This window comes from Pseudomonas sp. Irchel s3h9, assembly GCF_900187475.1.
GTDB classification, from domain to species: domain Bacteria; phylum Pseudomonadota; class Gammaproteobacteria; order Pseudomonadales; family Pseudomonadaceae; genus Aquipseudomonas; species Aquipseudomonas neuropathica.
On sequence record NZ_FYDH01000004.1, the window covers coordinates 112,144 to 169,814 of the forward strand.

The following is a 57,671-nucleotide window of genomic DNA, read 5'->3' on the forward strand; positions in this document are numbered from 1 at the left end:
CTGCATGCTCATCGGTAACTCGCAACGCGCTTGGCCGCTGTCGAGCAGCGCCAGCAGACGGCCGTCCTTGCGCTGCAGGCGCAGCGGAATGAAGTTCATCGGCGGCGAACCGATGAAACTCGCGACGAACAGGTTGGCCGGATCGTTGTAGATCTCTTTCGGCGTGCCGAACTGCTGAATGATGCCGTCCTTCATCACCGCAACCTTGTCGCCCAGGGTCATTGCTTCGATCTGGTCGTGGGTCACGTAGACCGTGGTGGTTTTCAGGCGCTGGTGCATCAGTTTCATTTCGGTGCGCATCTCGACGCGCAGCTTGGCGTCGAGGTTGGACAACGGTTCGTCGAACAGATAAATCTTCGGTCGCCGCGCCAGGGCACGGCCCATCGCCACACGCTGTTGCTGACCACCGGAGAGTTGACCCGGCTTACGGTTCAGCAGGTGTTCGATCTGCAACAGCTTGGCGACGCGCGCGACTTCTTCGTCGATCGCCGACTGCGGCATCTTGCGGATCTTCAGACCGAATTCGATGTTCTCGCGCACGCTCATGGTCGGGTACAGCGCGTAGGACTGGAACACCATGGCGATGTCGCGATCCTTCGGGCTCATGCCGCTGACGTCCTGGTCGCCGATCATGATCGCGCCGCCGGTGATGGTTTCCAGGCCGGCGATGCAGTTCATCAGGGTCGACTTGCCGCAGCCCGACGGGCCGACGAGGATCAGGAACTCACCGTCCTTGATCGACAGTTCGATATTCTTCAGGGTGTCCGGCAGGCCGGCACCGTAGGTCTTGTTGACGTTGCGAAGTTCGAGCGTTGCCATGATTACCCCTTGACTGCGCCGGCTGTCAGCCCGCGCACGAAATACTTGCCTGCTACCACATAGACCAGCAGGGTCGGCAGGCCGGCGATCATCGCCGCTGCCATATCAACGTTGTATTCCTTGGCGCCGGTGCTGGTGTTGACCAGGTTGTTCAACGCCACCGTGATCGGTTGCGAATCACCGCTGGAGAACACCACACCGAACAGGAAGTCGTTCCAGATCTGGGTGAACTGCCAGATCAGGCAAACCATGATGATCGGCGTCGACATCGGCAGAATGATGCGGCGGAAAATCGTGAAGAACCCCGCGCCATCCAGGCGTGCAGCTTTCACCAGTGCATCCGGAATGCTCACGTAGTAGTTACGGAAGAACAGCGTGGTGAACGCCAGACCGTAAACCACGTGAATAAACACCAGACCGGTGGTGGTGCTCGCCAGGCCCATCTTGCCGAGGGTGAACGAGGCCGGCAGCAGCACGGTCTGGAACGGCAGGAAGCAGCCGAACAACAACAGACCGAAGAACAACTGCGAACCGCGGAAGCGCCAGAACGACAGCACATAACCGTTCAACGCACCGATGGCGGTGGAGATGATTACCGCCGGAACGGTGATCTTGATCGAGTTCCAGAAGTAACCGTCAACCGTGGCCCAGGCCTTGACCCAGCCGATGCCGCTGACCACGGTCGGCCAGCTCAGCAGGTTGCCGGTGCTAATGTCTTCCGGGGTCTTGAAGCTGGTCAGCAACATAACCACCAGCGGCACCAGATAAAGCAGTACGGCGATGATCAGCACCGCGTAGATCGCGATGCGACTCAGGCTGATAGCAGGTTTGGCAGCGAGACTAGTCATTGCGCTTGGTCCTCAGCTCGGAATACAGGTAAGGCACGATGATCGCGAGGATCGCACCGAGCATCAGAATCGCACTGGCCGAGCCCATGCCCATCTGGCCGCGACTGAAGGTGAAGGAATACATGAACATCGCCGGCAGGTCGGAGGAATAACCCGGGCCACCAGCGGTCATCGCCGCGACGAGGTCGAAGCTCTTGATCGCGATGTGCGCCAGAATCATCACCGCACTGAAGAACACCGGACGCAGGCTTGGCAGCACCACTTTCCAGTAGATCGTCGGCATGCTCGCGCCATCGATCTGTGCAGCGCGGATAATCGATTGATCAACGCCACGCAGGCCGGCGAGGAACATCGCCATGATGAAGCCCGAGGCTTGCCAGACAGCGGCGATCACCAGGCAGTAAACCACGCGATCAGGGTCGATCAGCCAGTCGAGACGGAAGCCTTCCCAGCCCCAGTCACGCAACAATTTGTCCAGGCCCATGCCCGGGTTGAGCAGCCATTTCCACGCGGTACCGGTAACGATCATCGAGAGCGCCATCGGGTACAGGTAAATGGTGCGGATAAAGCCTTCGCGACGGATGCGCTGGTCGAGGAACACCGCCAGCAACACGCCGATCACCAGAGTGATACCGATGAACATGCCGCCGAACACCGCGAGGTTTTTGCTCGCGACCCACCAGCGGTCGTTGTCGAACAACCGCGCGTATTGCGCCAGACCGGCCCACTTGTAGTTGGGCAGGAAGGTCGAGGTGGTGAACGACAGAATGAACGTCCACAGGATGTAGCCATAGAAGCCCACCAGCACGATGAACATGCTCGGCGCCAGCACCAGTTTGGGTAGCCAGCGTTGCAATGCATCGAACGGCGAGGCCTTGCTGAACACAGCAACAGAACTCATGGGGAAATCCAGTACAGGGAATAAAAACTACAGTGAGATCCCTTGTGGGAGCGAGCCTGCTCGCGAATGCGGTGTCAGTCGACGGATGGAGCAACTGACACAACGCCTTCGCGAGCAGGCTCGCTCCCACAGGAGAAGCCTGTGCTACCGACGCTTATTTGGACGACTTGATCGCTGCGCCCAGTTTCTTGGCGGTGTCGGCCGGGTCCGCTTTCGGATCGTTGATGTAGTTGGTCACGACATCAAAGAACGCGCCTTGCACCGCCAGCGTGGTCGCCATGTTGTGCGCCATGCTTGGTTGCAGGCCGCCGGACTTGGCGTCCGCCAGGAAGTCTTTGGCTGCAGTCTGTGCGCAGGAGTCGAAACCGAGCTTGTCCATGTTGTTCAACATGTCATTGCGAACCGGGATCGAGCCTTTGTTGATGCTGAAGACTTTCTGGAAGTTTTCACCCAGCACGACTTTGGCGATGTCCTGCTGACCGGCCGCAGTGCCTGCGTCCTTCTGCTTGAACACGGCCAGCGAGTCGATGTTGTAGGTGAACGCCTTGTCGGTGCCCGGGAAGGCTACGCACTCGTAATCCTTGCCGGCGACTTTCTTGGCAGCGGTCCATTCGGATTTGGCCCAGTCACCCATGATCTGCATACCGGCCTTGCCGTTGATGACCTTGGCCGCTTCCAGGTTCCAGTCCTGACCTTTGCCATCGGCGTCCATGTAGGTCGCGACTTTCTTCAGTTCGGTCAGCGCCTTGACCATTTCCGGGCCGGTCAGCGCGGCATTGTCCAGGTCAACCAGGGCTTTCTTGTAGCCATCGACACCCATGACCGAGAGCACCACGGCTTCGAACACGGTGCTGTCCTGCCAAGGCTGACCGCCGTGGGCCAGCGGAATGAAGCCCGCAGCCTTCAGCTTGTCGCCAGCGGCATAGAATTCTTCGAGGGTGGTCGGGTTCTTGGTGATACCGGCTTTCTTGAATACTTCCGGATTGATCCACAGCCAGTTCACGCGGTGAATGTTCACCGGCACGGCCACGTAATCACCGTCGTACTTCACGGTATCGGAGACTTTCTTGTCGAGCAGGCTGTCCCACTTTTCCGACTTGGCGACGTCTTTCAACACGTCAGTGTCGAGCAGGCCGGTCGACGCCCATTCCTGGATGTCCGGGCCTTTGATCTGGGCAACGCCTGGCGGGTTGCCGGCAACGGCACGGCTTTTCAGCACGGTCATGGCAGTCGCACCGCCACCACCGGCGACAGCGCCGTCTTTCCAGGTGAAACCGTCTTTTTCGACTTGCGCCTTGAGCACATCAACGGCAGCTTTTTCGCCACCGGACGTCCACCAGTGCACGACTTCGACCGAACCTTTGGATTCGGCAGCGGAAACACTGAGAGGCAGAATTGCGAGCGGGAACAGGGAGGCGACAGAAATGACAGTAGCGAGGCGAGAAATCGCATTCATCTGAGATGTACCTTTCTTGTTGTTATGCATGCAAGTCTGGTGCTTGCGCTGCACAGGAGTTTAAACAGGACGTTTCCCTTCGCAGGTAACGAAGGGACGCGCAAATGTCACTACATGGTTACATGATTGGTCACATGGCAACGCTCTGGGACAACTGCGCCAGAGCCGTTGCCATACTCGGTGACAAGGGTAGACGAGGGATCAGCACGGCTTGCCAGGCGTGATACAGATCGGGTTTGCCCGGCCAGATATCGGCACTTGGCAGGTTTTGCGGATTGAGCTCGTGGCGCCAACTGCCGTCGCAACGGTCGATGAAATACGTTTCGCAGAATTCCCAGATCAGCCGGTACCAGGTTTCGTATTGCGCATCGCCGGTGCGTTTGAGCAAGGCGCTGGCAGCGGCACTGGCCTCGGCGTGCGTCCAATGCAGGCGATGGCGAACGACGGCTTTGTTGTCCCAGTCGAGGGTGTAGACGATGCCCGGCAGACCATCGACGTCCCAACCGTTGCGGCAATTGTTCTCGAACAGTTTTTGCGCATCGGTGGCGAGCCAACCGGGCGTGAGCATTCCGGCCTGCACCCGCGCCGCTTCGAGGTGCAGCAGCAGCCGCGCCCATTCGAAACCGTGGCCCGGCGTGGTGCCGTAAGGGCGGAAGCCGTCGGCGGGATTGTCGTGGTTGTATTCGCGTAGCGGCTGCCAGTCGCGGTCGAAGTGCTCGATGACCATGTAACCGTTGGCGGCGGCGTGCCCGTGAATGACGCGTTCGACGATGCGTTGCGCGCGAATCAACCAGCGCGGATCTTCGGTGACATCGGCCAGCGCAAGGAACGCTTCGGTCGCGTGCATGTTGCTGTTGGCGCCGCGATAGGCTTCTTCTTCGCTCCAGTCGCGATTGAAGAATTCGCGCATCGCGCCCTCTTCTTCGCTCCAGAAATACGTGTCGATGATGTCAATCGCATCATCCAGCAACGCCTGTGCGCCAGGGCGCTGTGCGACCACCGCAGAGCTGGCCGCAAGCGCAACGAAGGCATGCAGATAGGCGTTCTTGCCGGTGTTGTCATCGCGGTGTTCGGCGACCGCAAACCAGCCACCGTGCAGGGCATCACGCAACGGCCCGCGCAGGGCGGCGATGCCATGATCGACCAATTCGGCAAAACCCGGCAAACCCTGAATGTGGGCCATGGCGAAGCTGTGGGTCATGCGCGCGGTGTTCATGGTTTCGGCTTGTGCGTTCGCTGGCAGACGGCCGCGCTCGTCGAGGTTGCCAAAGCCTTCGGGCAGTTTCGATGCCTTGGCGAAATCCAGCAGGCGCAGGCCTTCGGCGGCGAGCCATTGCTGGTGGGCAGGGGCGTTCAGCCAACTGCTGAAGCCGGGGTGGAAGAGATCCATGGGTGGCCTTTTTTGTTGTTATGACTGCGGGGAGTCTAAACAACGGGTCGGGGTGGGCTTGTAACGAAGGGGGCGGGGTTTGTCACTGAGCGGTGACAAAGAGCCACCCTCACCCCAGCCCTCCCGAAACGTCGGACCGCCCGTAGGGAGAGGGGGCCGATCGCAGAATGCTGAAGAGTTGCGCCGACCTGAAAGAGCTGTACCGAATCCATAATCGACTCAATGCATCAGGTCGGCGCAATTCGAATGAACAACGCGATCAGTCCCCTCTCCCTCTGGGCGGTCCGACGTTTCGGGAGGGCTAGGGTGAGGGAAAGCTTTTGACTCAATCCGCCGAACGCGGCAGCTGCAAGGTCACCCGCAACCCACCCTCACGCAGATTCTGCAGCGTCACTTCCCCACCATGGCTGTGGGCAATATTGCGCGCGATGCCCAACCCCAAGCCATAACCCTGCTGCTGCCCCGCCAGACGGAAGTGCGGTTCGAACACTTGCTCCAGCCGCTGCTCTGGAACACCCGGCCCTTCATCGTCGACGTGCAGAACAAACGCGCGCTCATCGTCGTCGATGTGCAAATGCGCGTTTTGCCCGTACTTCAACGCATTGTCGATCAGGTTACCGATGCAGCGCTTCAACGCCAGCGGCTTGCCCGGATAAGCCGCCAGCGCTTTGCCCTGCTGCGTCACTCGGCCATTGCCGTTCGGCGCCAGATACGGCTCCACCAGACAGTCGAGCACATGGTTCAAGTCCACCGGTTCGATGTTCTCGTGGATGTCGGTGTCCTTCACACATTGCAGCGCGCCTTTGACCAGCAGTTCCAACTCATCCAGATCACGGCCGAACTTGGCCTGCAGCTTTTCGTCTTCAAGCAATTCGACGCGCAAGCGCAAACGGGTGATTGGCGTGCGCAGGTCATGGGAGATCGCGCTGAACAACTGACTGCGCTCGGTGAGGTAGCGGCTGATGCGCTCGCGCATGGTGTTGAAGGCGCGGCCTACTTCGACCACTTCACTGCCGCCGCCCTCAGCCACTGGCTCGACGTCGGCACCTAGCGACAAATCCCGCGCCGCCCGCGCCAGACGCTTGAGCGGCCGGCTCTGCCAATGCACCAGCAGGCCGATAAACAGCAATAGGAATCCACTGGTGAGGACGATGAACCACACCTGTTGCGAGGGCAGGCCTTGCTCTTCAAGACTGGTGTACGGCTCCGGCAACAGCGAGGCGATGTACAGCCATTCGCCCGGGGCCATTTGAATCTGCGTGACCAACACGGGCGGATTCACCGGCTCCAGGGTCAACGCGTAATGCGCCCAGGAGCGTGGCAGCTCATCGAGTTTCAGCCCAGCATTGAAGATGCGCAGATCCTCAGGACTGACGAAGGTCACCGAAATATCGGTGTCATGGCCCAACGTCTGCCGCAGCACCTCGTCGACGGCTTTCATCACCGCCGCTTTGCGCGGCGTCACCGGCAGCACGTCCATGCCCAACGGCTTGTCGTTGAGCGTCACCACGAATCGCGTGCCGCCCATGCTGCGCAATTGATCGAGCACCAACGGCCGATAAGCCACCGGCAACGAGCGGAAGTAACTGACGCTGGCGGTCATCGAATGGGCGAGGCTGCGGGCGCTGGTGACCAGGCCTTCGAGCTGGGTGGCGCGCAGTTGCGAGACCCAGATCACGCTCGACAAGGTCTGCGCGAACAGCACCGCGAGCAACGTCAGCAGCAACATCCGCCCGAGCAGCGAACGCGGCATCGGCACTTTGGCGGCGAATTTGCGCAGCGACTCAGTGACCATTGCCGGCAACCACGTTGGCTGCCAGTTGGTAGCCGCTGCCGCGCACCGTGCGAATCAGTCGTGGCGGTTTCTCGGTGTCGCGCAGACGCTGGCGCAAACGGCTGACGGCCATGTCGACGATGCGATCGAGCGGCATCAGGTCGCGGCCACGGGTGGCGTTGCCGATGGTGTCGCGGTCGAGAATTTCCTGCGGGTGATCGAGAAACAGTTTCAGCAGGGCGAAGTCGGCACCGGAGAGAATCACTTCCTCGCCGTCGGTGTGAAACAGCCGGTGACTGACCATGTCCAGCCGCCACTCGTCGAAGGCCAGCACGTCACTGCCGCTGCGCTCCTGACCGAATTGCGCACGACGCAGCAATGCCTTGATGCGCGCTTGCAGTTCGCGGGGGCTGAAGGGTTTGCCGAGGTAGTCGTCGGCGCCGAGTTCCAGACCGATCACGCGGTCGGCTTCGTCGGAACTGGCGGTGAGCATGATGATCGGCACCTGCGCCTGACGCGGATGCTGACGCACCCAACGGCACAGGCTGAAGCCGTCTTCGTCGGGCAGCATGACATCGAGGATCACCAGATCGCTCGGCGCCTCGTTGAGGGCCTGACGGAAACTGGCACCGTCGGCGGTGGCCCGTACCTGAAACCCGGCGCGGGTCAGGTAGGTTTCCAGCAACTCGCGTATTTCCTGGTCGTCATCGACCAACAATATCGACTTGTTGACTGAGCTCACTTCGAAGGCATCCTTGTTGTTGGAATTGGGGCGGATTATGCCTTAAGCACTGATTTTACAAACACCACAAAACAACTGTAGGAGTGAGCCTGCTCGCGATAACGGTTTGTCAGTCAACGAATGTGTTGAATCCAAGACAGCTATCGCGAGCAGGCTCACTCCTACAGTTTGATTGCATTTCAGGTTGGGGTTGATTGATCCAGGGCCACACCCGCGCCAACCAGTCCGGAATACGGCGCTGTCACCAGCCACACCGGGATGCCTTTGAAGTAATCGCTCATGCAGCCTTTGTCAGCGAAGCTGCGGGCAAAACCGCTTTCGAGGAAGAAATCGGCGAAGCGTGGAATCACACCACCGACGATATACACCCCGCCACGTGCGCCCGTGGTCAGCACGTTGTTGCCGGCCACACGGCCGAGCCAGCAGCAGAACTGCTCCAGCACTTCCAGGGCAATCGGATCACCCGCAAGACCTGCCGCCGTGATCGCTTCCGGCGTATCAAGCGTTGGCTCATGCCCATCCACCGCACAGATCGCCCGGTAAACCCGTGGCAATCCACCGCCGCTCAACGCAGTTTCGGCGCTGACATGGCCGATTTCGTTGTGGATGTGCTGCCACAGCTGCGTTTCACGCGGACTGCTCAACGGCAAATCAACATGCCCGCCCTCACCCGGCAACGCCGCGAAACGGCCCTCGCCAAGATCGAGCAAGGTGCCGACGCCAAGGCCAGTGCCCGGGCCGATCACCACCGCCGGACGCAACGGCTCTGGCGTGCCCTCGCAGACCACGCGGAATTCGCCGGGCTGCAAACGGGTCATGCCCAGCGCCATCGCCGAGAAGTCGTTGACCAGCAACAACTGCTCGACCTGCAAGGTTTTGCAGAACGCTGTGCGACTCAAGCGCCAGTGATTGTTGGTGAATTTGAATTCATCACCACTGACCGGACCTGCCACGGACAAGCACACCGAACCGATCGAACCCGGCACCAGACCGAGCCCGCTCAGATAGAGGCTGATCGCCTCTTCCGGGCTGGCGTGGTCGGCCGTGGCCAGCACCTGAACCGATTCCAGTTGCTGGTTTTTCCACAACGCAAACCGCGCGTTGGTGCCTCCGATATCACCGACCAAAGCCAGTTTCAATTAAGCGTCTCCAGGGCAGAAGTGAAGGCGCTGGCGCCCTGCTCCGCCGAGCTGAAGGCCAAACGCATAAAGCCAAACAGTTCGCGACCGCTGCCGATGTTGTTGCCCAACAGGCCTTTGGCGGGTTCGCGCGCTGCAAATTCTGCGGCGTCGACCTTCAGTTCCAAGGTGCCTTTGACGCCATCGACGCGGATAATATCGCCCTCTTGCACGCGCGCCAAAGCGCCACCGACATAAGCTTCGGGGCTGACGTGAATCGCTGCGGGGATTTTCCCCGAGGCGCCGGACATCCGCCCGTCGGTCACCAGCGCGACTTTGAAGCCGCGATCCTGCAGCACGCCGAGGAACGGCGTCATCTTGTGCAGTTCCGGCATGCCATTGGAACGCGGGCCCTGGAAGCGCATCACGGCGACAAAATCCTTCTCCAGCAAACCGGCCTTGAATGCATCGGCCAAGTCCTGCTGATCCTGGAACACCATGGCTGGCGCTTCGACGATCTGGTTTTCCAACGCGACCGCAGAAACCTTCATCACACCGCGACCGAGGTTGCCCTCCATTACGCGCAGACCACCCTCCGCCGAGAACGCACGCGCCACTGGACGCAGGATGTTTTCGTCGAGGCTGTCCGTCGGGCCTTCGCGCCATACTAACTGGCCGTTATCGAGGAACGGCTCTTTGGTGTACTGGCTCAAGCCGTGGCCGAGCACGGTATTGACGTCTTCGTGCAGCAGGCCGGCGCCGAGCAGTTCGCGGATCAGGAACGACATGCCGCCCGCTGCCTGGAAGTGGTTGATGTCGGCTTTGCCGTTCGGGTAAACGTGACTCAGGGTCGGCACGACTTCGGAGAGGTCGGCCATGTCCTGCCAGGTCAGTTGAATGCCCGCCGCCATGGCGATGGCCGGCATGTGCAGGGTGTGGTTGGTCGAGCCGCCGGTGGCATGCAGCGCAACGATCGAGTTGACCAGCGACTTCTCGTCGACGATTTCACCGATCGGCATGAAGTTGCCATTTTGTTTGGTCAGACGCGTGACTTGATGCGCGGCTTCACGGGTCAGCGCATCACGCAGTGGCGTGTTCGGGTTGACGAACGAGGCCCCCGGCAAGTGCAGGCCCATGACTTCCATCAGCAACTGGTTGGTGTTGGCAGTGCCGTAGAAGGTGCAGGTACCCGGGCTGTGGTAGGACTTCATCTCCGATTCCAGCAGCTCTTCGCGGGTGGCTTTGCCTTCGGCGTACTTCTGACGGACGTCGGCTTTTTCCTTGTTGGAAATCCCCGAGACCATCGGCCCGCCCGGGACGAAAATCGTCGGCAGGTGACCGAAACGCAGCGAGCCCATCATCAGGCCCGGCACGATCTTGTCGCAGATGCCGAGCATCAGCGCGCCGTCGAACATGTTGTGCGACAGCGCCACAGCGGTCGACATGGCGATCACTTCGCGGCTCGGCAGGCTCAGTTCCATGCCCGGCTCGCCTTGGGTCACACCGTCGCACATCGCCGGCGTGCCGCCAGCAAACTGGCCGACCGAGCCGATTTCGCGCAGGGCGTTCTTGATCTGTTCCGGGAAGACTTCATACGGCTGGTGCGCCGAGAGCATGTCGTTATACGAAGAAACAATGGCGATGTTCGCCGAGTTCATCATCCGCAGGCTGTGCTTGTCTTCGCTGCCGCAACCGGCCACGCCGTGGGCGAAGTTGGCGCATTGCAGCTTGCCGCGCATCGGCCCGTCAGTGGCGGCGCCGCGAATCAGTGCAAGGTAAGCCTGACGCGTGGCGCGGCTGCGGGCGATAAGCCGTTCGGTGACCTCAAGGACGCGGGGATGCATGTGTAGAACTCCAGGCTAACGGATGTGGCGACCTGATTGTCTATGCTGATCAAACGCCGTTGTTGTTGGAATGACAGACGGCTTTTTTGACCATTCGGACCAGTTGATTCAGGTCACTCGTTGTAGATAAAACAAAATATTGCCACTAAAAAGGCTTGTTTTCTATTTTTATGCGAATAATCTTGTAATTCCAACAACAAAACGACGGCGGCGCTGTTCCATGACTCTTCGAATCGCAATCAATGGTTTTGGCCGCATCGGCCGTAATGTCCTGCGCGCACTGTATACCCAAGGCTATCGACAGGATCTGCAGATCGTCGCCATCAATGATCTGGGCGACAGCTCGATCAATGCTCATCTGCTCAAATACGACACCGTTCACGGCACGTTCGACGCTCAGGTCGAGCATGACAACGAAAGTCTGACCGTCAACGGCGACCGCATTGCGGTCAGCGCGATTCGCAACCCGGCCGAATTGCCATGGGCGGCGGAAAAGATTGATGTGGTGTTCGAATGCACCGGTCTCTTTACCGATCGCGCCAAAGCGGCCGCGCATATTACTGCCGGCGCGCGCAAAGTGATCATTTCGGCCCCGGCCAAAGGTGCCGACGCCACTGTGGTTTATGGTGTGAACCACGACATTCTGCGCCAGTCGCACCAGATCATCTCCAACGCTTCGTGCACCACCAACTGCCTGGCGCCAGTGGCGCAAGTGCTGCACCGCGAGCTGGGCATTGAAAGCGGTCTGATGACCACCATTCACGCCTACACCAACGACCAGAACCTCACCGACGTCTATCACACCGACCCGTACCGCGCGCGTTCGGCCACGCAGAACATGATCCCGAGCAAGACCGGCGCTGCTGAAGCCGTGGGCCTGGTGCTGCCGGAACTGGCGGGCAAACTGACCGGCATGGCCGTGCGCGTGCCGGTGATCAATGTGTCGCTGGTGGACCTGACCGTGCAGCTGAAAAAAGAAGCCAGCGCCGAGGAAGTCAACGCGCTGATGAAGTCCGCGAGCCAGCACTCGAAGATTCTCGGTTTCAACACCTTGCCGCTGGTGTCCAGCGACTTCAACCACAACCCGCTGTCGTCGATCTTCGACGCCAACCACACCAAAGCCAGCGGCAAACTGCTGAAAGTGCTGGCCTGGTATGACAATGAGTGGGGCTTCTCCAACCGCATGCTGGATAACTGCCTGGCGCTGTGTAACGCGGAGTAAATCCCGTATCCCTTGTAGGAGTGAGCCTGCTCGCGATTGCTATCTGTCAGTCACAGATGTTGTAGCTGATCTACCGCTATCGCGAGCAGGCTCACTCCTACAGGGTTTTGTGCTGTATTTAAAATCAGGGCTTGACCATTCAACTAGATGATAAGCATTATCATTCGCTTGAAATCGATCAGGTCCTCCCGTGAGTCAATCGCGCTTCAACCACGTCTTCCTCACCCAGCGCACATCCTTGCTGCGAACGCTGGAACGGATGGTCAACAATCACAGCACCGCTGAAGACCTGTTGCAGGAGACCTACCTGCGTGTGACGCGGGCGTTGAGCGAGCGGGCCATTGATCACCTCGAACCTTTTGTCTTCCAGACCGCACGCAATCTTGCGCTGGATCATTTGCGTGCGCGCAAGATCCATTCGCGGACCATGGTCGATGACGTGCCGCAGGATGTCGTGCACAGCATTGCCGCCCCCGCCAGCAGCGCCGAAGATGCCGCCCACGCCGAACAGATGCTGGAGCGCCTGAACGTGAGCCTCAGTCAACTCAGCCCCCGCCAGCAGCAGATTTTCATCCTCAGCCGTTTGCACGGGAACAGTTATCAGGAAATCGCCGACGAGCTGAATGTTTCCCTCAGCACCGTGCAGAAAGAACTGAAGCTGATCATGAGCATTTGTATCGGCGTCGCCGAACGACACGACAGCAGCGGCAAGCTGTAAGCTTCAAGCTCCAAGTAAAAACGAAAAGCAGTACACGCATCTGGCTTGCAGCTTGCAGCTTGACGCTAGAAACTGCTTCGCCAGAAGCCCGAGGAAACACCGTGACGGACACCCACCGCTCGCCTTCGCCGGATTCGGTGCAGGACGCTGCAAACGCAATGGACCAGGCTCTGGACTGGCTCATCGTGCTCGGCAGCCCGGACGAGGAGCAGACCCGGCAATTTCATGCCTGGCTGGCGGCCGATCCGTTGAATGCCGAAGCGTTCGCCAAGGCCCAGGCGATCTGGGATGGTCCGCAAGTCGCCCAATGCGCGCAAAGCCTGGCGGCCAAACCTGCGAAGGTCACTTTTCTCAAGCGTCTGCGTCCGCACTGGAAACCACTGGCCACTGCCGCCGTGCTGATCCTCGGTTTGTTCAGTTTCAGCAATTTGCCGATGCGCCTTCAGGCCGATCACCTCACGGTGGTTGGCGAGCGTCAGCGCCTGCAACTGGAGGACGGTTCGAAAGTCCTGCTCAATACCAATTCTGCATTCTCCAGCACCATCAACGATCAAAAACGTGTCGCGCGGCTGTACCAAGGCGAAGCGTTTTTCGAGATTGCCAGTGGCCGCAGCCAACCCTTGGAAATCGACGCCGGTCCGGTTCGCGCCAGCGTGCGCGATACCGCATTTGCCGTGCGTTATCTCGATGGCGTGGCGCAGGTCAACGTGCAGCGCGGCGATGTCGATCTGCAGGCGACGCATAACGACGCTCGCGTACGTCTGACGGCGGGTGAGAGTATTCGTATCGGCCCCAACGGTTTTGACCGCCCGGCCAAACTCGATGCCAACACGGACCTGGCCTGGGTCCAGGGCCGACTGGTGTTCGAGAACTGCCCGCTGAATCAGGTGCTGGCCGAATTGCGCCGCTACTACCCGGGCTGGATCATCAACAACAACGAGCAGTTGGCCGACGTCGCCGTAACCGGCAATTACCGTCTCGACCAGCCGCTCGACGTGGTCCGCTCCCTCGCTCAGATCACCTCGGCGCAACTGAAAGAATTCCCCGCCCTGGTCATCCTGAACTAAATGAGAATTATTTTTACTCGATAGCCAACGTTAGTACGTCTCGTTATAGCCAATGCAATTGATTCGCAACAAGCGAGTCAATCAGCACCTATAAAGATTCGTGCGACACGGAGCGCTATCGATGTCCTCACGCCTTACCCGCCAGACTTCTTCCCCTTCCCGCGTACTGTCGCTGCTGACAGCGGCCATCCTGATGGCGGGCACTGCGCCGCTGATGGCGGCCACCGAGCAACCGACGCGCAACATGGGCGATTACTCGTTCGCCATCGGCCAGCAGCCGCTGGTGTCGGCGCTCAATGCCTTCACCGCCGTGACCGGTTGGCAAGTCGGCTTGCCGGCAGAACTGGGTCAGGGCGTGTCGTCGCCGGGCGTGCGTGGCTCGCTGCCACCCGAAAAAGCCCTGGAGCGCCTGTTGGTGGGGACCAACCTGAGCTTCCGCAAAATCAGCAACAACAACGTCGTGCTGGAAAAGCGCAACGCCAGCGGCACGCTCAATCTGGATCAGGTGACCATCAGCGCCACCCGTCAGGAGCAGTCGGTCAACAGCGTGCCGGCCACCGTCACCGTGCAGACCCGTCAGGATCTGGACCGCAACAATGTCAACACCATCAAGGATCTGGTCCGCTACGAGCCGGGTGTGTCCGTCGGCGGCGCCGGTCAGCGTGGCGGCATCAGCGGCTATAACATTCGCGGCATCGACGGCGACCGCATCCTGACTCAGGTTGACGGCGTCGAAGTGCCGGACGGTTTCTTCAACGGCCCGTACGCCAAGACCCAGCGCAATTACGTTGACCCGGAAATCGTCAAACGCGTGGAAATTCTCCGTGGCCCGGCCTCGGTGCTGTACGGCAGCAACGCCATCGGCGGCGCCGTCAGCTACTACACCCTTGATGCCGACGACATCATCAAGCCGGGCAAAGACGTCGGTGCGCGCCTGAAAACCGGTTACAGCTCCGCCGATGACAGCTGGCTGAAGTCCGCCACCGTCGCCGGCCGTGCCGACCAGTTCGACGGCTTGCTGCACTACAGCCAGCGCGACGGTCACGAAACCGACTCCTACGGCAGCAACAATGGCACTGGCCTTGAACGCACCGCCGCCAACCCGGAAGACGTCAACGCCTACAACGTGCTGGCCAAGATCGGCTGGAACTACAACGACGATTCGCGTCTGGGCCTGACCTACGAAAAGTACAAGGATGATCGCGACACCGATCAGAAAAGCGCTTACGGCGGCCCGTACTTCAACGGCGCGCCGACCATCCCCAACAGCGTGCTGCCCGGCGGCATGTACCAGTGGCGCACCGGTAACGACACCATCACCCGTGAGCGTTTCGGCATCGAACACTCGTTCGCCCTCGACAGCCTGCTGGTCGACAACGTGAAGTGGAGCCTCAACCATCAGATCGCCAAGACCGACCAGAGCACCACCGAGTTCTACTACCCGATCACTCGTAAGGTGCTGCGTACTCGCGACACCATTTACGAAGAGAAACAATGGGTCTTCGATGCGCAACTGGACAAGGCGTTCGCCATTGGAAACACCGATCACGTACTGACTTACGGCACCACCATCAAGCAACAGAAAGTCACCGGTTCGCGCAGCGGCGACGGCACTTGCCTGGCCGTCGGTCGTGGCTGCACCGCCATTGGTGCGACCAGCACCGCTGACGTGTTGGCCAAGGCCACCGACTTCCCGGACCCGACTATCAACACCTACAGCGTGTTCGCTCAGGATCAGATCAGCTGGAACAACTGGACCTTCCTGCCGGGCCTGCGCTACGACTACACCCAGCTCAAGCCGCACATCACTCAGGAATTCCTCAACACCGTGGCGGCGGACGGCCAAGGCACGGTCAGCGACGAGAACAAGACCTGGCACAAAGTCTCGCCGAAATTCGGCCTGACCTACGCCCTGTCCGAGAATTACACCTGGTACGGTCAGTACGCCGAAGGCTTCCGCACCCCAACCGCGAAAGCCCTGTACGGTCGCTTCGAAAACACCACCACCGGCTACAGCGTGGCGCCGAACCCGGACCTCGAACCGGAAAAAAGCAAAAGCTATGAAACCGGTCTGCGCGGCAACTTCGAACACGGCTCGTTCGACGTGGCGGTGTTCTATAACAAGTATCGCGACTTCATCAACGAAGACGCTGTGACCCCGGGACGCAACGAGCTGACCTTCCAGTCGGCCAACATCAAGCACGCCACCATCAAGGGTGCGGAAGTCAAAGGTCGCCTGAACCTGGATGCGTTTGGCGCGCCGCAAGGCCTCTACACCCAAGGCTCGATTGCCTACGCCTACGGTCGCAACAACGACAACGGCGAGCCGATCAACAGCGTCAACCCGCTGACCGGCGTGTTCGGTCTGGGTTACGACCAGGACAACTACGGCGGCCTTCTGAGCTGGACCTTGGTGAAGAAAAAGGATCGCGTCGACGACACTAACTTCAAGTCGCCGGATGGCGTCAGCAGCCAATTCAAAACCCCAGGCTTCGGCATTCTTGATCTGGCCGGTTATTACAAAGTCACCGACGACGTCACCGTCAGCGGCGGCATCTACAACCTGACCGACAAGAAATACTGGCTCTGGGATGACGTGCGCGGTTACGACAGCGTCGGCGAAGCTTCGGTGACGCAACCGGCCAACCTCGATCGCCTGACCCAACCGGGCCGCAACTTCGCGATCAATCTGATCTGGGACATCTGATCCGGCCAACCTCACTGCGCGTGTTCAGGCACCGCGCCGTGAGGTTTTTTTACGCTTGCACGTCGCCTTGTTCGTCTCGTTATCAAGCGCCTCTTTTATCAAGGACATGTCATGACCACTTCGGAAAAAGCCCTGCGTTCACAACGCCTGAACCAGATCACCCACGAGCCGCACAACAAGCTCGACGCCCTGGTCAAAGCCCACGCGCCGTTCGAGACCCGCGCCAATTTCGCCCGTTTTGTCGTCGCGCAGTACCTGTTCCAGTCGGAACTGGTCGATCTGTATAACGACGCCGAACTGACCGCCATCGTCCCGGATCTGCCGGCCCGTTGCCGCGCCGAAGCGGCCAAGGCTGACCTCGCCGATCTCGACACTGAAGTACCGGCAGCGGTCGCAGGCGCAGTGAAAAATCCGAGCAAGGCTCGCGCACTGGGCTGGATCTTTGTCTCCGAAGGTTCGAAGCTCGGTGCGGCGTTCCTGATCAAACGCGCGGTGGCGCTGGAGCTGAGCGAAACCTTTGGCGCCCGTCACCTCGGCGAGCCTGAAGGTGGCCGTGCCGAAGGCTGGAAAAGCTTCGTGCGCACCCTCGATTCGCTGCAGTTCACTGCCGAGGAAGAAGCCGAAGTCGAGCAAGGCGCGATCGACGCGTTCAACCGCTTTACCGTGCTGCTGGAACAGGCTTACGCCACCGAAGCCGAACCTGCCTGATTCCCGACACACCACAAAACCCTGTGGGAGCTGGCTTGCCAGCGATGGCGGTATGTCAGTCAACTTTGTAGTCACTGATCGACCGCTATCGCTGGCAAGCCAGCTCCCACAGGGATCTTCACAAATCTGTAAGATCCCCATCTCGCCTCACAGCAATCCCGAGCCCATGCCGCAACCCGCCTCCTCGAAACTCGCCCGCGTGCTGTTCGGCCTCTTGGCCTACGTCAGCCTCGGCATCGGCCTGATCGCCATTGTCGTGCCCGGCCTGCCGACCACCGAGTTCATCCTTCTCGCCGCCTGGGCCGCGACTCGCAGCTCGCCGCGCCTGAGTGCCTGGCTGGAAAACCATCGTTTGTTCGGGCCGATCCTCAGCAACTGGCGCAACGGCAAGATCATCGCGCGCAAGGCCAAGGTCAGCGCGACGGTGAGCATGTTGCTCTGCGCAACCTTGATGCTGGTGATGCTCGACCACGGCTGGCCGGTCTATCTGGCGATTGCCGGGATGAGCCTGGGTAATCTGTGGATCTGGTCGCGACCGGAAGCCATCCCTGCTTGAACCCACAACGTCTTCACACTGAAACATCCCTGTAATTATTCGCTTTTTCAGCACTTTCTCCTGCGCAAACGTTTAGCGCTGACCGTCCGTCGGCACGCGCCTCATGACCTCTGCTTCCACGCCGATGAGCATTGAATGGCGCTGAATGGATTTGGCGAACCGGGTAGCTCCTGCCCGAATGCCACCCGTTTATTCATTCGCGAGATCGCCCCATGTTCGACGCTCTGTCCATTCGCCTGAAAATCGTCCTGCTCTCCGGTCTGTGCCTGCTCGGTGTGGTCGCGCTGATCGTCGGCATGAACATCTACCAGACCAACCAGAACGACGAACTGGTCAGTAACTCCAGCAATAAATTGCTCACCGCCAGTGTGCAAAATCTGTTGCAAGCCAAAGCCGCCGAACAAGCCGTGCGGGTGCAGAAAACCTTCGGCGAAAGCCTGACGGTGATCACGGCCGTGGCTGACCAGATCAAGGACATGCGCGTCATGGCCGCCAAGCGTTCGCTGGACGCCGGCGCCTTGCGTGAAGAGTTGAACCTGAGCCTGAAAACCGCCTTCGAGCGCAACGACAAAGTGCTCGGTATCTGGCTCGCCTTCGAACCCAACGGCCTCGACGGCAAGGACAGCGAATTCGCCAACGACGCCGCTCGCCAGTCCAACGAAGCCGGACGTTTGGCCACCTACTGGAGCCGCGCTGGCGGCGCCTCGCTGAACACCATCATGGTCGAAGAAGACCTGACCAAAACCACCCTCAGCGTCAGCGGCACGCCGTACAACAGCTGGTACACCTGCCCTCGCGATGCCAAGCGCACCTGCCTGCTCGACCCGTATGCCGACACTGTCGGTGGCAAGGAAATGCTCATGACGACCATTTCCGTCCCCCTGATCGTCGACGGTAAAGCCATCGGCGTGGTCGGTGTCGACATCGCCCTCGACGCCCTGCAAGCGGCGGCCGTGGATTCCCAGCGCAATCTGTTCAACAACGCCGGGCACATGCTGATCGTCTCTGGCAGCGGCGTGCTCGCTGCCGACAGTTCCGACGCGACCAAGGTCGGCAAGAAAATCAGCGACACCCTCGGCGCCGATGGCAAGGATGTGCTGCAACTGCTGACCTCCGGCACACCGAAGATTCTTGAACAAGGTGATTTGATTCGCGCCGTTTACCCAGTCGATCCAATTGGTAACTCGCGCGCCTGGGGCGTGGTCATCGACTTGCCGAAACAAGTACTGCTGGCTGACTCGGTCAAGCTGCAAGCGGTGCTCGATGATGCTCAGGAAACCGGTGTGATCACGGCGCTGCTGGTTGCTGTAGTCGCCGGTCTGGTTGGCCTGCTGCTGATCTGGCTGACCGCGTCCGGCGTCACCCGGCCGATCAACAGCGTCGCTGAGATGCTGAAGAACATCGCCAGCGGCGAAGGCGATCTGACCCAGCGCCTGAACTACAGCAAACAAGATGAACTGGGCGAACTGGTGAACTGGTTCAACCGTTTCCTCGACAAGCTGCAACCGACCATCGCGCAGATCAAACAGAGCATCACCGAAGCCCGTGGCACCGCCGACCAGTCTTCGGAAATCGCCCGCCAGACCAGTGAAGGCATGCAGGTGCAATTCCGCGAGATCGACCAGGTCGCCACCGCCTCCAACGAAATGAGCGCCACCGCCCACGACGTCGCCAACAGCGCCTCCAACGCGGCCAATGCCGCGAAAGGTGCCGATCAGTCGGCCAAGGACGGCATGTCGATCATCGAGCGCAGTACCCGCGACATCAATCAACTGGCCGACGAAGTCAGCAAAGCTGTGACCGAAGTTGAAGCGTTGGCAGTCAACAGCGAGCAGATCGGCTCGGTGCTGGAGGTGATACGCAGCATCGCCGAACAGACCAACCTGCTCGCCCTCAACGCAGCGATCGAAGCGGCTCGCGCCGGTGAGAGCGGCCGTGGTTTCGCCGTGGTTGCCGACGAGGTACGCAACCTCGCCAAGCGCACGCAGGATTCAGTGGAGGAAATCCGCATCGTCATCGAGCGCATTCAAACCGGCACCCGTGGCGTGGTCGCGACCATGCATTCGAGCCAGACCCAAGCGCACAACAACGCCGGGCAGATTCGTCAGGCGGTGGATGCGCTGGGCAAAATCAGCGACGCGGTGACGGTGATCAGTGACATGAACCTGCAGATTGCCAGTGCGGCTGAGCAGCAGAGTGCGGTGGCCGAAGAGGTCAATCGCAATGTCTCGGCGATTCGCACCGTTACCGAAACATTGACTGAACAAGCCACTGAGTCGGCGGCGATCAGCAGCCAGCTCAATGCCCTGGCCAGTCAGCAGATGAAGTTGATGGATCAGTTCCGCGTCTGACCCCGCCACTCAATCCACCACAAAACCTTGTGGGAGCTGGCTTGCCAGCGATGACGGCACATCAGTCAGTACATTGTTGACTGACACTCCGCTATCGCTGGCAAGCCAGCTCCCACAGGGTCAAGTGGCAACCCTGCAATCGGGGATTTCATCTGACCCGACATTCTTTTGCACTATCATCGCCCTCTCGCTCCGGAGGGCCTTCGATGACTGATTTACTCACGTCCATTCAAGCCGAACTCGGTTTGTCGCACACGCCGATTCCGTTCACCGACCGAGGCGCCCTGCCCTCGGCGTTCGCCGTCACTGAGCTTGCCTGCGCCAGCATCGCAGCGGCCGGTCAGACCGTCAGCGAATTGCTCCGGCAGCAGACCGGTCAGCGACCTGTCGTTGAAGTCGATCGTCGATTGGCCTCGTTCTGGTTCGCCACATCAATCCGTCCCATCGGCTGGCAAGTCCCGCCACTGTGGGACCCCGTCGCTGGCGATTATCAGACCCGCGATGGCTGGATCCGCCTGCACACCAATGCCCCGCATCACCGCGCCGCCGCTGAACGCGTGCTTGGTGCCTGCGCCGACCGTGGAGCGATGGCTGCCAAAGTCGCGCAATGGGCGAGTACGGATCTGGAGCAAGCGGTGGTCGAGGCCAAGGGTTGTGCCGCGCAAATGCGCAGTTGGGTGCAGTGGCAGACGCATCCGCAGGGGCTGGCGGTGAATGCCGAGCGGCTGGTGCATTTCATCGATTCGCCAGATGAAAACGCCCAACCATGGCAAGGCTCGGTGGCGCAACCGTTGGCCGGGATCAAGGTGCTGGATCTGACACGCGTGCTCGCCGGCCCCACCGCCAGCCGTTTTCTCGCTGGCCTTGGCGCCAACGTGTTGCGCATCGATTCCCCGACCTGGAATGAGCCTGGTGTCGTTCCGGAAATGACCCTCGGCAAACGTTGCGCGCGGCTGGATCTGCACGACCCGGCGGATCGTGCAGTTTTCGAGAATTTGTTGAAAGACGCCGACATTCTGCTGCACGGTTACCGTGCTGATGCCCTGGAGAATCTTGGTTTCGGCGTTGAGCGCCGTCGCCAAATCGCGCCGGGCCTGATCGACGTCGGCCTCAACGCCTACGGCTGGAACGGCCCGTGGCAGAACCGTCGAGGCTTTGACAGCCTGGTGCAGATGAGCAGCGGCATTGCCGAGGCCGGGCAGCACTGGCAGCAGGCAGACAAACCGACGCCGTTGCCGGTGCAGGCGCTGGATCATGCGACGGGGTATTTGCTGGCGGCGAGTGCGCTTCGACTGTTGACCGAGCGTTTGAACACGGGTCGCGGTGGCTCGGCGCGGTTGTCGCTGGCGCGGACGGCGAAGTTGTTGATCGAGCATGGGCCGGGGACAAGTGAGGCATTGCGGGCGGAAGATGAGCAGGATCAGGGTTCATTTCTGGAACAGACCCCGTGGGGCCTGGCGCATCGCTTGCAGGTGCCGGTGAAGATCAGCGGCACATCTATTCAATGGGCTTTGCCGGCTACGGAATTGGGTTCTCACCAACCACGGTGGGCTTAAAAAGCCCCTCACCCTAACCCTCTCCCTGAGGGAGAGGGGACTGATTGGGGGATATTGAAGAGACTCACCGACTTGAACGATTGGCGCTGAATCCATAATCGACTCGGGCTTTCAGGTCGATGGACAGCGCAAGTCACCTCGGTCGGCCCCTCTCCCTCAGGCAAAGGGGACTGATTGGGGGATATTAAAGAGACTCACCGACTTGTACGATTGGCGCTGAATCCATAATCGACTCGGGCTTTCAGGTCGGTGGATCGCGCAAGACACCTCGGTCGGCCCCTCTCCCTCAGGCAAAGGGGACTGATTGGGGGATATTCGAGAGATTCACCGACTTGTACGATTGGCGCTGAATCCATAATCGACTCGGTCTTGCAGGTCGATGGACAACGCAAAACACCTCGGTCGGCCCACTCTCTCAGATAGAGTGGGACTGATTCGGGGATACTGAAGAGATTCACCGACTTGAACGATTGGCGCTGAATCCATAATCGACTCGGGCTTTCAGGTCGATGGACAGCGCAAGACACCTCGGTCGGCCCCCTCTCCCTCCGGGAGAGGGCTGGGGTGAGGGCTGCAATTTCAGGCCGATCGATGATGTTTCAATCTGCCCGGCTCAAAGATGTCCACAAAAGCTGCGCCGCATACCCTCGATAAGGCCGCCAGGTCTCAGCGCGCAAAGCCAATTCCCGCGCTGTCGGCCGCTCGCCTTCCAGCACCTCCAGCGCTCGCAACAACCCGACATCGCCATGGGGAAACCCATCCATATCCTGCAACTGCCGCAACGCAATGTACTGCGCCGTCCACTCGCCAACCCCATGCAACGCCAACAACCGCGCCACGCCACCCTCGCGATTCGGCTCGAACAATGAAGGTTCTTCCAGCAACGCCTGCGCCACCCCCGACAGCGTCCGACCGCGACTCTTTGGCATGCCCAGCGCCGCCAGATCTGCCGCCGCCAATACGTGCGCCTCGGGAAATACATGCGTCAATCCGGGCACGGTGGAATCAAGCGGCGCGCCATATTGCGCCACTAGTTTCCCCGCCAGGCGAATCGCCGCAACCACGGTAATCTGCTGCCCGAGCACCGCGCGAAAGGCCAGTTCCAAGCCATCCCACGCCCCGGGAATCCGTAATCCCGGACGCTCGGCAATCAACCGCGCCAGCAACGGATCATTCGCCAGATGCGCATGCATCACCGCCAGATCCGTATCCAGATCAAACATCCGCCGCAACCTGACAACGATCTCGGGCACCACCAACGGATCAGGAAAATCCAGCTCAACGGCCAAGGCATTCCCTGCCTCAGGCCAAATTGAAACCGTGCCATGAAGCCCGTTCAAACCGATGCTGCGTGAATACACACCATCGACCACAACCTCCATCCCGACCACCGCCCGCGCCGCGAGAAACCCCAGCATCGCCGCCCAGTCATACGGCGGCCGATAATCAAGAAGCAACCTCACAACGACAGCACACCGCTGTACAACCCATACGCCGCCAGCCCCGCGCCGATAACCACGCAGGTAAAAATGCCCTTCTCGATATGGGTGAACAACGGCTCGCCCTGTTCATGCTTAGCCTTGGCAAACAAAATTACCCCCGGCGCATACAGCAACGCCGACAACAGCAAATACTTCACCCCACCGGCATACAGCAACCACACCGCATACCCCAGCGCGATGCCGCCGATCAGCAAATCCTTGGTGCGCTCTGCCGAGGCATGCTCATAGGTTTCGCCACGCCCGCTCAACAGCACTGCATAGGCCGCCGACCACAGGTACGGCACCAGAATCATCGACGACGCCAGATAAATCAGACTGGTGTAAGTGCCCGCCGAAAACAGCGTGATCAACAGGAAGATCTGGATCATCACGTTGGTCAGCCACAACGCATTGACCGGGACGTGATTCTTGTTTTCCTTTTTCAGGAACGCCGGCATGGTCTTGTCCTTCGCCGTGGCAAAGAGAATCTCCGCACACAGCAGCGCCCACGACAACAACGCGCCGAGCAGGGAAATCGCCAGGCCAATGCTGATCAACAAGGCGCCCCACGGCCCGACAATGTGCTCGAGCACCGCCGCCAGTGACGGGTTCTGCAAATTCGCCAGTTCCGGCTGGCTCATGATCCCCAGCGACAGCACGTTGACCAGCACCAGCAGCGCCAGCACGCCGATAAAACCGATCACCGTGGCGCGGCCGACGTCGCTGCGTTTCTCCGCCCGCGCCGAGTACACACTGGCACCTTCGATGCCGATGAACACGAACACCGTGACCAGCATCATGTTGCGCACCTGATCCATCACCCCGCCAAAGTTCGGGTTGCTGGTGCCCCAGATGTCGCGGGTAAAAATGTCAGCCTTGAATGCGACCGCCGCGATAACGATGAACATGATCAGCGGTACGACTTTGGCCACCGTGGTCAGTTGATTGATCAGCGCCGCCTCCTTGATCCCGCGCATCACCAGAAAATGCACGGCCCACAGCAGCACCGACGCGCAGCCAATAGCGATTGGCGTGTTGCCCTGACCGAACACCGGAAAGAAATAACCGAGGGTGCTGAACAGCAGGACGAAATAACCGACGTTGCCCAGCCAGGCGCTAATCCAGTAGCCCCAAGCCGACGAGAAGCCCATGTAGTCGCCAAACCCGGCCTTGGCGTAGGCGTATACGCCGGAATCCAGCTCGGGTTTGCGATTGGCCAGGGTCTGAAAGACGAACGCCAGCGTCAGCATGCCGATCGCGGTAATCCCCCAACCGATCAGGATCGCCCCGGCGTCGGCGCGTGCCGCCATGTTCTGCGGCAGCGAGAAAATCCCCCCACCAATCATCGAACCCACCACCAGGGCGATCAACGCGCCTAATCGCAGCTTTTGGGTCGGTTGCGACATTTCAGTTTCCCTTTGAAGTGTGGTGAGCGTGCATTTGTAACAACGATTAACTAAACGGATAAAGGTAGATGACGTTTATCAGGTAACGCCAATTAACGCCTGTTTATATATAGCGGATGACGCTAACGCCTAGCACGTTAAGACAGTTTTGTGCGCTGATCCCGATAAATCAATTCTGTACTGAAAACAGAGGCGGAAAATTTGCCAAAAGCTGAAAAAGAACTAGCGTGATAATTCGAAAGTAATAATAGCCATTCCCAAAGATGTAGCCACAACGCCTCTAGGACGGGCCTTGCGGGCAGGAGCTTTATGCCTTCATCCGAAGCCTAAGTCATTCATTAACAATGGAATGTGACCATGCACTGATCTAAGTCAGCTGTTTGAACAGACAACAGAACTACGCTGTGATCTCTTCTCTCCTGCAATGGAGTCATGCAAATGTCTGAAGCTCCCGGAAAACTACGACTAGGTGCACTGGTTGCATTGGTAGTCGGTTCAATGATCGGTGGCGGGATATTCTCCTTGCCTCAAAACATGGCCGCCAGCGCCGACGTCGGTGCGGTACTTATCGGTTGGGCCATCACCGCTGTCGGCATGCTCACCCTCGCTTTTGTCTTCCAGACCCTCGCCAATCGCAAGCCTGACCTGGACGGCGGCGTCTACGCCTACGCCAAGGCCGGATTCGGCGATTACATGGGTTTCTCGTCCGCTTGGGGTTACTGGATCAGCGCCTGGCTGGGTAACGTCGGTTACTTCGTTCTGCTGTTCAGCACCCTCGGCTATTTCTTTCCGATTTTCGGTGAGGGCAACACCGTTGCTGCGGTGATTGGCGCCTCGGTGCTGCTGTGGGCCGTGCACTTTCTGGTGCTGCGCGGGATCAAGGAAGCGGCGTTCATCAACCTGGTGACCACGGTCGCCAAGGTCGTACCGCTGCTGCTGTTCGTGTTGATCGCGGTGTTCGCTTTCAGACTGGACATCTTCACCGCCGACATCTGGGGCATCAAAAATCCGGATCTGGGCAGTGTGATGAACCAGGTGCGCAACATGATGCTGGTCACCGTGTGGGTGTTCATCGGTATCGAGGGTGCAAGCATCTTCTCGGCACGGGCGGAGAAACGCTCGGACGTCGGTAAAGCCACCGTGATCGGCTTCATCACCGTGCTGCTGTTTCTGGTGCTGGTGAACGTGCTGTCGCTGGGCATCATGACCCAACCGGAACTGGCGAAACTGCAGAACCCGTCGATGGCCGCCGTGCTTGAGCATGTGGTCGGTCACTGGGGTGCGGTGCTGATCAGCGTCGGTCTGATCATCTCCTTGCTGGGGGCGTTGCTGTCGTGGGTGCTGCTGTGTGCGGAGATCATGTTCGCCGCCGCCAAAGACCACACCATGCCGGAGTTCCTGCGTAAGGAAAACGCCAACCACGTACCGGTCAACGCCCTGTGGCTGACCAACGCGATGGTGCAGATTTTCCTGATCATCACGCTGTTCTCGGCCAGCACTTACCTGTCGCTGATCTACCTCGCCACCTCGATGATCCTGGTGCCGTACCTGTGGTCGGCGGCCTACGCCCTGCTGCTGGCGGTGCGCGGTGAAAGTTACGAAGGCTTCGCGGCCGAACGGCGCAAGGATCTGATTATCGGCGGCATCGCCCTGATCTATGCGGTGTGGCTGCTGTATGCCGGCGGGGTCAAGTACTTGCTGCTCTCGGCCCTGCTCTACGCACCCGGCGCGATCCTGTTCGCCAAGGCCAAGCTGGAACTCAAACAACCGATTTTCACTAACGTCGAGAAGTTGATTTTCGCCGCAGTGGTCGTGGGTGCCCTGGTGGCTGCCTACGGTCTCTACGACGGCTTCCTGACTCTGTAATCCCTGATTGTTTTGTTATCTGGAGGATCTGAAATGACCACGGAAAAAGTTAAGTACGGCGTCCACTCCGAAGCCGGTAAACTGCGCAAAGTCATGGTGTGCTCCCCAGGTCTGGCCCATCAGCGGCTGACCCCGAACAACTGCGATGAACTGCTGTTCGACGACGTGCTCTGGGTGGCCCAGGCCAAGCGCGACCACTTCGACTTCGTCACCAAAATGCGTGAGCGCGGCATCGACGTGCTGGAAATGCACAACCTGCTGACCGACATCGTTGCCATCCCGGAAGCACTGGACTGGATTCTCGAGCGCAAGGTCACCGCCGACTCGGTGGGCCTGGGCCTGATCAACGAAGTCAAATCCTGGCTGAAAAGCCTTGAGCCACGGCACATCGCCGAATTCCTGATTGGCGGCGTGTCCGCCGATGATCTGCCGGACAGTTTCGGCGGCAAGACCATCCAGATGTTCCGCGACTTCCTCGGCCACTCCAGCTTCATTCTGCCGCCGCTGCCGAACACCCAGTTCACCCGCGACACCACTTGCTGGATCTACGGTGGCGTGACTCTGAACCCGATGTACTGGCCAGCGCGTCGTCAGGAAACCCTGCTGACCACCGCCATCTACAAATTCCACCCGCAGTTCACCAATGCCGATTTCGAGATCTGGTACGGCGACCCGGACAAGGATCACGGCAGCTCTACCCTTGAGGGCGGCGACGTGATGCCGATCGGTAACGGCGTGGTGTTGATCGGCATGGGCGAACGCTCATCGCGTCAGGCCATCGGTCAACTGGCGCTGAACCTGTTCAAGAACAAAGCCGTGGAAAAAGTCATCGTTGCCGGCCTGCCGAAGTCCCGCGCGGCGATGCACCTGGACACCGTGTTCAGCTTCTGCGACCGCGACCTGGTGACAATTTTCCCGGAAGTGGTGAACCAGATCGTCGCCTTCACCCTGCGACCAGACGAAAGCAAACAGGGCGGCATCGACATCCGCCGCGAAGAAGGCACCTTCCTCGACACCGTGGCCAAAGCCCTCAACCTGCCGAAGTTGCGCGTGGTGGAAACCGGCGGCAACAGCTTCGCCGCCGAACGCGAGCAATGGGACGACGGCAACAACGTGGTGGCTGTGGAGCCGGGCGTGGTCATCGGCTACGACCGCAACACCTACACCAACACCCTGCTGCGCAAGGCCGGCGTGGAAGTCATCACCATCAGCGCCGGTGAACTGGGCCGAGGCCGTGGCGGTGGCCACTGCATGACCTGCCCGATCATCCGCGACCCGATCGATTACTAAACGACCATCTCCCCGGCCGCACACACCCCGTAGCGGCCGGGCCGATTACCGAATCCAAGGAGAATCATCATGGCGTTCAACATTCACAACCGTAACCTGCTCAGCCTCGAACACCACACTCCACGTGAGCTGCGTTACCTGCTCGACCTGTCCCGCGATCTGAAGCGCGCCAAGTACACCGGCACCGAGCAACAACACCTGAAGGGCAACAACATCGCCCTGATCTTCGAAAAAACCTCGACCCGTACCCGTTGCGCGTTCGAAGTGGCGGCCTATGACCAAGGCGCCAACGTCACCTACATCGACCCGAACTCGTCGCAGATCGGCCACAAAGAAAGCATGAAAGACACCGCCCGCGTGCTGGGGCGCATGTACGACGCCATCGAATACCGTGGCTTCAAACAGGAAATCGTCGAAGAGCTGGCCAAGTTCGCCGGTGTGCCTGTGTTCAACGGCCTGACCGATGAATATCACCCGACTCAGATGATCGCCGACGTGCTGACCATGCGTGAACACGCCGACAAGCCGATCCATGAAATCAGCTACGCCTACCTCGGCGATGCGCGCAACAACATGGGCAACTCGCTGCTGCTGGTCGGCGCCAAACTCGGCATGGACGTGCGTATCTGTGCGCCGAAAGCGCTGTGGCCACTGGATGATCTGGTCGAGCGTTGCCACAAATATGCGGAAGAAAGTGGCGCACGTATCACCCTGACTGAAGACCCGAAAGCCGCCGTCAAAGGCGTCGACTTCATCCACACCGACGTTTGGGTGTCGATGGGCGAGCCGGTGGAAGCCTGGGCCGAGCGTATCCAGCAACTGCTGCCGTACCAGGTCAACGCCGAACTGATGAAAGCCAGCGGCAACCCGCGCACCAAGTTCATGCACTGCCTGCCGGCGTTCCACAACAGCGATACCAAGGTCGGCAAACAGATTGCCGAGCAGTATCCGCACCTGAAAAACGGCATCGAAGTGACCGACGACGTGTTCGAGTCGCCAGCCTGCATCGCCTTCGAGCAAGCGGAAAACCGCATGCACACGATCAAGGCGATTCTGGTCTCGACCCTGGCTGATCTGTAACCACTGCTGATCCATGATCGTTCCCACGCTCCTGCGTGGGAATGCATCCCGTGACGCTCTGCGTCACAGCGGACGCGGAGCGTCCGTGGCGGCATTCCCACGCAGAGCGTGGGAACGATCAACACGAAAAGGACATGCATTATGCGTATCGTCGTAGCGCTGGGCGGTAACGCCCTGCTCCGCCGTGGTGAACCGATGACCGCTGACAATCAGCGCGCCAACATCCGCATCGCCACCGAGCAAATCGCCAAGATCCATCCCGGCAACCAACTGGTCATCGCCCACGGCAATGGCCCGCAAGTCGGCCTGTTGTCGCTGCAAGCGGCGGCCTACACCTCTGTCACCCCTTACCCGCTGGACGTGCTCGGTGCCGAAACCGAAGGCATGATCGGCTACATCATCGAACAGGAACTGGGCAACCTGCTCGACTTCGAAGTGCCGTTCGCCACCCTGCTGACCCAGGTTGAAGTCGACGCCAAGGATCCGGCCTTCCAGAACCCGACCAAGCCGATCGGCCCGGTCTACGACAAGGCTGAAGCAGAAAAACTCGCCGCCGAAAAAGGCTGGGCGATTGCCCCGGACGGCGACAAGTTCCGCCGCGTGGTCGCCAGCCCACGGCCAAAACGCATCTTCGAAATCCGCCCGATCAAGTGGCTGCTGGACAAGGGCAGCATCGTCATCTGCGCCGGTGGCGGCGGGATTCCGACCATGTACGACGAGAACCGTAACCTCAAGGGCATCGAGGCGGTGATCGACAAGGACCTGTGCTCGTCGCTGCTCGCCGAGCAACTGGAAGCCGACTTGCTGGTAATCGCCACGGACGTCAACGCGGCGTTCATCGATTACGGCAAGCCGACGCAGAAAGCCATTGCCGAAGCGCACCCGGATGAGCTGGAACGCCTCGGCTTCGCCGCCGGCTCGATGGGGCCGAAGGTGCAGGCAGCCTGCGAATTTGCACGCCATACTGGCAAGGTCGCGGTGATCGGTTCGCTGGCGGACATCGAAGCGATTGTCCAGGGCACTGCCGGTACTCGCGTGACCACTGCGAAGCCCGGCATCACTTACCGATAATTAGAAACTCCGGGGGCAGGCCCGAGGTCTGCCCTTCTCCCATGCCTTGAAAGGAGAAAACCATGGCCCAGTTTGAACCCGGTCATTTGCATATTGAGCGGCACGCGTTGACGCCGGATGACGTCAGTTACAACGTGCACCTCGACTATGAAGTGTTCAGCGATCCGCAAAAAGGCAAAGGCATCCAGTTCACGATGCATGGCAACCTTCAGGGCAAGGACATGAAAGAGACCTTCTTCCTGCCCAAAGAGGAGGCCTACAACTTTGCCAACAATGTGACGAAAATCGCCGAGAAGTACGGCATTCCCAAGACGCACAGCCAGATCGGCTCGGTTCACAAGCATTACGACATGATGTTTGAAGACATCCGCAAGCAACTTGATATGAAGTCCGGCGACCCGGTCAATCTTGAGCATTTCGAATAACCCGCAAAAGCCCCTCACCCTAGCCCTCTCCCAAAGGGAGAGGGGACTGATTGGGGGATGCTCTAGAGTTACACCGACCTGACCTTGCTTTACCGAATCCATAATCGACTGGTTCTTTCAGGTCGATGTCAAACCTCAGACACCTCGGTCAGCCCCCTCTCCCTCCGGGAGGGGGCTGGGGTGAGGGGACTGATTGGGAGATGCTTCGGAGTTACGCCGACCTGAACTCGCTTTACCGAATCCATAATCGACTGGTTCTTTCAGGTCGATGTCAAACCTCAGACACCTCGGTCGGCCCCCTCTCCCCCTGGAAGAGGGCTGGGCGGGCGGCGTTTCCGATGAGGGTGTTTTTGATTTAAGGCATACTTGCCACCCTCCGCACTGCAGATCACTGAACCGCCCCATGCGTATCCACGTCAGCTTCATCGACCGCGTCGGCATCACCCAGGAAGTCCTGGCTATCCTCGGTGGGCGCAATCTCAATCTGGATGCGGTGGAGATGATCCCGCCCAACGTCTACATCGATGCCCCGACCTTGAGCCCGCAAGTGCTCGAGGAGCTTAAAGATGCGCTGTTCCGCGTGCTCGGCGTCGAGGCTGTGACCGTGGTCGACATCCTCCCCGGCCAGCGTCGGCATTTGCAGCTCGATGCGTTGCTGGCGGCGATGACCGACCCGGTGCTCGCCCTCGACAGTGCCGGCAAGGTGCTGCTGGCCAACCCGGCGTTGATCGCGCTGTACGGTCGCGAACCGGCCGGCGAGAGTGTCGCGGAACTGTTCAATGATCCCGCGCTGCTCGACACCTTGCTCGAACATGGCTTCCGTCTGCCGCTGCGCGAGATCACCGTCAACGGCCAGACTTTGCTGCTCGACGCCACGCCGATCACTGACGCCGGCGCCCTGCTGACCTTGTATCAACCGAACCGTATCGGCGAACAACTCTCGGCACTGCACCATGACCACGCCGAAGGTTTCGATGCGCTGCTCGGCGAGTCCCCGGCGATTCGTACGCTCAAGGCCCGCGCGCAAAGAGTCGCCGCTCTTGATGCACCGCTGTTGATTCAAGGCGAAACCGGCACCGGTAAAGAACTGGTCGCCCGCGCCTGCCACGCCATCAGCGCGCGACACAGTGCACCGTTTCTGGCCCTCAACTGCGCGGCCCTACCGGAGAACCTCGCCGAAAGCGAACTGTTCGGCTACGCCCCCGGAGCCTTTACCGGCGCGGCGCGCGGCGGTAAACCCGGGCTGATGGAACTGGCCAACCAGGGCACGGTGTTTCTCGATGAGATCGGCGAGATGTCGCCGTACTTGCAGGCCAAGCTGCTGCGTTTCTTGAACGACGGCAGCTTCCGCCGCGTGGGCGGTGATCGCGAAGTGAAGGTCAACGTGCGCATCCTCAGCGCGACCCACCGCGATCTGGAAAAAATGGTCAGCGAAGGCTTGTTCCGCGAAGACCTGTTTTATCGCCTCAACGTGCTCAACGTAGAAGTGCCACCGCTGCGTGAACGCGGGCAAGACATTTTGCTATTGGCGCGGTATTTCATGCAGCAAGCCTGCGCGCAGATCCAGCGCCCGGTCTGCCGTCTCGCCCCAGGAACTTACCCGGCGCTGCTCGGCAATCGCTGGCCGGGCAATGTGCGGCAATTGCAGAACGTGATTTTCCGCGCGGCGGCGATTTGCGAGAGTAGCCTGGTGGATATTGGCGATCTCGACATTGCTGGCACCTCGGTGGCGCGGCAAACCGACAGCGATGTCGACAGCCTCGAGCAAGCGGTCGAAGCTTTTGAGCGTTCCCTGCTGGAAAAACTCTACGTCAGCTACCCCTCGACCCGCCAACTGGCCAGCCGCCTGCAAACTTCGCACACGGCCATTGCCCATCGCCTGCGCAAATACGGCATCCCCAACAAACCCTGAAAACACCACAAATTCACCTGCGGGAAATACCCCCCTGCTCGCGAAAGCGGTATATCAGCAGAATCATTAGTGACTGACACACCCTCTTCGCGAGCAGGCTCGCTCCCACAGGGTTAGAGGGTGATTTCGAAATCGCGTCAAAAACGACCTCCACCTGTACTGAAAGCGCTACAGCGGAACGATATCGCTACACACACCTCCGATCACCGCTGTGCAAGGCTTTGATCCCGTTCAGCTTTTATCCTCGCTCCATGCTGTAGCGATTTCGCTACAGGCATCTCTGAACCTTCGCCCCCCACAATATATAATTCATTGATTTATAACGATAAATCAACATTGGCCACATTCTTGCTAATCAACCCTTCATAAATAAGGGCCTTCGCGCCCGACTATTCCACCGCGTCCACCAGACGAGTCTGGCCCCCTGAGGAGTTTCCATGAGCGAGTTGCGTTTTACTGAAGATCACGAATGGCTGCGCACCGAAGCTGACGGCAGCGTTACTGTCGGCATCACCGCTTTCGCGCAGAACGCCTTGGGCGACGTGGTGTTCGTGCAACTGCCTGAGCTGCAGGCTTACGAAAAGGGCGCCGAAGCCGCCACCGTGGAATCGGTGAAAGCCGCCAGCGGCGTGTACATGCCGCTCGACGGCGACGTACTGGCAGTCAACCCGGCGCTGGAAGACGCCCCGGAACTGGTCAACGAAGATCCGCTGGGCGAAGGCTGGTTCTTCCGCTTCCAGCCTGCCGACGCATCGGCCGTGGCCAAATTGCTCGATCAGGACGCGTACGACCGTCTGATCAAAGCCCAAGCCGAAGCCTGAGGAACACCGACATGACTCAAGTAAACCTTGGCACCGCCAACGAATTCATCGCCCGTCACATCGGCCCGCGCGCCGGTGACGAGCAAGCCATGCTCAACAGCCTCGGCTTCGACTCGCTTGAAGCCCTGAGCGCCAGCGTCATCCCGGAAAGCATCAAGGGCACCAGCGTGCTCGGCATGGACGACGGCCTCAGCGAAGCCGATGCCCTGGCGATGATCAAATCGATCGCCGGCAAGAATCAGTTGTTCAAGACCTACATCGGCCAGGGCTACTACAACTGCCACACGCCGTCGCCGATCCTGCGCAACCTCTTGGAAAACCCGGCCTGGTACACCGCGTACACCCCGTATCAGCCAGAAATTTCCCAAGGTCGTCTCGAAGCGCTGCTGAACTTCCAGACCATGATCAGCGACCTCACCGGCCTGCCGATCGCCAACGCCTCGCTGCTCGACGAAGCCACCGCCGCTGCCGAAGCCATGACCTTCTGCAAACGCCTGAGCAAGAACAAGGGCAGCCACCAGTTCTTCGCCTCGATCCACAGCCACCCGCAGACCCTCGACGTGCTGCGCACTCGTGCCGAGCCGTTGGGCATTGAAGTTGTGGTCGGCGACGAACGTGAACTGACTGACGTAACGCCGTTCTTCGGCGCGCTGCTGCAATACCCGGCGAGCAACGGTGATGTGTTCGACTATCGCGAACTGACCGAACGCTTCCACGCCGCCAACGCTCTGGTCGCCGTGGCTGCCGACCTGCTGGCCCTGACCCTGCTGACCGCCCCGGGCGAGTTCGGTGCTGACGTTGCCATCGGTTCGGCACAACGCTTCGGCGTACCGCTGGGCTTTGGTGGCCCGCACGCCGCTTACTTCTCCACCAAAGATGCGTTCAAGCGTGATATGCCGGGCCGTCTGGTCGGTGTCTCGGTTGACCGTTTCGGCAAGCCGGCGCTGCGTCTGGCGATGCAGACCCGCGAGCAACACATCCGCCGCGAGAAGGCCACGTCGAACATCTGCACCGCACAAGTGCTGCTGGCCAACATCGCCAGCATGTACGCCGTCTACCACGGCCCGAAAGGCCTGACGCAGATTGCCAACCGCGTGCATCACCTGACCGCGATCCTGGCCAAGGGTCTGACCGCGCTGGGCGCTAACGTCGAACAAGCCAGTTTCTTCGACACCCTGACCGTCGCCACCGGCGCAAACACCGCCGCGCTGCACGACAAGGCACACGCTGCGCAGATCAACCTGCGCGTGATCGACGCTCAGCGTCTGGGCCTGTCAGTCGACGAGACCACCACGCAGGCTGATATCGAAACCCTGTGGGGCCTGTTCGCCGACGGCAAAACCCTGCCGGACTTCGCTGCGCTGGCCGCTGCGGTGCAAAGCACCATCCCAGCAGCGCTGGTACGTCAGTCGCCGATCCTCAGCCACCCGGTGTTCAACCGCTATCACTCGGAAACCGAGCTGATGCGCTACCTGCGCAAACTGGCGGACAAGGATCTTGCCCTGGATCGCACCATGATCCCGCTGGGTTCGTGCACGATGAAACTCAACGCTGCCAGCGAAATGATCCCGGTGACCTGGGCTGAGTTCGGCGCGCTGCACCCGTTCGCTCCGGCCGCGCAAAGTGTCGGTTACCAGCAACTGACCTTTGAGCTGGAAGCGATGCTCTGCGCCGCCACCGGTTACGACGCGATCTCGCTGCAACCGAACGCCGGTTCGCAAGGTGAATACGCTGGCCTGCTGGCGATTCGTGCTTACCACCAGAGCCGTGGCGATGAGCGCCGCGACATCTGCCTGATCCCGTCGTCCGCCCACGGCACCAACCCGGCCACCGCCAACATGGCTGGCATGCGCGTGGTTGTGACCGCGTGCGATGCGCGCGGCAACGTCGACATCGAAGACCTGCGCGCCAAAGCCATCGAGCACCGCGAACACCTCGCCGCGCTGATGATCACTTACCCGTCGACCCACGGCGTGTTCGAAGAAGGCATCCGCGAAATCTGCGGAATCATTCATGACAACGGCGGCCAGGTGTACATCGACGGCGCCAACATGAACGCAATGGTTGGCCTCTGCGCACCGGGCAAGTTCGGCGGCGACGTCTCGCACCTGAACCTGCACAAAACCTTCTGCATCCCGCACGGCGGTGGCGGCCCGGGTGTCGGCCCGATTGGCGTGAAATCGCACCTGACCCCGTTCCTGCCGGGCCACGGCCAGATGGAACGCAAAGAGGGCGCGGTCTGCGCAGCACCGTTCGGCAGCGCGAGCATTTTGCCGATCACCTGGATGTACATTCGCATGATGGGCGGCGCAGGCCTGAAACGCGCTTCGCAGCTGGCGATCCTCAATGCCAACTACATTTCCCGTCGTCTCGAAGAGCACTACCCAGTGCTGTACACCGGCAGCAACGGTCTGGTGGCACACGAATGCATCCTCGATCTGCGTCCGTTGAAAGACAGCAGCGGCATCAGCGTTGATGACGTCGCCAAGCGCCTGATCGACTTCGGCTTCCACGCACCGACCATGTCGTTCCCGGTCGCGGGCACGCTGATGATCGAGCCGACCGAAAGCGAATCCAAGGAAGAGCTGGATCGCTTCTGCGACGCCATGATCCGCATCCGCGAAGAAATCCGCGCGGTGGAAAACGGCACGCTGGACAAGGACGACAACCCACTGAAAAACGCTCCGCACACCGCTGCGGAACTGGTTGGCGAGTGGACCCACCCGTACAGCCGCGAGCAAGCCGTGTACCCGGTCGCGTCGCTGATCGAAGGCAAATACTGGCCACCGGTCGGTCGTGTCGACAACGTCTTCGGCGATCGCAACCTGGTGTGCGCCTGCCCGCCGATCGAAAGCTACGCTTAATGGAATGAGGGGCAGGAATAACTGCCTCTTTCTCCAGAACACCACAAATCCCTGTGGGAGCTGGCTTGCCAGCGATGAGGGTGGATCAGTGTCCATCTCTGTTGCCTGACACTCCGCCATCGCTGGCAAGCCAGCTCCCACAAGGAACGCATCAAGCCTGATACTTTCGCCAATTCCTATAACAAGAAACCGGAGAACCACTCATGTCGTTAAGCGTGTTCGACCTGTTCAAGATTGGCATCGGCCCCTCCAGTTCCCACACCGTCGGCCCGATGCGTGCTGCTGCGCGTTTCGCCGAAGGCCTGCAACGTGAAAACCTGCTGACCACCACCGCCAGCGTTCGCGTTGAGCTGTACGGTTCCCTCGGCGCCACCGGTAAAGGTCACGGCAGCGACAAAGCCGTGCTGCTCGGCCTCGAAGGCGAACATCCCGATACCGTTGATACCGAAACCGTCGCCGCGCGCCTGCAAGAAATTCGCGGCAACGGACGACTGAACCTGCTCGGCGAACACAGCATTGCGTTCAACGAGAAAGAACATCTGGCAATGATCCGCAAGCCGCTGGCCTATCACCCCAACGGCATGATCTTTCGCGCGTTCGATGCTGCCGGGATTCAGATCCGCAGCCGCGAGTACTACTCGGTCGGTGGTGGTTTTGTCGTTGATGAAGATGCCGCGGGTGCCGACCGCATCGTCGAAGACGCCACGCCGCTGACCTTCCCGTTCAAAAGCGCCAAGGACTTGCTCGGTCATTGCGCCACCTACGGTCTGTCGATCAGTCAGGTGATGCTGACCAACGAAAGCGCCTGGCGCCCGGAGGCGGAAACCCGCGCCGGCCTGTTGAAAATCTGGCAGGTGATGCAGGACTGCGTCGCTGCGGGCTGCCGTAACGAAGGTATTTTGCCCGGCGGCTTGAAGGTCAAACGCCGTGCGGCAGCGTTGCATCGGCAACTGTGCAAGAACCCGGAATCGGCGTTGCGCGATCCGTTGTCAGTGCTCGACTGGGTCAACCTCTACGCTTTGGCGGTCAACGAAGAAAACGCCAATGGCGGACGTGTGGTCACTGCCCCCACCAACGGCGCGGCGGGGATCATTCCAGCGGTGCTGCATTACTACATGCGTTTTATCCCAGGCGCGAATGACGACGGCGTCGTACGGTTTCTGCTGACCGCTGCGGCCATCGGCATTCTCTACAAGGAGAACGCATCGATCTCCGGCGCTGAAGTCGGCTGCCAAGGTGAAGTCGGCGTGGCCTGTTCGATGGCGGCCGGTGCGTTGTGCGAAGTGCTTGGCGGCAGCGTGCAGCAAGTCGAGAACGCTGCGGAAATCGGCATGGAGCACAACCTCGGCCTGACCTGCGACCCGATTGGCGGGTTAGTGCAAGTGCCGTGCATCGAGCGCAATGCCATGGGCTCGGTAAAAGCCATCAACGCGGTGCGCATGGCCATGCGTGGCGACGGCCAGCATTTCGTCTCCCTCGACAAAGTCATCCGCACCATGCGCCAGACCGGCGCCGACATGAAAAGCAAATACAAAGAGACCGCCCGCGGCGGTCTGGCGGTCAACATTATCGAATGCTGACCTCACCCCAGCCCTCTCCCTCTGGGAGAGAAAAGTAATTAGCCCCCTCTCCCTTCGGGAGAGGGCTGGGGTGAGGGGCTTTTGATCTTGATCTTGCCTCTTACCCCCAAACTCTAATTTTCAAGGAGCCACGCATGTCCACCGAACAACTGTCGAAAACCCCGCTGCACGCTCTGCACATCGAACTCGGCGCTCGCATGGTGCCGTTCGCCGGCTACGACATGCCGGTGCAATACCCACTCGGCGTGATGAAAGAACACCAGCACACCCGTGAGCAGGCCGGGCTGTTCGATGTCTCGCACATGGGCCAGATTCGCCTGACCGGCGCCAACGCCGCCAAAGCCCTGGAAAGCCTGGTGCCGGTAGACATCATCGACCTGCCGGTGGGCATGCAGCGTTACGCGATGTTCACCAACGACAACGGCGGCATTCTCGACGACCTGATGGTGGCAAACCTCGGTAATGACGAATTGTTCCTGGTGGTCAACGCCGCGTGCAAGGATCAGGACCTTGCCCACCTGCAAAAACACATCGGCGATCAGTGCACCATTACGGCGCTGTTCGAAGAGCGCGCTCTGCTGGCATTGCAAGGTCCGGCGGCGGTCACCGTGCTGGCGCGGCTGGCACCATCCGTTGAAAAAATGACTTTTATGCAGTTCGCCCGTGTCAATCTGCTCGGCGTCGACTGCTTTGTCAGCCGTTCGGGTTACACCGGTGAAGACGGTTTCGAAATCTCCGTACCAGCTGCAGATGCCGAAAAACTTGCCCGCGCCCTGCTCGCCGAACCGGAAGTCCAGGCCATTGGCCTCGGCGCTCGCGACTCGCTGCGTCTGGAAGCCGGTCTGTGCCTCTACGGCCACGACATGAACACCGAGACCACGCCGATCGAAGCCAGCCTGTTATGGGCGATCTCCAAGCCACGTCGCGCTGATGGCGCGCGGGCCGGCGGTTTCCCGGGCGCGGAGAATATTTTCGCCCAGCAACAGAATGGCGTGGCACGCAAACGCGTCGGCTTGCTGCCGCAGGAGCGCACACCCGTGCGTGAAGGCGCAGAAATCGTCAACGAAGCCGGCGAAATCATCGGCAGCGTGTGCAGCGGTGGTTTCGGTCCGACCTTGGGCGGGCCGTTGGCGATGGGTTACCTCGACAGCGCATATGTCACCCTCGACACACCGGTTTGGGCCATCGTTCGTGGGAAAAAGGTGCAAATGCTTGTAAGCAAAATGCCATTTGTTCCACAACGCTACTATCGCGGCTGATTGACTGTTTCTATAAGTAACGCGATTGCGTTATGCGTGCACTAATGTGTAACGCAATCGCCACAAAAAAGTGCATTTTCTATCAACTGATTCGAATATGAACTTTGCTTATAACGATCGAAAACAATTGAACAGGCTAATCGTCTAAGACCGCACTAGCGAGAGGATTAACTTGCTCAAGCTCAGTAAAACCGGGGGCTTCGCAGGGCTTGTTTTTTCTCCTGTAGTTGGCGTAGAGTTTCTCCACTGTGTTTGCATGGGTCAGCTTGGAATCGTGACCTGGGCAGTAGCCTACAAGTTAGCTACATCCCGTTCGACGTCTTCTTACTCTCCTGCAACCAGCCCCAGTACTCTTTCATGAGAAAGAGACTGTCATTAATTTTTGCGTCAAAGGAAATAAGAAATGTCCACACGTCAGAGCGGTACCGTCAAGTGGTTTAACGACGAGAAAGGTTTTGGTTTTATCACTCCAGAAAGCGGTCCGGATCTGTTCGTACATTTCCGCGCCATTCAGGGCAACGGTTTCAAGAGCCTGAAAGAAGGCCAGAAAGTGACCTTCGTTGCTGTGCAGGGCCAGAAAGGCATGCAGGCTGACGAAGTACAAGCAGAAGCCTGATTTCTGTTACGAAAAAGCCCCTGATATTGATATCAGGGGCTTTTTTGTGCGCGCGAATCCGTAAAATGGCGCTTCATTTTGCGTCCAGAGGCTGCCATGTCGAAAAACCTGCTCACCCCACAGGGCGATTTTCCCGCCGTTGGTCTAGGCCGGCGTCTGGCGGCGATGTTCTATGACTTTCTGCTATGCACCGCCCTGCTGATCGTCACGGGTGGCATCTACAAGATGATTCAGGCAGCGATAATTGGTGAAGAGCGCCTGCGAGTGATGACCGATGCCGGCAAGCTCGACGGTGATCCGCTCTACTCGACCGTGCTGGTGTTGGTTCTGTTCGCATTTTTTGCCAAGTTCTGGACCCACGGCGGTCAGACGCTGGGCATGCAGGTGTGGGGCATTCGCGTGCAGAACGCCAATGGCACGGCGATCAGCCTGTGGCAGGCGTTGTTGCGGTTTATGGTGTCGATTGCGTCGTGGCTGTGCGTGGGGTTGGGATTCCTCTGGTCGCTGTACGACAAGCAGAAGCGCACGTGGCATGACATCTATTCCGATACCCGCCTCGTCCGGATCCCGAAGAAGACCAAATAATTTTCAGACGCCGAAAACCACTGTAGGAGTGAGCCTGCTCGCGATAGCGGTGTGTCAGTCAACATTTTCGTTGTTTGACACACCGCTATCGCGAGCAGGCTCACTCCTACAGGTTTATTTATTGCCTGAAAGACCTCAGGCGTTACCGGCCAGCTTCATCCGCGCAGCTTGAGTAAAGTCGAGCATGCGCTTCAATGGCCGGATCGCCTGCGGAATCAACGCCGGATCAACAAAGATCTCGTTGGTCCCTTCCTTCAAGCTCTTGAGCGTGCGCTCAAGGGTGTTCATGGCCATCCACGGGCAATGTGCGCAACTGCGGCACGCCGCGCCGTTACCAGCGGTTGGCGCCTCGATGAAGACCTTGTCCGGGCACAGCTGCTGCATCTTGTAGAAGATGCCACGGTCGGTCGCAACGATCAGGGTCTTGTTCGGCAGCGATTGCGCGGCAGCGATCAACTGGCTGGTGGAACCCACGGCGTCCGCCAGTTCGATCACCGACGTTGGCGACTCCGGGTGCACCAGAATCGCAGCGTCCGGGTACAACGCTTTCATGTCTTCAAGCTGCTTGGACTTGAACTCTTCGTGAACGATGCAGGCACCGTCCCACAGCAGCATGTCCGCGCCGGTCTTGCGCTGGATGTAAGTGCCCAGATGCTTGTCCGGCCCCCAGATGATGGTCTCGCCGTTGTCCATCAGGCTTTCGACGATCTCCAGCGCGCAACTCGAAGTCACCACCCAATCAGCCCGAGCCTTAACGGCTGCGGAGGTGTTGGCATAGACCACCACCGTGCGCTCCGGGTGCTGATCGCAGAACGCCGAGAACTCGTCGACCGGGCAACCCAGGTCCAGCGAGCACGTCGCTTCCAGGGTCGGCATCAGCACGCGTTTTTCCGGGTTGAGAATCTTCGCGGTCTCGCCCATGAACTTCACGCCGGCGACCACCACGGTTTTGGCCGGGTGAGCATTGCCGAAGCGGGCCATTTCCAGGGAATCGGAGACGCAACCGCCGGTTTCTTCGGCCAGAGCCTGAATCACCGGATCGCAATAAAAGTGGGCCACCAGCACCGCGTCCTGAGCCTTGAGCTCGGCGGCAATGGCGGAACGGTAATAAGCCTCCTCCTCGGCCGTCAGCGGTTTGGGCTGTTTGGCATCGAGGTGGGCTTGAACCAGAAGGCGTTCGGAAATCTGCGTCATGTTCGCAAGACCTGCAGGCGCGTTCGCGCGAAAGTCGAGTATACACCCGGCTCCGGACCGCTTGAGGGTACCGCCGGGAGAGTGAGTATTATCAGGCACGGACAGCATTGAAGCTGCGCAAGGCTACAGAATATCCCGTTGATACAAAAGATGATTCTGACCTGCGTCAGCGCTGCGGGTATTGAAATAACGCGGAGCGAAATTACAGGCAAAAAAAAACCCGGAAATCCTCACTTTCGTGGGCCTTCCGGATTTTCTAAACCGCCAAATATGGTGGGTCGTGTGGGATTCGAACCTACGACCAATTGGTTAAAAGCCAACTGCTCTACCAACTGAGCTAACGACCCGCTGTGTGGTGGCGCGTATAATACTGATTTTTAAGGACTATTCAACACCTTTTTGAAAATAATCAAAAATAAGGTGTTGGATCGTCCACACCAGCGGCCGCGAAGCCTTCTGCGCGCAGGCGGCAGCTGTCGCATTTACCGCACGCGCGGCCGTCATCGTCGGCCTGATAGCAGGAAACGGTGAGGCCATAATCAACGCCGAGCTTCACGCCCGCCTGGACGATCTGCGCCTTGCTCAGGTTCTGCAGGGGCGCCTGAATGCGGAAACCGTTGCCTTCCACACCGGCCTTGGTCGCCAGGTTGGCCATGCGCTCGAACGACTCGATAAACTCGGGACGGCAATCCGGGTAACCGGAATAGTCCACGGCGTTGACACCAATAAAGATGTCACGCGCACCCAGCACTTCTGCCCAGCCCAACGCCAGCGAAAGGAACACCGTGTTACGCGCCGGCACGTAAGTCACCGGAATGCCTTCGCCCAGCTCCTCCGGAATATCGATGCTGCTGTCGGTCAGTGCCGAGCCGCCCATACCATTCAGGTTGAGGCCAATCACCTTGTGTTCGATCACACCCAAGTCGCGGGCGACGCGGGCAGCGGCGTGCAGTTCGGCGTGCGAGCGCTGGCCGTAGTCGAAGCTCATGGTGTAGCAGCGGTAGCCTTCGGCTCGTGCCATGGCCACGACGGTCGCCGAGTCCAGGCCACCGGACAGCAGGATGACCGCGCGTTTTTCGAGAGTGTTCAGTTGTTCGGTCATATCAGCGCCCCGGCTCGTCGTTCCAAAGATATTTATGCAACTGCAATTGCAAGCGTACCGGCAGGTTGTCCGCCACCACCCAGTCCGCCAGATCGCGAGCATTGAGGTCATGGTGACTTGGGGAGAACAGCACTTCGCCGGCACGCCGATCAAGACCGTACTGAATCAGTTTGGAGACGGCCCAGTCATAGTCGTCGCGCGAGCAGATGACAAACTTCACCTGATCGTTGGGGCTCAGCAGTTCGATGTTCTCGTAACGGTTGCGATGGGCTTCTTTCGAGTCCGGCGTTTTCAGATCGACAACCCGACTGACGCGCGGATCGACGGCCGAAATGTCGAGTGCGCCACTGGTTTCCAGCGAAACCTCGTAACCGGCGTCACACAACTGCTTGAGCAAAGGAATGGCGTTCGGCTGCGCCAGCGGCTCACCGCCGGTGACACAGACGTAGCGCGGACGAAATCCGGCCACTTGCTCGAGGATGTCGTCGAGGGTGCGGATGGTGCCGCCACTGAACGCATAGGCGCTGTCGCAGTATTGGCAACGCAGAGGGCAACCGGTCAGGCGCACAAAAACCGTGGGCAGCCCGGCAGTCCGCGTTTCCCCCTGCAACGAGTAGAAAACTTCGGTGATTCTCAATGTGTCTTGCATAGTCGCCACGGGCGTAACAGCTAAACAGGCTGTCCGCCTCCGTCAGGCACTTCAGGCAATCCCGCCAACGCGTAGACCGCAAGAAGCGTGTTTCAGAAAAAGGGCGTGAATTCTAACGAAAAAACCCGCGACAAGCGCGGGTTTCTTCTAAACGGGTAACACGACCTTACATGCGTTGCAGATCGCGTTGAGCCAACTGAGCGGCGGAGGTACCCGGATATTGGGCCACCACCTGCTGCAGAATGCCTTTGACCTTGTCGGTATGACCAAGACGGCGCTCTACGTCAGCCAGCTTGTACAGCGAGTCTGGCACTTTGGCGTGCTTTGGATACAGCTGCGAAACCTTGGCGAAAGCCTGACCTGCGCCTTGCAGATCGCCCTTGGCCAGATTGACTTCGCCCAACCAGTACTGGGCGTTGCCCGCGTATTGGCTGTTCGGGTATTTGCGCAGGAAAGCGGCAAAAGCCTGGCTGGCCTTGTCGAAATCCTTGGCTTTGATCAGGTCGAAAGCGGCATCGTAATACAGCTTTTCCTTGGCCGGATCACCCGGTTCGCTGCTTGCAGCAGGTGCCTGGGCAGCAGCCCCGGCGCCAGCGGCAGCACCGGCAGCAGCACTTGCATCGCCACCGGCAGAAGAATTCTCAGGAGTCGCGGCAGGTGCAACGCCGGATCCTATGCGCCGATCAAGATCCTGGTATCGCTCCAGGGATTCCTGCTTCATGCGCGCAACCTGATTCTGCAGTTCTTCAATCACGCCTTGCTGGCGAGAAATCTGATCCTGCATCTGTTGCAATTGGTTGAACAGCATGCCTTGTGCCGAGGCAGGGGCCGAAGCCGCTCCCCCGGCATAGGCGCCGTTCGTACCGTAACCTGCAGGCGGATAACTGCTCCCGCTATTGTTATAACCGGAGTTGTCATCGACCACAGGAACCGCAGCCCACGCCGCAAGCGGCGCAAGGCTGAGAGCCAGAACAGTTACAGCACGACGGCACGTTCGCATATCGAATTACTTACGCAGTTCGACGCGACGGTTTTGAGCCCAGGACTGCTCGTCGTTGCCGGTAGCAACTGGACGCTCTTCGCCGTAGGAAACCAGTTCCAGCTGAGCTGGGGAAACACCTTGCAGTACCAGGTAGCGCTGAACGGCTTTCGCACGACGCTCGCCCAGTGCCATGTTGTACTCACGAGTACCACGTTCGTCGGTGTTGCCTTCCAGAACAACGCGAGCGCCGTTTGCTTTCAGGTCTTTGGCGTGAACGTCCAGAGCGCGCATGGCTTCTGGCTTCAGGTCCGAGCTGTCGTATTCGAAGTAGAAGGTGGTGATTGCGCGCAGAGCAGCTTCTTCGCTCAGGGAACCGTCAACGGCACCAGTGTTTGCGCCGTAACCAGCGTTTGGATCAACAGCGCCTTCACCGGCGTTGTCGCCGCCTTTGGACGAGCAACCTACAGCTACAGCCATGGCCAGAGCCAGCGCAGCAAATTTACCAAACTTCAGCATTTCCATCGTGAAACTCCTAATGAACCCCAGTGTGTTAAGTAAAACGTGTAGCGCCCGCTCACTTCAGGTAAGGGGACCAGGACGGTTCTCTGACTTCGCCTTGAGCGGTAGGAAGCGGGAGCCTAACGCGTCCATTAATGGACACGAGCATCAAGACTCCCCGGCCCTGTTGGCGGGTGGCGTAGATTACCATGGTGCCGTTGGGCGCAACAGTAGGTGACTCGTCCAGAGTGCTATCAGTGAGGATCTTTACACTCCCTCGCTGCAGATCCTGAGCTGCCACCTTGAAATTGGTGAAGCCATCCTGACGATGGATCATCACCAAAGTCTTTTCATCAGCCGAAAGTTTCGGGTTGGCGTTGTAATTACCTACAAACGTCACACGCTCGGCACCACCGCCACTGGCGCTGGTTTTGTAGATCTGAGGCTTGCCGCCGCGGTCCGAGGTGAAGTAGATGGTCGAACCATCCTTGCCCCAGTACGGTTCGGTGTTGATACCAGGACCTGCAGTCACGCGGGTGATCTGGCGCGAAGCCAGATTCATCACGTAAATGTCCGGGTTACCGTCTTTCGACAGTACGAACGCCAGGCGATCGCCGTTCGGCGACCAGGCTGGCGCGCCGTTCAGACCTTCGAAGTTGGTGATCTGCTCGCGGCGACCGGTATCGATGTTCTGCATGAAGATACGCGGACGCTTCTGCTCGAACGATACGTAAGCGATGCGCTTGCCATCGGGTGCGAAACGCGGCGACAGGATCGGCTCGCGCGATTGCAGCAGAGTCACGGCGCGGGCACCGTCATAGTCAGAACGTTGCAGGGTGTAACGCGTGTTCTTCTCGGAGAAACGCTCGGCTGTCACGTACAGCAGACGCGTCGAGAACGCACCTTCGATACCGGTCAGCTTCTGGAACGACTGGTCAGAGATGTAATGCGCCATGTCACGCAGTTGCTCGGTGGTGCCGGAAACACTGCCGTCAGCCACTTTCTGTTCGGTGGCAACGTTGAACAGTGCCCACTGCACCTGCAGGCGACCGCCTGCTGGAACAATACTGCCGACCATCATGTATTGAGCACCCACCGCCTTCCAGTCACGGAAGATGATTTCGCTCGGCTGGCTTGGCTGGCTGATCATGTTTTGCTTTGGAATCGGCGAGTAGTAGCCCGAGTTACGCAAATCGTTACCAATGATTTCTGCCATGTCGTCCGGCAGCACGGCACCGCCCTGCATGCCGAACGGTACGACTGCGATCGGAGTAGCCCTGTCAGTGCCGCTGCTGATCAGGATGTTCTTTTCGTCTGCTACCGCTATCCCTGCAAGGCAGCAGATAACGACCAGCATTGATCGAAGAATATTTCTCACAAGCCTAAATCCTCAGGATTGAATGTCATCTTGAATGAACGATACGGAGCAAAATCAGTAGGGCTCAAGCCCTGCATTTCCGTCAATCGCCCGATGTTCTTAACGGCGGCTACCGCAGAAGCGTCAAAAGAAGCATCGCCGCTGGACTTTGTGACCGTAGCACCTGTTACGGTACCGTCCGGCAACATACTGATCCGCAGCTCCACTTTCATGCCTTTACGCGCCGAAGGTGGAAGATTCCAACCCTCCGAAACACGCAGCCTGATCAGGTCGTCGAAATCACCCGCCACGCTGTCGCCGAGTTCATCCGCCTTGGTCGCTGCCCGATCCGTCTTGTCCGAAAGCAATTCAGCCAACGCCTGGGCCTTTTTGTCTTCAGCCGACTTGCGAGCTGCATCCTGGGCCTTTTTCTTGGCAGCGTCAGCAGCAGCCTTTTTCTTCGCGTCTTCGGCGACCTTCTTTTTCGCCTCTTCAGCTTCAGCTTTCTTCTTGGCGTCTTCGGCGGCTTTCTTCTTGGCGTCTTCGACGATCTTTTTCTTGGCTTCTTCGGCAGCGGCTTTCTTGGCCTCTTCTTCAGCAGCCTTTTTTGCTTCTTCTTCAGATTTCTTCTTGGCTATATCAGCCAATTGTTTCTCTTCAGCCTTCTTGGCTTCGGCGGTCTTCTTGGCTTCGTCGGCTTTTTTGGCTTCGTCAGCCTTTTTCGCCTCGTCTGCTTTCTTCGACTCGTCGGCCTTCTTGGCTTCCTCGGCCTTTTGAGCCGCTTCTTCTTTCTTTTGTTCCGCCGCCTTCACAGCTTCCTGCTCGATCTTTTTCTGTTCGAGCTGTTCGACTTCAGTCTGGCGCGCGGCAGTTTTCTTCGCCTCACCCGCAATCTTCTGATTGGTCTGGGTAGTCGCCGGACTTTTAGATTTCAACTGGTACAGAGTCGCCTGGACAATCGGTTTGGCCGGCGGCAGCTCTGGTGTGAAGGCAAAACTGACGAACAGCATGCCGAACACCAGCACGTGCAGGACAATTGCCAGAACACTAGGCCAGAAGTAGCTTTCCGAGGCGGACGGCTCTCGCTGTTGCTGCATCAGGGGGCCTCGGTAATCAAACCAACATTACCGACCCCGGCTTTCTGCAGCCCGCCCATGGCGCCCATGACGGAACCATAGTCGACGGTCTTGTCACCGCGGATGAAGACCTGGGTTCGCTTGCCGCCTTCAGTGCCGGCACGAATGATCTTGGTCACCGCGTCGGTCATTTGCGGCAGGGTCATGGCCCTGTCCTGTTGCTTCTCGGTATCGACTTCGCTGCCAAGGTTCCAGTAATAGGTCTTGTCAGCCTTGATCGAAATGGTCAGGACCTGAGTGTTGTTGTCCTGCGGCAAGGCTTCGCTGGAAACCTTGGGCAGATCAACTTTCACGCCCTGATTGAGCATCGGCGCGGTCACCATGAAGATGACCAGCAGTACCAACATCACGTCGATGTAAGGCACCACGTTCATCTCGGCGACCGGCTTGCGCTTTTTGCGAGCTCGAGCGATTAAAGCCATTGGAAATTACCTGCTTATTCTTCGCTGGTGTGCACTTTGCGGTGCAGGATCGCCTGGAATTCATCGGCGAAGGTGTAGTAGCGGCCCAGCAAGGTTTCGCTGCGAGCGGCGAAACGGTTGTAAGCGATTACCGCAGGGATCGCGGCGAACAGACCGATCGCGGTGGCGATCAGGGCTTCGGCGATACCCGGGGCCACGGTGGCCAGGGTCGCTTGCTGGGCGCTGGCCAGACCGCGGAAGGAGTTCATGATGCCCCAAACGGTACCAAACAGACCGATGTACGGGCTGACCGAACCGACAGTGGCAAGGAACGGCAAGCTCTGCTCCAGCTTCTCTTCTTCGCGGGAGATGGCTACGCGCATGGCACGGGCCACGCCTTCCATGACCGCTTCAGGGTCGACACCTGGCTGCTGACGCAGACGGGAGAACTCTTTGAAGCCAGCGCGGAAGATCTGCTCGACGCCCGAATCCGGGTCAGGGTTGCTACCCGCCTGACGGTACAGTTTGGACAGATCGATACCCGACCAGAAGCGCTCTTCGAAGCTCTCCAGGGCGCGTCGACCGGCGCGCAGCAGATTGCTGCGCTGAAAGATCATGATCCATGAGGTCACCGATGCGGCCACCAGGGTCAACATTACCAACTGCACCACGATGCTGGCATTGCTGACCAGGCTCCACATGGAGGAATGGTCGACGACGTTAGCTTCCACGCTTTATCTCCTGCTTTGAGTGTGTACCCGGGCCGACCGCGTCGGCGAAGGCCGCACGCAAGTCTTCGGGAAGGGCCCGGGGTTTCAAACTGTTAGTGCGCACACAGGCCACCAAAAACTGCCCTTCACAGAGCAGCACATTATCCGTCGCCCGCCTGACCTGCTGTTTGAAGCGCAGGCTGACCCGGTTCAATTCGATTACATCAGCGCTTACCAGCAGTTCGTCGTCCAGTCGCGCCGGCGCGTGATAGCGCGCTTCGCTGGAGTGCACGACAAACAACAGGTCCTCCCCTGCCAGCTGCGATTGGGCAAAGCCCAGCTCGCGAAGCCGCTCGGTTCGAGCCCGTTCCATAAACTTGAGGTAATTAACGTAATACACGATGCCGCCCGCATCGGTGTCCTCGTAATAAACGCGACAACGATGTGCGAACGACTCAAGCCCGTTTTGCGCGCGCATACTCTAGTGCTTACTCCTCAGGTTGCCAATCCGGCCAGGCAACTGTTTTTCATGGTTTCAGGGCTTTACCGCAAAAGTACCGTCCTATGACCGTACAAACCCTGAATAAATCGACAAAAAATGTGTATCAATCGTCCACGGCATCGAGAAACTCGTCTGCCACGGGCATTTCACCCATTCGTGACGGGATGTTTAAACCAAAGTGCAGGTACGCATGGCGCGTCACCACCCTGCCCCGTGGAGTGCGCATGATGTAACCCTGCTGGATCAGATACGGCTCCAGCACATCTTCAATCGTGTGGCGTTCCTCGCTGATTGCAGCGGCGAGGCTGTCGATACCGACGGGGCCGCCATCGAACTTCTCGATCATGGTCAGCAGCAGACGCCGGTCCTGATGATCGAAACCGTGTTCGTCGACATCCAGCAGGTTCAGCGCCAGGTCCGCCACCGCTTTGGTGATATGGCCCTTGGCACGCACTTCGGCGAAGTCGCGCACACGGCGCAGTAGACGGTTGGCGATCCGCGGCGTGCCCCGGGCGCGGCGCGCGATTTCGAACGAGCCTTCCGGATCCAGCGGCAGACCGAGGATGGCTGCGGAACGGCTGACAATCGTCGCCAGATCAGCCGTGCTGTAGAACTCCAGACGCTGGACGATACCGAAGCGGTCACGCAACGGGTTAGTCAGCATGCCGGCGCGAGTCGTCGCGCCGACCAGCGTGAATGGCGGCAGATCGAGCTTGATCGAACGCGCTGCCGGCCCTTCGCCAATCATGATGTCGAGTTGAAAGTCCTCCATCGCTGGATACAGCACTTCTTCAACGATCGGCGACAGGCGATGGATTTCGTCGATGAACAACACATCGTGCGGCTCAAGATTGGTCAGCAACGCCGCCAGATCACCCGGACGTTCAAGCACCGGCCCGGAAGTGCTCTTGATCGATACGCCCATTTCCTGAGCGATGATGTTGGCCAGCGTGGTCTTGCCCAGACCCGGCGGGCCGAAGATCAGCGTATGGTCGAGGGATTCGCTTCGGCCACGGGCGGCCTGGATGAACAGCTCCATCTGCTCGCGCACGGTCGGCTGGCCGATGTAGTCGGCCAGGCTGACCGGGCGAATGGCCCGGTCCTGGACTTCTTCGCGCTCGCGCGGGCTGTGCGCGGCGGTGATCAGACGATCAGCTTCAATCACTTAAATCATTCCCTTCAGGGCGCGGCGGATCAGGTCTTCACTGCTCAAATTCTTGTCCTTGATGGCGGTAATCGCCTTGCTCGCTTCCTGCGGCTTGTAGCCCAGGGAAATCAGCGCACTGACCGCATCGTTCTCGGCGGTGTTAACCGGCGCCGGGCCATCCGGCTGGTTCGGCACGAGCGCGAACATGGCTGGCGTAGTTTCCCAGGCCTTGAAGCGATCCTTGAGTTCGACCAGCAGACGCTCAGCGGTTTTCTTGCCGACACCCGGCACCTTGGTCAACGCCGAGGTGTCCTGAGACTGCACGCAGCGGATCAACTCGTCGACTTCCAGACTCGACATCAAGGCCAGGGCCAATTTTGGCCCGACACCATTGAGACGGATCAACTCGCGAAAAAAGTCTCGCTCACGCTTGCCGGCAAAACCATAGAGTAATTGCGCGTCTTCGCGTACGACCAAATGCGTGTGCAAGGTCAGCGGTTCACCGACCGACGGCAGGCGATAAAGCGTGGTCATGGGCACTTCCAGCTCATACCCGAGGCCGTTTACATCCAGAATCAGGTGCGGCGGCTGTTTTTCAGCCAGGGTGCCGCGCAAGCGTCCAATCACGTTTCAGATCCTTGAGCGTTGGCCAGCCGTGGGCTGGCGACTGTCGAAAGGCGGATTTCGGGCCGACGACCCAGGCGCAAAAACCGGCTTTCAGGAAAATTGATGCTGATGCTATCAGAGACGCAGGCGCCCGCCACGACTGCGTGCCGTTCCCAGGCCGTGCGGCAGCAGACTGGAACGTGTGTGCGCGTGGCAAATGGCAATGGCCAGAGCGTCAGAGGCATCGATTTGCGGTTTGCTGGTGAGTTTGAGCATGTGCATGACCATCATCTGCACCTGCTCTTTATTGGCGGCGCCGGTGCCGACAACGGCTTGCTTGACCTGCGTGGCCGTATATTCGGCGATCTCCAGGCACTCTTCCGCACCGGCGACGATCGCTGCACCGCGCGCCTGCCCCAGCTTCAGCGCCGAGTCGGCGTTTTTCGCCATAAACACCTTTTCGATGCCCATGGTCACCGGTCCGTAGGTCTGGATGATCTCGCGCACGCCGCGATAGACGATTTGCAGGCGTTCGTGCAGCTCGCCCGCACCAGTGCGGATGCAGCCGGATGCCACATAGATACAGCCGCCACGCCCGGTATCGCGAACAATCCCGTAACCGGTGATGCGCGAACCGGGGTCGATACCAAGAATTAAAGTCATAACGCCTGCAGATTCGGTAAAAGCACGATTTTCAAATCAACCCATAACAAATGTGGGAGCGAGCCTGCTCGCGAAGGCGGTTTCATCATCAGCAACGATGTTGCCTGAAAATCCGCCTTCGCGAGCAGGCTCGCTCCCACATTGAATCGTAGCCGCTCTTAACCGAGCTGAGCGGCCACGTCTTCCGGAATATCCGCGTTGGAATAAACGTTCTGCACGTCATCCAGATCCTCTAGCATGTCGATCAGCTTCAGCACCTTTTCCGCGCCTTCCAGATCCAGTTCGGCGCTAGTGGTCGGCTGCATGACGATTTCCGCGTCATCGCCCTTGAATCCAGCGGCTTCCAGCGCGTTACGCACGGCATAGAAACTGGTGAACGAGGTGAACACATCGATCGAGCCGTCTTCGTGGCTGACCACGTCATCGGCATCGGCTTCCAGCGCCGCTTCGGTCAGTGCGTCCTCATCAACGCCCGGCGCGAAGCTGATCTGGCCTTTGCGCTCGAACAAGTAAGCTACCGAACCGTCGGTGCCGAGGTTACCACCGCACTTGCTGAACGCATGGCGCACAGCAGCAGCAGTACGGTTGCGGTTGTCGGTCATGCACTCGACCATCACCGCCACGCCGCCCGGGCCGTAACCTTCATAGGTCAGCTCTTCAACGTTATCCGCTTCGGTGGCACCAGCGCCGCGCGCCACGGCACGGTCGATGATGTCGCGGCTCATGTTCGCGCTCAGCGCCTTGTCCAGGGCCAGACGCAGACGCGGGTTGGAACCCGGATCACCGCCGCCCTGACGGGCTGCAACGGTCAACTCGCGGATCCACTTGGTGAAGATTTTGCCTCTCTTGGCATCCTGACGTTCTTTGCGGTGCTTGATGTTCGCCCACTTGGAATGACCTGCCATAACTCGCTCCGAATTCTCTTTGAAACGTTGCCCGCCCTGCTCATGCAGCGGCCAGCAAACAAAAAAATCTCGACCTGCTCTTTATAGAAAGAAAAAAGGCGCATCCGAAGATGCGCCTTCAGGCCCGTCTTACTCAGCCTTTGGCGTTTCGCGCAAACGAATGTGCAGCTCGCGCAGTGCCTTGGCATCCACCACACCCGGCGCTTGCGTCATGACGTCGGCAGCACTCTGGGTTTTCGGGAAGGCGATCACTTCACGGATCGACTGGGCGCCGGTCATCAGCATCACCAGACGGTCCAGACCGAAGGCCAGACCACCGTGCGGCGGAGCACCGTACTTCAGCGCGTCGAGCAGGAAGCCGAATTTCTCTTCCTGTTCTGCTTCATTGATACCCAGCAGACGGAACACCGCCTGCTGCATTTCCTTGCGGTGGATACGGATCGAACCGCCACCCAGCTCGGTGCCGTTCAATACCATGTCGTAGGCGCGGGACAGAGCGCCAGCCGGGTTGGCTTCCAGCTCTTCAGGAGAGCATTTCGGCGCGGTGAACGGGTGGTGCAACGCGGAGAAGCTGCCGTCGTCGTTTTCTTCGAACATCGGGAAGTCGACGACCCACATTGGCGCCCACTCGCAGGTCAGCAGCTTGAGGTCGTGACCGAGCTTGATGCGCAGTGCGCCCAGAGCTTCGCTGACGATCTTGGCCTTGTCGGCGCCGAAGAACACGATGTCGCCATCGACTGCGCCAACGCGATCGAGGATCACGTTGAGCTTGTCTTCAGGGATGTTTTTCACGATCGGCGATTGCAGACCGTCAACACCGGCAGCGCGCTCGTTGACCTTGATGTACGCCAGGCCCTTGGCACCGTAGATGCCGACGAACTTGGTGTAATCGTCGATCTGCTTGCGTGGCATGCTCGCCCCGCCTGGAACGCGCAGTGCGGCGATACGGCATTTCGGATCGTTAGCCGGGCCGCTGAACACCTTGAATTCAACTTCTTTCAGTTGATCGGCAACGTCGACCAGTTCCAGCGGGTTACGCAGGTCTGGCTTGTCGGAACCGTAGCGGCGCATGGCTTCTTCGAAAGTCATGTGCGGGAAATCGCCGAATTCCAGACCCAGCACTTCCTTGAACAGGTTGCGGATCATTTCTTCAGTCAGGCCCATGATCTCTTTTTCATCGAGGAAGCTGGTCTCGATGTCGATCTGGGTGAATTCAGGCTGACGGTCAGCACGCAGGTCTTCGTCGCGGAAGCACTTGGCGATCTGGTAGTAACGGTCGAAACCGGCAACCATCAGCAGTTGCTTGAACAGCTGTGGCGATTGCGGCAGGGCGAAGAACGAACCAGCGTGGGTACGGCTTGGCACCAGATAGTCACGCGCACCTTCAGGGGTGGCACGGGTCAGGATCGGCGTTTCAACGTCGAGGAAGCCGTTCTCGTCGAGGAAGCGACGGATGCTGGTGGTCATGCGCGAGCGCAGACGCAGCTTCTCGGCCATTTCCGGACGACGCAGGTCGAGGAAGCGATAACGCAGACGGGTTTCTTCACCAACGTCGGAGAACTCGTTCAGCGGGAACGGCGGAGTTTCCGACTCGTTCAGCACTTCCAGTTCATAACCCAGCACTTCGATCATGCCCGACGCCATGTTGGCGTTGGTCGCACCGGCCGGACGCAGACGCACCTTGCCGGTGATCTTCACGACGTACTCGCTGCGCACGCGATCGGCAGCGGCGAAGCTCTCGGCGCGATCCGGATCGAATACCACCTGGGCCAGACCGTCACGATCACGGATATCGAGGAAAATCACCCCGCCGTGGTCGCGGCGACGGTGAACCCATCCGCAAAGGGTAATTTCCTGGCCTTCCAGGCTTTCGTTCAGTTGGCCGCAATAGTGGCTGCGCATCATGATAATGGTTCGCTTCTCGTCATTCGATATTCGGTGGAGATCCCGTTGCTTTCAAAGCAATGCGGAAACTCACGCGTGTCGTTCAACCTGGGGTTGAACCCTAGTCAGATTTGTCGCCACCGGCCAGATTCTTCTTGGTCCCGGTCTTGAAATCGGTTTCGTACCAACCGCTGCCGCTGAGGCGAAAGCCTGGCATGGACAGCTGTTTCTTGAGCTCTGGCGCCTGGCAGGCAGGGCAGTCGACCAGCGGTGCATCGCTGATCTTTTGAATGGCTTCCAACTGATGACCACAGGAAGCACATTGGTAATCGTACATCGGCATGGGGGTGTCTCGGCGATCAGATTGCCACCGCGCGCAGGGCTTTGCGGCGAAAGAGCGGGATTATATCGATTAAATGCGGCCTGTGCAGCCGTAAGACTGCACAGGCCGAGACCTCGTTTGCAACCGCCGTTTCAGAGCGATTCGGCAGCTGCTGCCTGCTTGACGCCGTTCATGACGCACACCACCCGCACCAGCGCGCTGAAATTTCTCACCCCGCCGTGACGCAGATGCACTTCGCGGTCGACGTGGGACAACAGCGAGCTGATCGAACAGCAGTTATCTGCGGCCATGTTGCCGAGGATGTTCCAGTAGACCCGCTCCAGCCGCAGACAGGTCGCATAACCGTTCAGACGCACGGATCGTGACGATGGCTGAACCAGTGCCATGTCGAACTCGCTGATGAACGGATCAACTTTCAACTCATGGGGCAAGCCGACAATCCTGTCGCCTCGCCTGTCTCCCTCTGCCATATCAGTGACACTCCTTTGCCATCTCTGCTTGTTTGAAAAGTCACATCCTGTGGCTTTCATAAAAGCGCAGACACAAAGTTATAGCCAGACGACTTATTGACCGACTCCGTAGGATAAGCCAACGACACAGGTAGGATTGCGGACAGCGCACGAGCCCCGCTGGCGGGCCCGCGCGCTAGGGGGATTACGCTTCCAGCAGCGAGCGCAGCATCCACGCCGTTTTTTCGTGAACCTGCATGCGCTGGGTCAGCAGGTCTGCGGTCGGTTCATCGCTGACCTTGTCGAGCAGCGGGAAGATGCCACGGGCCGTGCGGGTCACGGCTTCCTGACCATCGACCAATTGTTTGATCATGTCCTCGGCACTCGGCACACCCACCTCTTCCTTGATAGAAGAAAGGCGCGCGTACGTGGCATAGGCGCCAGGCGCCGGAAAGCCCAATGCGCGAATACGCTCGGCGATCGAGTCCACGGCCAGCGCCAGCTCGTTGTATTGCTCTTCGAACATCAAGTGCAGCGTACGAAACATCGGGCCGGTGACGTTCCAGTGGAAGTTGTGGGTTTTCAGATACAGCACGTAGGTGTCCGACAGCAGACGCGACAAGCCTTCGACGATGGATTTGCGATCTTCTTCACTGATACCGATATCGATTGCCATGTTTACCCCCTAACGGCGATTGAATTCATCCAACAGGTGCAGACCCACTCTAGCAAGGCTGTCGACACCCCGCAGCCCCGATCAGGTGCCCACACTGCGACAAATCGACCGAGGCGATGCCGCTGGCCGGGCTGATTTGAGTAGCCGCAGGCTTTGCTGTTAAATAGGCAGTGTGTCGCCATGCCCCATTTTTCGGGGCGTGGCGCATAGGCTGATGCCGTGAACGTGTCCACCGCCTCTTATTTTGTTCCGAAGCGAACCGTGCGCCTTCAGCTCTTCCTTGTGAGCCGTCATAAACGTGAGCCAATCAAAATGTTGAAAATCGTCCACCTGCTAATGGGCGCAGCGGCTTTGCTGCTGTCGTTCATACCCAGCTTGAAATCCGAAGCCGTTCCCTACCTGCAACAACCCGATGCACTTTACCTGGCCTTTTTCGGCCTGCTGAACCTGGTGATTGCCCCAGTGATTCCTTACTGGAACAAAGGCCCTCGTCAGCATCTGCAAAACCTGGTCAGCGCGCTGCTGGTACTGACCGTCGTCCTGCAAACCTTGACCCTGATCGCCCCGATGCCCGTCATCGCCGGTCAGCCAGCCGTGCTGTTCACTCTGGTGATCGCGCTGGTTGCCGTGGTTCTGCACCTGGCCGTCAGCTTCTATCGTTCTTCACCGGCTGCTGCTCCAACCAGCTATGACATGACCAATCGTGATACCGGTACCGTCAAGTGGTTCAACACCTCCAAAGGCTTCGGCTTTATCTCCCGGGATTCCGGCGATGATATCTTCGTGCACTTTCGCGCGATCCGTGGCGAAGGTCACCGCGTCCTGGTCGAAGGCCAGCGCGTGGAGTTCTCGGTAATGAACCGGGACAAGGGCCTGCAAGCCGAGGACGTGATCGCCGCGCTGCCGCGACGCTGATCCAGGCATAAAAAAACCGCGAGCAGCGTGCTGTTCGCGGTTTTTTTACGCCTGATGAAAAGTGCCTGCCTCAGTCCTGCCTCAGTAATGTGGCGGTGGCGCCTCATCCTCGAAGGACTCGAACTGGCCGACCATCTCCTCCTGACGCTTGAGCAGCGCCGCCATCTGCAATTGCAGGCGCTCGACCACGCGCTGCTGCGCCACCAGCACGTCGTTCAACGACTGAATGGTGTCATCCTGAAACGCCAGACGGCTTTCCAGATCGGTAACACGTTCTTCCAGATTCATGACTCAGCCCTCCACAAAGGTGAAATGCTCGGTCAACACCAGTCGCAATCGTTCGCGAATGGCAGCGACCTGCTCGGTACTGTAAGGCTTGGCCGGGTGTTTGCCCCAGACCGGCGCCGGCCAGGCTGCGTCGTCACGTTTGCGCACAATCACATGCATGTGCATCTGACTGACAACGTTACCCAAGGTCGCGACGTTCATTTTGTCGGCATCGAACAGATCCTTGAGCAGCTCAGCCAGCGCGGTGGTTTCCTGCCAAAACTGCTGTTGATCGGCGACATCCAACTGAAACAACTCACTGATATCGTCCCGACGAGGCACCAGAATGAACCAAGGGTAGTTGGCATCATTGGACAGCAGCAGTCGGCAGAGAGGGAAATCACCGATGGTCAGCGTGTCCTGTTGAAGTCGTGAATCTAAAGCAAACACTGCGCGCACTCCCGGCTGATCATTATTCAGCTTAGCGGCCATCCCGATGGACAGCGCACCAAGCGACAGGACGGCAGCATACCTGCGAATGCGCCAGCCTTCACGACGACGGTGAACCCCGTCGCTCTGCCAACGCCCCGAGATGTGACATTTGCGAGCGCGACGCACCAGCACGGAACCAACATCGACGTTCAGCACAAAAAAATGACCAGAATCAGCAGAGACGTGCAGCGTCATGCCCCTGCAAGCTGTATGAATTCAGAACAGCTGCAAATTTTTTTGCACCAAAACCGCACAGTGCGTCTACGCTCACTGCGTCGGGCATCCGCCAAATACTCACTGGCGGGGTGAACCGGTAACGTTTTTGGATGTCACGCGCGTTTCTCGGCGTGACAACACCATAGGAGGAATGGCGTCAAGCAATGAAAAAATCAGGCTTGAAGCCCAGCTTTCACGAGGTTTTCACAAACGCAGGCGGGTGTTCAGAAAAATAACCGCAGCGAAATTGCGGTTTGTGCACGCTTGTTGCATTCGTACCCATATGGACTATAAGCGCACCACTGGAAGTGGATGCCTTAAGCCCCATAAGAACAGTGGCAGGGTTGCCCGATGGAGATTCAAGTGTTTTGCCAGGGACTCTTTTTTACCGATGCAAAAAGGCCCATAAACAGCGAGAAAGTTGTCAGTCCGGCTGCGTCGGTACTGTGAATTTGCGACATCCACCACGTCATTTGCGACACCGTCGTAAAGAAGCTGAAAGGTTGGAATAGCAAGTATCGCCAACATTGTCGGCGTGATATAA

General features: G+C 59.2%; 51 protein-coding genes, 1 tRNA gene and 2 pseudogenes (1 of these 54 running past the window's edge). 22 read left to right on the plus strand and 32 right to left on the minus strand.

Going from position 1 to position 57,671, the window contains the following annotated elements; genetic code table 11:
- The 9 genes from CKW26_RS08060 to edd all read right to left on the minus strand — a co-directional run.
- Positions 1-819: the 5' portion of an ABC transporter ATP-binding protein gene (locus CKW26_RS08060; RefSeq protein WP_095048187.1), read on the minus strand. It extends 342 nt beyond the left edge of the window; the window shows 819 of its 1,161 coding nt (coding positions 1-819); it begins with the start codon at positions 817-819; its stop codon lies off the left edge, out of view.
- Positions 820-821: 2 nt separating this feature from the next.
- Entirely contained in the window at positions 822-1,667 is an 846-nt protein-coding gene (locus CKW26_RS08065) for a carbohydrate ABC transporter permease (RefSeq protein WP_093430462.1), read from the minus strand.
- On the minus strand, positions 1,660-2,568 hold the full coding sequence (locus CKW26_RS08070) for a carbohydrate ABC transporter permease (RefSeq protein ID WP_095048188.1): 909 nt from the start codon (positions 2,566-2,568) through the stop codon (positions 1,660-1,662). Before CKW26_RS08070 ends, CKW26_RS08065 begins: the two co-directional genes overlap by 8 nt.
- A gap of 154 nt (positions 2,569-2,722) precedes the next feature.
- Complete coding sequence (locus CKW26_RS08075) at positions 2,723-4,024, minus strand: ABC transporter substrate-binding protein (RefSeq protein ID WP_016983700.1); 1,302 nt, start codon at positions 4,022-4,024, stop codon at positions 2,723-2,725.
- A gap of 130 nt (positions 4,025-4,154) precedes the next feature.
- Positions 4,155-5,414, minus strand: coding sequence for an AGE family epimerase/isomerase (locus CKW26_RS08080; protein WP_095048189.1), 1,260 nt, complete (start codon positions 5,412-5,414; stop codon positions 4,155-4,157).
- A gap of 325 nt (positions 5,415-5,739) precedes the next feature.
- On the minus strand, positions 5,740-7,209 hold the full coding sequence (locus CKW26_RS08085) for an ATP-binding protein (RefSeq protein WP_095048190.1): 1,470 nt from the start codon (positions 7,207-7,209) through the stop codon (positions 5,740-5,742).
- Positions 7,199-7,930 (minus strand): response regulator, encoded by a 732-nt coding sequence (locus tag CKW26_RS08090; protein ID WP_003227460.1) that lies wholly within the window; start codon positions 7,928-7,930, stop codon positions 7,199-7,201. Before CKW26_RS08090 ends, CKW26_RS08085 begins: the two co-directional genes overlap by 11 nt.
- A gap of 179 nt (positions 7,931-8,109) precedes the next feature.
- Positions 8,110-9,069: a glucokinase gene (locus CKW26_RS08095; protein WP_095048191.1), complete on the minus strand. Its 960-nt coding sequence runs from the start codon at positions 9,067-9,069 to the stop codon at positions 8,110-8,112.
- A complete protein-coding gene (gene edd / locus CKW26_RS08100; RefSeq protein ID WP_095048192.1) occupies positions 9,066-10,892 on the minus strand; it encodes a phosphogluconate dehydratase in 1,827 nt (608 codons plus the stop codon). The genes CKW26_RS08095 and edd overlap by 4 nt, the downstream gene beginning before the upstream one ends.
- A gap of 220 nt (positions 10,893-11,112) precedes the next feature.
- Between edd and gap the strand changes: the two genes are divergently transcribed.
- The 9 genes and pseudogenes from gap to CKW26_RS08140 all read left to right on the plus strand — a co-directional run bounded on the left by gap (position 11,113) and on the right by CKW26_RS08140 (position 21,777).
- Positions 11,113-12,114 (plus strand): type I glyceraldehyde-3-phosphate dehydrogenase, encoded by a 1,002-nt coding sequence (gene gap / locus CKW26_RS08105; RefSeq protein WP_095048193.1) that lies wholly within the window; start codon positions 11,113-11,115, stop codon positions 12,112-12,114.
- A gap of 190 nt (positions 12,115-12,304) precedes the next feature.
- Positions 12,305-12,832: an RNA polymerase sigma factor gene (locus CKW26_RS08110; RefSeq protein WP_064391734.1), complete on the plus strand. Its 528-nt coding sequence runs from the start codon at positions 12,305-12,307 to the stop codon at positions 12,830-12,832.
- Between the two features lie 101 nt (positions 12,833-12,933).
- Positions 12,934-13,899 carry a FecR domain-containing protein gene (locus tag CKW26_RS08115; RefSeq protein ID WP_095048194.1) on the plus strand — a complete coding sequence of 322 codons (966 nt, stop codon included), beginning with the start codon at positions 12,934-12,936 and terminating at the stop codon, positions 13,897-13,899.
- 121 nt (positions 13,900-14,020) lie between these two features.
- Positions 14,021-16,606, plus strand: coding sequence for a TonB-dependent receptor (locus tag CKW26_RS08120; protein WP_095048195.1), 2,586 nt, complete (start codon positions 14,021-14,023; stop codon positions 16,604-16,606).
- A 111-nt stretch (positions 16,607-16,717) separates the two neighbouring features.
- Positions 16,718-17,314, plus strand: a complete 597-nt coding sequence (locus CKW26_RS08125) for a biliverdin-producing heme oxygenase (RefSeq protein ID WP_095048196.1) — start codon at positions 16,718-16,720, stop codon at positions 17,312-17,314.
- Between the two features lie 166 nt (positions 17,315-17,480).
- Positions 17,481-17,870 carry a YbaN family protein gene (locus CKW26_RS08130; RefSeq protein WP_095048197.1) on the plus strand — a complete coding sequence of 130 codons (390 nt, stop codon included), beginning with the start codon at positions 17,481-17,483 and terminating at the stop codon, positions 17,868-17,870.
- A 485-nt stretch (positions 17,871-18,355) separates the two neighbouring features.
- Positions 18,356-19,315, plus strand: a pseudogene (locus CKW26_RS30475) (chemotaxis protein); the annotation flags it as partial.
- A gap of 378 nt (positions 19,316-19,693) precedes the next feature.
- A pseudogene (locus CKW26_RS30480) lies at positions 19,694-20,221 on the plus strand (methyl-accepting chemotaxis protein); the annotation flags it as partial.
- Positions 20,222-20,427: 206 nt separating this feature from the next.
- On the plus strand, positions 20,428-21,777 hold the full coding sequence (locus CKW26_RS08140; RefSeq protein WP_095048199.1) for a CoA transferase: 1,350 nt from the start codon (positions 20,428-20,430) through the stop codon (positions 21,775-21,777).
- A gap of 599 nt (positions 21,778-22,376) precedes the next feature.
- Here CKW26_RS08140 and CKW26_RS08145 read toward each other — a convergent pair.
- A complete protein-coding gene (locus tag CKW26_RS08145; protein WP_095048200.1) occupies positions 22,377-23,240 on the minus strand; it encodes a DNA-3-methyladenine glycosylase in 864 nt (287 codons plus the stop codon).
- On the minus strand, positions 23,237-24,664 hold the full coding sequence (arcD, locus tag CKW26_RS08150; protein ID WP_095048201.1) for an arginine-ornithine antiporter: 1,428 nt from the start codon (positions 24,662-24,664) through the stop codon (positions 23,237-23,239). The genes CKW26_RS08145 and arcD (CKW26_RS08150) overlap by 4 nt, the downstream gene beginning before the upstream one ends.
- Positions 24,665-25,102: 438 nt before the next feature.
- Between arcD (CKW26_RS08150) and arcD (CKW26_RS08155) the strand changes: the two genes are divergently transcribed.
- The 12 genes from arcD (CKW26_RS08155) to CKW26_RS08210 all read left to right on the plus strand — a co-directional run bounded on the left by arcD (CKW26_RS08155) (position 25,103) and on the right by CKW26_RS08210 (position 40,033).
- Positions 25,103-26,530 (plus strand): arginine-ornithine antiporter, encoded by a 1,428-nt coding sequence (arcD, locus tag CKW26_RS08155; RefSeq protein WP_095048202.1) that lies wholly within the window; start codon positions 25,103-25,105, stop codon positions 26,528-26,530.
- 33 nt (positions 26,531-26,563) lie between these two features.
- Positions 26,564-27,820 carry an arginine deiminase gene (gene arcA / locus CKW26_RS08160; RefSeq protein ID WP_095048203.1) on the plus strand — a complete coding sequence of 419 codons (1,257 nt, stop codon included), beginning with the start codon at positions 26,564-26,566 and terminating at the stop codon, positions 27,818-27,820.
- A 69-nt stretch (positions 27,821-27,889) separates the two neighbouring features.
- Positions 27,890-28,900, plus strand: a complete 1,011-nt coding sequence (locus CKW26_RS08165; protein WP_008086805.1) for an ornithine carbamoyltransferase — start codon at positions 27,890-27,892, stop codon at positions 28,898-28,900.
- A 141-nt stretch (positions 28,901-29,041) separates the two neighbouring features.
- Entirely contained in the window at positions 29,042-29,971 is a 930-nt protein-coding gene (arcC, locus tag CKW26_RS08170) for a carbamate kinase (protein ID WP_034153407.1), read from the plus strand.
- A 62-nt stretch (positions 29,972-30,033) separates the two neighbouring features.
- Positions 30,034-30,396 carry a DUF5064 family protein gene (locus CKW26_RS08175; RefSeq protein ID WP_095048204.1) on the plus strand — a complete coding sequence of 121 codons (363 nt, stop codon included), beginning with the start codon at positions 30,034-30,036 and terminating at the stop codon, positions 30,394-30,396.
- 403 nt (positions 30,397-30,799) lie between these two features.
- Complete coding sequence (locus CKW26_RS08180; protein WP_007908048.1) at positions 30,800-32,308, plus strand: sigma-54-dependent transcriptional regulator; 1,509 nt, start codon at positions 30,800-30,802, stop codon at positions 32,306-32,308.
- A 437-nt stretch (positions 32,309-32,745) separates the two neighbouring features.
- The gene (gene gcvH / locus CKW26_RS08185) at positions 32,746-33,129 is read left to right on the plus strand and encodes a glycine cleavage system protein GcvH (protein WP_095048205.1); all 384 of its coding nucleotides are present in this window, start codon (positions 32,746-32,748) and stop codon (positions 33,127-33,129) included.
- Positions 33,130-33,140: 11 nt separating this feature from the next.
- Complete coding sequence (gene gcvP / locus CKW26_RS08190; protein WP_095048206.1) at positions 33,141-35,993, plus strand: aminomethyl-transferring glycine dehydrogenase; 2,853 nt, start codon at positions 33,141-33,143, stop codon at positions 35,991-35,993.
- A 203-nt stretch (positions 35,994-36,196) separates the two neighbouring features.
- The gene (locus CKW26_RS08195; protein ID WP_095048207.1) at positions 36,197-37,573 is read left to right on the plus strand and encodes an L-serine ammonia-lyase; all 1,377 of its coding nucleotides are present in this window, start codon (positions 36,197-36,199) and stop codon (positions 37,571-37,573) included.
- Between the two features lie 134 nt (positions 37,574-37,707).
- Positions 37,708-38,832: a glycine cleavage system aminomethyltransferase GcvT gene (gcvT, locus tag CKW26_RS08200; RefSeq protein ID WP_095048208.1), complete on the plus strand. Its 1,125-nt coding sequence runs from the start codon at positions 37,708-37,710 to the stop codon at positions 38,830-38,832.
- A 403-nt stretch (positions 38,833-39,235) separates the two neighbouring features.
- Positions 39,236-39,448 carry a cold-shock protein gene (locus CKW26_RS08205; protein ID WP_003227496.1) on the plus strand — a complete coding sequence of 71 codons (213 nt, stop codon included), beginning with the start codon at positions 39,236-39,238 and terminating at the stop codon, positions 39,446-39,448.
- Positions 39,449-39,544: 96 nt separating this feature from the next.
- Positions 39,545-40,033 carry an RDD family protein gene (locus CKW26_RS08210; protein WP_095048209.1) on the plus strand — a complete coding sequence of 163 codons (489 nt, stop codon included), beginning with the start codon at positions 39,545-39,547 and terminating at the stop codon, positions 40,031-40,033.
- Positions 40,034-40,168: 135 nt separating this feature from the next.
- On the opposite strand, the gene nadA is transcribed toward CKW26_RS08210, so the two are convergent.
- The 19 genes from nadA to CKW26_RS08305 form a co-directional block, all read right to left on the minus strand.
- The gene (nadA, locus tag CKW26_RS08215; protein WP_016773509.1) at positions 40,169-41,227 is read right to left on the minus strand and encodes a quinolinate synthase NadA; all 1,059 of its coding nucleotides are present in this window, start codon (positions 41,225-41,227) and stop codon (positions 40,169-40,171) included.
- A gap of 271 nt (positions 41,228-41,498) precedes the next feature.
- Positions 41,499-41,574, minus strand: a tRNA-Lys gene (locus CKW26_RS08220).
- A gap of 62 nt (positions 41,575-41,636) precedes the next feature.
- Positions 41,637-42,329, minus strand: coding sequence for a 7-cyano-7-deazaguanine synthase QueC (queC, locus tag CKW26_RS08225; protein ID WP_095048210.1), 693 nt, complete (start codon positions 42,327-42,329; stop codon positions 41,637-41,639).
- A 1-nt stretch (position 42,330) separates the two neighbouring features.
- Positions 42,331-42,978, minus strand: a complete 648-nt coding sequence (queE, locus tag CKW26_RS08230) for a 7-carboxy-7-deazaguanine synthase QueE (RefSeq protein WP_095048211.1) — start codon at positions 42,976-42,978, stop codon at positions 42,331-42,333.
- 166 nt (positions 42,979-43,144) lie between these two features.
- Positions 43,145-43,978 (minus strand): tol-pal system protein YbgF, encoded by an 834-nt coding sequence (gene ybgF, locus CKW26_RS08235; protein ID WP_007912724.1) that lies wholly within the window; start codon positions 43,976-43,978, stop codon positions 43,145-43,147.
- Positions 43,979-43,984: 6 nt separating this feature from the next.
- The gene (gene pal, locus CKW26_RS08240) at positions 43,985-44,482 is read right to left on the minus strand and encodes a peptidoglycan-associated lipoprotein Pal (RefSeq protein WP_003178634.1); all 498 of its coding nucleotides are present in this window, start codon (positions 44,480-44,482) and stop codon (positions 43,985-43,987) included.
- A gap of 52 nt (positions 44,483-44,534) precedes the next feature.
- On the minus strand, positions 44,535-45,815 hold the full coding sequence (gene tolB / locus CKW26_RS08245) for a Tol-Pal system beta propeller repeat protein TolB (RefSeq protein ID WP_095048212.1): 1,281 nt from the start codon (positions 45,813-45,815) through the stop codon (positions 44,535-44,537).
- Positions 45,816-45,832: 17 nt separating this feature from the next.
- Positions 45,833-46,912: a cell envelope integrity protein TolA gene (tolA, locus tag CKW26_RS08250; RefSeq protein WP_095048213.1), complete on the minus strand. Its 1,080-nt coding sequence runs from the start codon at positions 46,910-46,912 to the stop codon at positions 45,833-45,835.
- Entirely contained in the window at positions 46,912-47,364 is a 453-nt protein-coding gene (tolR, locus tag CKW26_RS08255; protein WP_161806672.1) for a protein TolR, read from the minus strand. Before tolR ends, tolA begins: the two co-directional genes overlap by 1 nt.
- A 23-nt stretch (positions 47,365-47,387) precedes the next feature.
- Positions 47,388-48,083 carry a protein TolQ gene (tolQ, locus tag CKW26_RS08260; protein ID WP_008080223.1) on the minus strand — a complete coding sequence of 232 codons (696 nt, stop codon included), beginning with the start codon at positions 48,081-48,083 and terminating at the stop codon, positions 47,388-47,390.
- Complete coding sequence (gene ybgC, locus CKW26_RS08265) at positions 48,073-48,540, minus strand: tol-pal system-associated acyl-CoA thioesterase (RefSeq protein ID WP_095048214.1); 468 nt, start codon at positions 48,538-48,540, stop codon at positions 48,073-48,075. The genes tolQ and ybgC overlap by 11 nt, the downstream gene beginning before the upstream one ends.
- 127 nt (positions 48,541-48,667) lie before the next feature.
- Positions 48,668-49,729 (minus strand): Holliday junction branch migration DNA helicase RuvB, encoded by a 1,062-nt coding sequence (gene ruvB, locus CKW26_RS08270; protein WP_007912736.1) that lies wholly within the window; start codon positions 49,727-49,729, stop codon positions 48,668-48,670.
- Entirely contained in the window at positions 49,730-50,338 is a 609-nt protein-coding gene (gene ruvA / locus CKW26_RS08275; RefSeq protein ID WP_034153418.1) for a Holliday junction branch migration protein RuvA, read from the minus strand.
- A 114-nt stretch (positions 50,339-50,452) separates the two neighbouring features.
- On the minus strand, positions 50,453-50,980 hold the full coding sequence (gene ruvC / locus CKW26_RS08280) for a crossover junction endodeoxyribonuclease RuvC (RefSeq protein ID WP_007962095.1): 528 nt from the start codon (positions 50,978-50,980) through the stop codon (positions 50,453-50,455).
- A gap of 158 nt (positions 50,981-51,138) precedes the next feature.
- Positions 51,139-51,885, minus strand: a complete 747-nt coding sequence (locus tag CKW26_RS08285; protein ID WP_007912738.1) for a YebC/PmpR family DNA-binding transcriptional regulator — start codon at positions 51,883-51,885, stop codon at positions 51,139-51,141.
- A 129-nt stretch (positions 51,886-52,014) separates the two neighbouring features.
- Entirely contained in the window at positions 52,015-53,790 is a 1,776-nt protein-coding gene (gene aspS, locus CKW26_RS08290) for an aspartate--tRNA ligase (RefSeq protein ID WP_093430490.1), read from the minus strand.
- A 100-nt stretch (positions 53,791-53,890) separates the two neighbouring features.
- Positions 53,891-54,112 (minus strand): FmdB family zinc ribbon protein, encoded by a 222-nt coding sequence (locus tag CKW26_RS08295; RefSeq protein WP_093430491.1) that lies wholly within the window; start codon positions 54,110-54,112, stop codon positions 53,891-53,893.
- 131 nt (positions 54,113-54,243) lie between these two features.
- Positions 54,244-54,582: a ribbon-helix-helix domain-containing protein gene (locus CKW26_RS08300; protein ID WP_095048215.1), complete on the minus strand. Its 339-nt coding sequence runs from the start codon at positions 54,580-54,582 to the stop codon at positions 54,244-54,246.
- 184 nt (positions 54,583-54,766) lie between these two features.
- Complete coding sequence (locus tag CKW26_RS08305; protein WP_038366640.1) at positions 54,767-55,237, minus strand: Dps family protein; 471 nt, start codon at positions 55,235-55,237, stop codon at positions 54,767-54,769.
- A 312-nt stretch (positions 55,238-55,549) separates the two neighbouring features.
- Between CKW26_RS08305 and CKW26_RS30370 the strand changes: the two genes are divergently transcribed.
- Complete coding sequence (locus tag CKW26_RS30370; protein WP_008080216.1) at positions 55,550-56,152, plus strand: cold-shock protein; 603 nt, start codon at positions 55,550-55,552, stop codon at positions 56,150-56,152.
- Between the two features lie 81 nt (positions 56,153-56,233).
- Here CKW26_RS30370 and CKW26_RS08315 read toward each other — a convergent pair whose 3' ends face one another.
- Together CKW26_RS08315 and CKW26_RS08320 are read right to left on the minus strand one after the other, a co-directional pair.
- Positions 56,234-56,440 carry a SlyX family protein gene (locus CKW26_RS08315; protein ID WP_093430493.1) on the minus strand — a complete coding sequence of 69 codons (207 nt, stop codon included), beginning with the start codon at positions 56,438-56,440 and terminating at the stop codon, positions 56,234-56,236.
- Positions 56,441-56,443: 3 nt separating this feature from the next.
- Positions 56,444-56,869 (minus strand): HIT domain-containing protein, encoded by a 426-nt coding sequence (locus tag CKW26_RS08320; protein WP_077574284.1) that lies wholly within the window; start codon positions 56,867-56,869, stop codon positions 56,444-56,446.
- Positions 56,870-57,671: the final 802 nt, after the last annotated feature.

What these genes read in the sequence shown, in the direction of transcription:
- CKW26_RS08065 (WP_093430462.1), bottom strand. Translation starts at nt 1,667, where the DNA reads ATGACTAGTCTCGCTGCCAAACCTGCTATCAGCCTGAGTCGCATCGCG.
- CKW26_RS08070 (WP_095048188.1), bottom strand. Translation starts at nt 2,568, where the DNA reads ATGAGTTCTGTTGCTGTGTTCAGCAAGGCCTCGCCGTTCGATGCATTG.
- CKW26_RS08075 (WP_016983700.1), bottom strand. Translation starts at nt 4,024, where the DNA reads ATGAATGCGATTTCTCGCCTCGCTACTGTCATTTCTGTCGCCTCCCTG.
- CKW26_RS08080 (WP_095048189.1), bottom strand. Translation starts at nt 5,414, where the DNA reads ATGGATCTCTTCCACCCCGGCTTCAGCAGTTGGCTGAACGCCCCTGCC.
- CKW26_RS08085 (WP_095048190.1), bottom strand. Translation starts at nt 7,209, where the DNA reads ATGGTCACTGAGTCGCTGCGCAAATTCGCCGCCAAAGTGCCGATGCCG.
- edd (WP_095048192.1), bottom strand. Translation starts at nt 10,892, where the DNA reads ATGCATCCCCGCGTCCTTGAGGTCACCGAACGGCTTATCGCCCGCAGC.
- gap (WP_095048193.1), top strand. Translation starts at nt 11,113, where the DNA reads ATGACTCTTCGAATCGCAATCAATGGTTTTGGCCGCATCGGCCGTAAT.
- CKW26_RS08120 (WP_095048195.1), top strand. Translation starts at nt 14,021, where the DNA reads ATGTCCTCACGCCTTACCCGCCAGACTTCTTCCCCTTCCCGCGTACTG.
- CKW26_RS08125 (WP_095048196.1), top strand. Translation starts at nt 16,718, where the DNA reads ATGACCACTTCGGAAAAAGCCCTGCGTTCACAACGCCTGAACCAGATC.
- CKW26_RS08130 (WP_095048197.1), top strand. Translation starts at nt 17,481, where the DNA reads ATGCCGCAACCCGCCTCCTCGAAACTCGCCCGCGTGCTGTTCGGCCTC.
- CKW26_RS08140 (WP_095048199.1), top strand. Translation starts at nt 20,428, where the DNA reads ATGACTGATTTACTCACGTCCATTCAAGCCGAACTCGGTTTGTCGCAC.
- arcD (WP_095048201.1), bottom strand. Translation starts at nt 24,664, where the DNA reads ATGTCGCAACCGACCCAAAAGCTGCGATTAGGCGCGTTGATCGCCCTG.
- arcD (WP_095048202.1), top strand. Translation starts at nt 25,103, where the DNA reads ATGTCTGAAGCTCCCGGAAAACTACGACTAGGTGCACTGGTTGCATTG.
- arcA (WP_095048203.1), top strand. Translation starts at nt 26,564, where the DNA reads ATGACCACGGAAAAAGTTAAGTACGGCGTCCACTCCGAAGCCGGTAAA.
- CKW26_RS08165 (WP_008086805.1), top strand. Translation starts at nt 27,890, where the DNA reads ATGGCGTTCAACATTCACAACCGTAACCTGCTCAGCCTCGAACACCAC.
- arcC (WP_034153407.1), top strand. Translation starts at nt 29,042, where the DNA reads ATGCGTATCGTCGTAGCGCTGGGCGGTAACGCCCTGCTCCGCCGTGGT.
- CKW26_RS08175 (WP_095048204.1), top strand. Translation starts at nt 30,034, where the DNA reads ATGGCCCAGTTTGAACCCGGTCATTTGCATATTGAGCGGCACGCGTTG.
- CKW26_RS08180 (WP_007908048.1), top strand. Translation starts at nt 30,800, where the DNA reads ATGCGTATCCACGTCAGCTTCATCGACCGCGTCGGCATCACCCAGGAA.
- gcvH (WP_095048205.1), top strand. Translation starts at nt 32,746, where the DNA reads ATGAGCGAGTTGCGTTTTACTGAAGATCACGAATGGCTGCGCACCGAA.
- gcvP (WP_095048206.1), top strand. Translation starts at nt 33,141, where the DNA reads ATGACTCAAGTAAACCTTGGCACCGCCAACGAATTCATCGCCCGTCAC.
- CKW26_RS08195 (WP_095048207.1), top strand. Translation starts at nt 36,197, where the DNA reads ATGTCGTTAAGCGTGTTCGACCTGTTCAAGATTGGCATCGGCCCCTCC.
- gcvT (WP_095048208.1), top strand. Translation starts at nt 37,708, where the DNA reads ATGTCCACCGAACAACTGTCGAAAACCCCGCTGCACGCTCTGCACATC.
- CKW26_RS08205 (WP_003227496.1), top strand. Translation starts at nt 39,236, where the DNA reads ATGTCCACACGTCAGAGCGGTACCGTCAAGTGGTTTAACGACGAGAAA.
- CKW26_RS08210 (WP_095048209.1), top strand. Translation starts at nt 39,545, where the DNA reads ATGTCGAAAAACCTGCTCACCCCACAGGGCGATTTTCCCGCCGTTGGT.
- nadA (WP_016773509.1), bottom strand. Translation starts at nt 41,227, where the DNA reads ATGACGCAGATTTCCGAACGCCTTCTGGTTCAAGCCCACCTCGATGCC.
- queC (WP_095048210.1), bottom strand. Translation starts at nt 42,329, where the DNA reads ATGACCGAACAACTGAACACTCTCGAAAAACGCGCGGTCATCCTGCTG.
- queE (WP_095048211.1), bottom strand. Translation starts at nt 42,978, where the DNA reads ATGCAAGACACATTGAGAATCACCGAAGTTTTCTACTCGTTGCAGGGG.
- ybgF (WP_007912724.1), bottom strand. Translation starts at nt 43,978, where the DNA reads ATGCGAACGTGCCGTCGTGCTGTAACTGTTCTGGCTCTCAGCCTTGCG.
- pal (WP_003178634.1), bottom strand. Translation starts at nt 44,482, where the DNA reads ATGGAAATGCTGAAGTTTGGTAAATTTGCTGCGCTGGCTCTGGCCATG.
- tolB (WP_095048212.1), bottom strand. Translation starts at nt 45,815, where the DNA reads ATGCTGGTCGTTATCTGCTGCCTTGCAGGGATAGCGGTAGCAGACGAA.
- tolA (WP_095048213.1), bottom strand. Translation starts at nt 46,912, where the DNA reads ATGCAGCAACAGCGAGAGCCGTCCGCCTCGGAAAGCTACTTCTGGCCT.
- ybgC (WP_095048214.1), bottom strand. Translation starts at nt 48,540, where the DNA reads ATGCGCGCGCAAAACGGGCTTGAGTCGTTCGCACATCGTTGTCGCGTT.
- ruvC (WP_007962095.1), bottom strand. Translation starts at nt 50,980, where the DNA reads ATGACTTTAATTCTTGGTATCGACCCCGGTTCGCGCATCACCGGTTAC.
- CKW26_RS08285 (WP_007912738.1), bottom strand. Translation starts at nt 51,885, where the DNA reads ATGGCAGGTCATTCCAAGTGGGCGAACATCAAGCACCGCAAAGAACGT.
- aspS (WP_093430490.1), bottom strand. Translation starts at nt 53,790, where the DNA reads ATGATGCGCAGCCACTATTGCGGCCAACTGAACGAAAGCCTGGAAGGC.
- CKW26_RS08295 (WP_093430491.1), bottom strand. Translation starts at nt 54,112, where the DNA reads ATGCCGATGTACGATTACCAATGTGCTTCCTGTGGTCATCAGTTGGAA.
- CKW26_RS08300 (WP_095048215.1), bottom strand. Translation starts at nt 54,582, where the DNA reads ATGGCAGAGGGAGACAGGCGAGGCGACAGGATTGTCGGCTTGCCCCAT.
- CKW26_RS08305 (WP_038366640.1), bottom strand. Translation starts at nt 55,237, where the DNA reads ATGGCAATCGATATCGGTATCAGTGAAGAAGATCGCAAATCCATCGTC.
- CKW26_RS30370 (WP_008080216.1), top strand. Translation starts at nt 55,550, where the DNA reads ATGTTGAAAATCGTCCACCTGCTAATGGGCGCAGCGGCTTTGCTGCTG.
- CKW26_RS08315 (WP_093430493.1), bottom strand. Translation starts at nt 56,440, where the DNA reads ATGAATCTGGAAGAACGTGTTACCGATCTGGAAAGCCGTCTGGCGTTT.